50 protein-coding genes, 1 pseudogene and 1 riboswitch (2 of these 52 cut by a window edge) are annotated in these 57671 nt (G+C 41.7%); of the genes and pseudogenes, 42 read left to right on the forward strand and 9 right to left on the reverse strand.

The window, feature by feature from the left end; translation table 11 throughout:
- The 11 genes from QPK24_RS08395 to QPK24_RS08445 all read left to right on the forward strand — a co-directional run.
- Window positions 1-117, forward strand: the 3' end of a protein-coding gene (locus tag QPK24_RS08395) for an alpha-L-arabinofuranosidase C-terminal domain-containing protein (protein ID WP_285747807.1). It extends 3636 nt beyond the left edge of the window; the window shows 117 of its 3753 coding nt (coding positions 3637-3753); the start codon falls outside the window, past its left edge; the stop codon is at window positions 115-117.
- 449 nt (window positions 118-566) lie between these two features.
- Window positions 567-800, forward strand: a complete 234-nt coding sequence (locus QPK24_RS08400; RefSeq protein WP_285749192.1) for a HEAT repeat domain-containing protein — start codon at window positions 567-569, stop codon at window positions 798-800.
- A 215-nt stretch (window positions 801-1015) separates the two neighbouring features.
- Window positions 1016-1585: a suppressor of fused domain protein gene (locus QPK24_RS08405; protein ID WP_285747809.1), complete on the forward strand. Its 570-nt coding sequence runs from the start codon at window positions 1016-1018 to the stop codon at window positions 1583-1585.
- Window positions 1586-1872: 287 nt separating this feature from the next.
- Window positions 1873-3063, forward strand: coding sequence for an ornithine--oxo-acid transaminase (locus QPK24_RS08410; protein WP_285747811.1), 1191 nt, complete (start codon window positions 1873-1875; stop codon window positions 3061-3063).
- 336 nt (window positions 3064-3399) lie between these two features.
- On the forward strand, window positions 3400-5133 hold the full coding sequence (locus QPK24_RS08415) for a sensor histidine kinase (protein ID WP_285747813.1): 1734 nt from the start codon (window positions 3400-3402) through the stop codon (window positions 5131-5133).
- Between the two features lie 6 nt (window positions 5134-5139).
- Window positions 5140-6774 (forward strand): response regulator, encoded by a 1635-nt coding sequence (locus tag QPK24_RS08420; protein ID WP_285747815.1) that lies wholly within the window; start codon window positions 5140-5142, stop codon window positions 6772-6774.
- Window positions 6775-6876: 102 nt separating this feature from the next.
- Complete coding sequence (locus QPK24_RS08425) at window positions 6877-8559, forward strand: type 2 periplasmic-binding domain-containing protein (protein WP_285747817.1); 1683 nt, start codon at window positions 6877-6879, stop codon at window positions 8557-8559.
- A 122-nt stretch (window positions 8560-8681) separates the two neighbouring features.
- The gene (locus tag QPK24_RS08430) at window positions 8682-9572 is read left to right on the forward strand and encodes an ABC transporter permease (protein WP_285747819.1); all 891 of its coding nucleotides are present in this window, start codon (window positions 8682-8684) and stop codon (window positions 9570-9572) included.
- Window positions 9573-9600: 28 nt separating this feature from the next.
- Window positions 9601-10479, forward strand: a complete 879-nt coding sequence (locus QPK24_RS08435; protein ID WP_285747821.1) for a carbohydrate ABC transporter permease — start codon at window positions 9601-9603, stop codon at window positions 10477-10479.
- A gap of 70 nt (window positions 10480-10549) precedes the next feature.
- Window positions 10550-12640 carry a beta-galactosidase gene (locus QPK24_RS08440; protein ID WP_285749194.1) on the forward strand — a complete coding sequence of 697 codons (2091 nt, stop codon included), beginning with the start codon at window positions 10550-10552 and terminating at the stop codon, window positions 12638-12640.
- 177 nt (window positions 12641-12817) lie between these two features.
- Window positions 12818-14251 carry an NAD-dependent malic enzyme gene (locus tag QPK24_RS08445; RefSeq protein WP_285747823.1) on the forward strand — a complete coding sequence of 478 codons (1434 nt, stop codon included), beginning with the start codon at window positions 12818-12820 and terminating at the stop codon, window positions 14249-14251.
- A 75-nt stretch (window positions 14252-14326) separates the two neighbouring features.
- On the opposite strand, the gene QPK24_RS08450 is transcribed toward QPK24_RS08445, so the two are convergent.
- Complete coding sequence (locus QPK24_RS08450; RefSeq protein WP_285747825.1) at window positions 14327-15547, reverse strand: copper amine oxidase N-terminal domain-containing protein; 1221 nt, start codon at window positions 15545-15547, stop codon at window positions 14327-14329.
- A 372-nt stretch (window positions 15548-15919) separates the two neighbouring features.
- On the opposite strand from QPK24_RS08450, the gene QPK24_RS08455 reads away from it, so the two are divergent.
- The 5 genes from QPK24_RS08455 to QPK24_RS08475 all read left to right on the forward strand — a co-directional run bounded on the left by QPK24_RS08455 (window position 15920) and on the right by QPK24_RS08475 (window position 23364).
- Complete coding sequence (locus tag QPK24_RS08455; protein ID WP_285747827.1) at window positions 15920-16984, forward strand: FUSC family protein; 1065 nt, start codon at window positions 15920-15922, stop codon at window positions 16982-16984.
- Between the two features lie 108 nt (window positions 16985-17092).
- Window positions 17093-17563 (forward strand): pyridoxamine 5'-phosphate oxidase family protein, encoded by a 471-nt coding sequence (locus QPK24_RS08460; RefSeq protein WP_285747829.1) that lies wholly within the window; start codon window positions 17093-17095, stop codon window positions 17561-17563.
- Between the two features lie 30 nt (window positions 17564-17593).
- On the forward strand, window positions 17594-19963 hold the full coding sequence (gene helD, locus QPK24_RS08465) for an RNA polymerase recycling motor HelD (protein ID WP_285747831.1): 2370 nt from the start codon (window positions 17594-17596) through the stop codon (window positions 19961-19963).
- A 263-nt stretch (window positions 19964-20226) separates the two neighbouring features.
- On the forward strand, window positions 20227-22044 hold the full coding sequence (gene ade / locus QPK24_RS08470; RefSeq protein WP_407082964.1) for an adenine deaminase: 1818 nt from the start codon (window positions 20227-20229) through the stop codon (window positions 22042-22044).
- A 266-nt stretch (window positions 22045-22310) separates the two neighbouring features.
- A riboswitch (cyclic di-GMP riboswitch) is annotated at window positions 22311-22403 on the forward strand.
- 28 nt (window positions 22404-22431) lie between these two features.
- Window positions 22432-23364: a hypothetical protein gene (locus tag QPK24_RS08475; protein WP_285747835.1), complete on the forward strand. Its 933-nt coding sequence runs from the start codon at window positions 22432-22434 to the stop codon at window positions 23362-23364.
- 58 nt (window positions 23365-23422) lie between these two features.
- On the opposite strand, the gene QPK24_RS08480 is transcribed toward QPK24_RS08475, so the two are convergent.
- The gene (locus tag QPK24_RS08480; protein ID WP_285747837.1) at window positions 23423-24331 is read right to left on the reverse strand and encodes a helix-turn-helix transcriptional regulator; all 909 of its coding nucleotides are present in this window, start codon (window positions 24329-24331) and stop codon (window positions 23423-23425) included.
- A 199-nt stretch (window positions 24332-24530) separates the two neighbouring features.
- Here QPK24_RS08480 and yicI point away from each other — a divergent pair, with 199 nt between their 5' ends.
- Both yicI and QPK24_RS08490 read left to right on the forward strand, forming a co-directional pair.
- Window positions 24531-26849, forward strand: coding sequence for an alpha-xylosidase (yicI, locus tag QPK24_RS08485; protein ID WP_285747839.1), 2319 nt, complete (start codon window positions 24531-24533; stop codon window positions 26847-26849).
- Window positions 26850-27041: 192 nt separating this feature from the next.
- Window positions 27042-28322, forward strand: coding sequence for a bacillibactin exporter BcbE (locus QPK24_RS08490; protein WP_285747841.1), 1281 nt, complete (start codon window positions 27042-27044; stop codon window positions 28320-28322).
- Between the two features lie 125 nt (window positions 28323-28447).
- Here QPK24_RS08490 and QPK24_RS08495 read toward each other — a convergent pair whose 3' ends face one another.
- The gene (locus tag QPK24_RS08495; protein ID WP_285747843.1) at window positions 28448-28918 is read right to left on the reverse strand and encodes a MarR family winged helix-turn-helix transcriptional regulator; all 471 of its coding nucleotides are present in this window, start codon (window positions 28916-28918) and stop codon (window positions 28448-28450) included.
- Between the two features lie 218 nt (window positions 28919-29136).
- On the opposite strand from QPK24_RS08495, the gene QPK24_RS08500 reads away from it, so the two are divergent.
- The 15 genes from QPK24_RS08500 to QPK24_RS08570 all read left to right on the forward strand — a co-directional run bounded on the left by QPK24_RS08500 (window position 29137) and on the right by QPK24_RS08570 (window position 41645).
- Window positions 29137-29598, forward strand: a complete 462-nt coding sequence (locus QPK24_RS08500; RefSeq protein WP_285749196.1) for a GNAT family N-acetyltransferase — start codon at window positions 29137-29139, stop codon at window positions 29596-29598.
- An 87-nt stretch (window positions 29599-29685) separates the two neighbouring features.
- Window positions 29686-30288 (forward strand): TraX family protein, encoded by a 603-nt coding sequence (locus QPK24_RS08505; RefSeq protein WP_407083001.1) that lies wholly within the window; start codon window positions 29686-29688, stop codon window positions 30286-30288.
- 181 nt (window positions 30289-30469) lie between these two features.
- Window positions 30470-31141, forward strand: a complete 672-nt coding sequence (gene rpiA / locus QPK24_RS08510; protein WP_285747846.1) for a ribose-5-phosphate isomerase RpiA — start codon at window positions 30470-30472, stop codon at window positions 31139-31141.
- Between the two features lie 59 nt (window positions 31142-31200).
- Entirely contained in the window at window positions 31201-31728 is a 528-nt protein-coding gene (locus QPK24_RS08515) for a GNAT family N-acetyltransferase (RefSeq protein ID WP_407083002.1), read from the forward strand.
- A 77-nt stretch (window positions 31729-31805) separates the two neighbouring features.
- Window positions 31806-32264: a MarR family winged helix-turn-helix transcriptional regulator gene (locus QPK24_RS08520; protein ID WP_160036502.1), complete on the forward strand. Its 459-nt coding sequence runs from the start codon at window positions 31806-31808 to the stop codon at window positions 32262-32264.
- A gap of 206 nt (window positions 32265-32470) precedes the next feature.
- Window positions 32471-33532 carry a cobalamin B12-binding domain-containing protein gene (locus QPK24_RS08525; RefSeq protein ID WP_285747849.1) on the forward strand — a complete coding sequence of 354 codons (1062 nt, stop codon included), beginning with the start codon at window positions 32471-32473 and terminating at the stop codon, window positions 33530-33532.
- Between the two features lie 57 nt (window positions 33533-33589).
- Window positions 33590-35338 carry an ATP-binding protein gene (locus QPK24_RS08530; protein WP_285747850.1) on the forward strand — a complete coding sequence of 583 codons (1749 nt, stop codon included), beginning with the start codon at window positions 33590-33592 and terminating at the stop codon, window positions 35336-35338.
- Window positions 35339-35520: 182 nt separating this feature from the next.
- On the forward strand, window positions 35521-36480 hold the full coding sequence (locus tag QPK24_RS08535) for an alpha/beta hydrolase (RefSeq protein ID WP_285747852.1): 960 nt from the start codon (window positions 35521-35523) through the stop codon (window positions 36478-36480).
- 60 nt (window positions 36481-36540) lie between these two features.
- The gene (locus QPK24_RS08540) at window positions 36541-37260 is read left to right on the forward strand and encodes a class I SAM-dependent methyltransferase (RefSeq protein ID WP_285747854.1); all 720 of its coding nucleotides are present in this window, start codon (window positions 36541-36543) and stop codon (window positions 37258-37260) included.
- Window positions 37261-37455: 195 nt separating this feature from the next.
- The gene (locus tag QPK24_RS08545; protein WP_285749199.1) at window positions 37456-37971 is read left to right on the forward strand and encodes a nucleotidyltransferase family protein; all 516 of its coding nucleotides are present in this window, start codon (window positions 37456-37458) and stop codon (window positions 37969-37971) included.
- A gap of 108 nt (window positions 37972-38079) precedes the next feature.
- On the forward strand, window positions 38080-38787 hold the full coding sequence (locus tag QPK24_RS08550; protein ID WP_285747856.1) for a hypothetical protein: 708 nt from the start codon (window positions 38080-38082) through the stop codon (window positions 38785-38787).
- Window positions 38788-38886: 99 nt separating this feature from the next.
- On the forward strand, window positions 38887-39312 hold the full coding sequence (locus QPK24_RS08555) for a GNAT family N-acetyltransferase (protein WP_285747858.1): 426 nt from the start codon (window positions 38887-38889) through the stop codon (window positions 39310-39312).
- Window positions 39313-39382: 70 nt separating this feature from the next.
- Complete coding sequence (locus QPK24_RS08560; protein WP_285747859.1) at window positions 39383-39583, forward strand: hypothetical protein; 201 nt, start codon at window positions 39383-39385, stop codon at window positions 39581-39583.
- A 232-nt stretch (window positions 39584-39815) separates the two neighbouring features.
- On the forward strand, window positions 39816-40481 hold the full coding sequence (locus QPK24_RS08565) for a GDSL-type esterase/lipase family protein (protein WP_285747861.1): 666 nt from the start codon (window positions 39816-39818) through the stop codon (window positions 40479-40481).
- Window positions 40482-40571: 90 nt separating this feature from the next.
- Window positions 40572-41645: a phosphotransferase gene (locus tag QPK24_RS08570; protein ID WP_285747863.1), complete on the forward strand. Its 1074-nt coding sequence runs from the start codon at window positions 40572-40574 to the stop codon at window positions 41643-41645.
- A gap of 194 nt (window positions 41646-41839) precedes the next feature.
- Here the strand turns inward: QPK24_RS08570 and QPK24_RS08575 are convergent, their stop codons facing one another.
- Window positions 41840-42511, reverse strand: a complete 672-nt coding sequence (locus tag QPK24_RS08575; RefSeq protein ID WP_285747865.1) for a tetratricopeptide repeat protein — start codon at window positions 42509-42511, stop codon at window positions 41840-41842.
- 244 nt (window positions 42512-42755) lie between these two features.
- Here QPK24_RS08575 and QPK24_RS08580 point away from each other — a divergent pair, with 244 nt between their 5' ends.
- Window positions 42756-43343, forward strand: coding sequence for an HD domain-containing protein (locus QPK24_RS08580; RefSeq protein WP_285747866.1), 588 nt, complete (start codon window positions 42756-42758; stop codon window positions 43341-43343).
- A gap of 87 nt (window positions 43344-43430) precedes the next feature.
- Here QPK24_RS08580 and QPK24_RS08585 read toward each other — a convergent pair whose 3' ends face one another.
- A complete protein-coding gene (locus QPK24_RS08585; RefSeq protein WP_285747868.1) occupies window positions 43431-44300 on the reverse strand; it encodes an AraC family transcriptional regulator in 870 nt (289 codons plus the stop codon).
- A 132-nt stretch (window positions 44301-44432) separates the two neighbouring features.
- On the opposite strand from QPK24_RS08585, the gene QPK24_RS08590 reads away from it, so the two are divergent.
- From QPK24_RS08590 to QPK24_RS08605, 4 genes and pseudogenes are all read left to right on the forward strand, one after another.
- On the forward strand, window positions 44433-45947 hold the full coding sequence (locus QPK24_RS08590) for a tagaturonate reductase (RefSeq protein WP_285747870.1): 1515 nt from the start codon (window positions 44433-44435) through the stop codon (window positions 45945-45947).
- The gene (locus QPK24_RS08595) at window positions 45934-47451 is read left to right on the forward strand and encodes a UxaA family hydrolase (protein WP_285747872.1); all 1518 of its coding nucleotides are present in this window, start codon (window positions 45934-45936) and stop codon (window positions 47449-47451) included. The genes QPK24_RS08590 and QPK24_RS08595 overlap by 14 nt, the downstream gene beginning before the upstream one ends.
- Window positions 47452-47570: 119 nt before the next feature.
- Window positions 47571-48260, forward strand: a complete 690-nt coding sequence (locus QPK24_RS08600) for a helix-turn-helix domain-containing protein (RefSeq protein ID WP_285742199.1) — start codon at window positions 47571-47573, stop codon at window positions 48258-48260.
- Window positions 48261-48525: 265 nt separating this feature from the next.
- Window positions 48526-49134, forward strand: a pseudogene (locus QPK24_RS08605) (IS3 family transposase); the annotation flags it as partial.
- A 130-nt stretch (window positions 49135-49264) separates the two neighbouring features.
- Here the strand turns inward: QPK24_RS08605 and QPK24_RS08610 are convergent.
- Window positions 49265-50173, reverse strand: coding sequence for a hypothetical protein (locus tag QPK24_RS08610; protein ID WP_285747874.1), 909 nt, complete (start codon window positions 50171-50173; stop codon window positions 49265-49267).
- Window positions 50174-50380: 207 nt separating this feature from the next.
- On the reverse strand, window positions 50381-52408 hold the full coding sequence (locus tag QPK24_RS08615) for a beta-galactosidase (RefSeq protein WP_285747876.1): 2028 nt from the start codon (window positions 52406-52408) through the stop codon (window positions 50381-50383).
- Window positions 52409-52519: 111 nt separating this feature from the next.
- On the opposite strand from QPK24_RS08615, the gene QPK24_RS08620 reads away from it, so the two are divergent.
- From QPK24_RS08620 to QPK24_RS08635, 4 genes are all read left to right on the forward strand, one after another.
- Window positions 52520-53362: an AraC family transcriptional regulator gene (locus QPK24_RS08620; RefSeq protein ID WP_320416914.1), complete on the forward strand. Its 843-nt coding sequence runs from the start codon at window positions 52520-52522 to the stop codon at window positions 53360-53362.
- A gap of 154 nt (window positions 53363-53516) precedes the next feature.
- A complete protein-coding gene (locus tag QPK24_RS08625; RefSeq protein WP_285747878.1) occupies window positions 53517-54305 on the forward strand; it encodes an alpha/beta hydrolase in 789 nt (262 codons plus the stop codon).
- 234 nt (window positions 54306-54539) lie between these two features.
- Window positions 54540-55415 carry an SMP-30/gluconolactonase/LRE family protein gene (locus QPK24_RS08630; RefSeq protein WP_285747880.1) on the forward strand — a complete coding sequence of 292 codons (876 nt, stop codon included), beginning with the start codon at window positions 54540-54542 and terminating at the stop codon, window positions 55413-55415.
- A gap of 283 nt (window positions 55416-55698) precedes the next feature.
- Window positions 55699-55893 carry a hypothetical protein gene (locus QPK24_RS08635; protein ID WP_285747882.1) on the forward strand — a complete coding sequence of 65 codons (195 nt, stop codon included), beginning with the start codon at window positions 55699-55701 and terminating at the stop codon, window positions 55891-55893.
- Between the two features lie 144 nt (window positions 55894-56037).
- On the opposite strand, the gene ahpF is transcribed toward QPK24_RS08635, so the two are convergent.
- Complete coding sequence (gene ahpF / locus QPK24_RS08640; RefSeq protein ID WP_285747885.1) at window positions 56038-57567, reverse strand: alkyl hydroperoxide reductase subunit F; 1530 nt, start codon at window positions 57565-57567, stop codon at window positions 56038-56040.
- Between the two features lie 13 nt (window positions 57568-57580).
- Window positions 57581-57671, reverse strand: the final stretch of a protein-coding gene (gene ahpC / locus QPK24_RS08645; RefSeq protein ID WP_285747887.1) for an alkyl hydroperoxide reductase subunit C. Its footprint extends 473 nt past the window's final position; only the last 91 of its 564 coding nucleotides appear in the window; the start codon falls outside the window, past its right edge; it ends in the stop codon at window positions 57581-57583.

The raw sequence follows: 57671 nt of genomic DNA on the forward strand, positions 1-57671 counted from the left end.
AATAAGAAAAACGATGAAAAAATTACACCGAAACAGCAAAAGATAGAGTTGCAAGGAGATAGCGTTATACTTCAGCTTCCTGCGAATTCTGTAAGCTTGCTGGTGATGTCGATCTAGACTAGGTTTTATCTGTAAATCCTCCATCCGATAGGGCGCGATGTCGCTTCTGCTAGGATGGGGGATTTTTATATAAATAAGACATAGGTAGATTTACTTTTTGCCCCTCAAATTAATAATCAGGGGTGGCTGAAAGGATATTTTGACCCCTTCAAAGAAATCTACTACTTCCAAACAAATAAGACAGGAGGTTTCGATAAATCATATGAATTTAATGGAGGCAGTAGATTTTTTAAAGCAATATCAGTCTCTCCCTGATGATAGGGTATTGGAAACGAAGTCTGACATACTCGAAAAATATAACGAAGTTCGAAAATATTTTTTAGAGAATCCGAATCCCATTTGTATCCCATTATTTATAAATTCATATTGAGGATGTCCTATTAAAGTATTCTTCGGAACAAGTAATACCTCATTTAATCAAAGGGTTACATAGTGAAAAGTATGGTATAAGGTATTGGAGTTCGCAAATAGCTTCTTCATTTCCTGACCAAAAACTAATTGAGCCACTTGCACAGTTACTAACAGACAAGGCGTCTGATCTAAGGTATGCGGTAATTGTAGCATTAGCTGAAATTAATGATATGAGGGTTTTAGATGTAATAAAAAATGCACAAAAGCAAGAAGAAGAGACTGAAGTGATTGAGCTTATAGAAGAAATTATGAGCAATTTAGAAATATAGCTTGAAACAAGGACCTTGGTTGGCTACATGCCTTTCAAGTTTTTTGTTTTTTATAACGGTACGCTTATAAAGCCTGATATTAGAATAAAAAGAAGGGAAAAACTGATAAATGAGGTAAATGAACAGAGAAGAAAAAATACATAATACGGGATTTCGCCTGTTTACTTTGGTTCTGGTGGTAATATAAGTGGGAAAATAGGAGGGGATAAAAGTAAATGAATAGTTATATCAATTTTTTAGAAAGCCATCTAGGTGAAATTGAGTATGGATGGAACAAAGACGCTGAAGACAATATACTCCCTTTCCACATTGTAAAGTATAAAAGGGGACCGTTTTCTGGAACTGTAACTTATTCAACTTTAGGTTTAAGCAAACAGAAATTGATTTCCCCCACTTCAAAAAAAGAAATTAGACAGGAGTTAATATTGGTTACGTACTCTAATTTTGGAGATAAGAATATTCCTGGGATTCTACAACAAGTAGGATTACAAGCAATAAATAATAAAGTTGCTTATTTAAGGGGAGATGTAATAGGTCCATATGGAAAGATGTTTCAAGATTTTTGCTTAGAAGCGTTATATTCATCAATCCCTGTTTATTTCCCTGAAACTTTTCAGATTTTTGAAGTAGATGGTGATTTACCAATCATTCAAACATGGTTATTTCCAATTACATTCAATGAAGCAAAATTTATTAAGGAAAATGGGTGGGATGAATTTGAAAATAGACTAGTGGATCTTGATCCTGACTTAGTTGATTTTAAACGTCAAAGTATTATTCGATAAGTATGATCAATCTTGATTCGCAACAGTGACATTTAAATATAACGATTACACTTACTACTCAATTTAAATTTACATACTAGAAGACTTCCTATTCAGGAGGTCTTTTCTTTATTGTGCGTTGTTCCCGCTCGAATTGAGAAGGAATAGAATAAGCACACTACACCCGGACAGCCCTTCTATGTCAAAGAAAAAGGGACCAAACAATCAACAAACACACCATGATAAGGCTAAAAAGCATACATTAAATAGAGAACCCCGATTGTAACAGCACAAGGGAGGCGAAATAGATGAAAACTTCAGCAGATATCATGTCACAGACCGAAAGGCTTGGTGCCCATAATTATCATCCACTTCCGATTGTAATTCATAAGGCGGAGGGGGTGTGGGTTGAGGACCAAGAGGGTCGGCGTTATATGGATATGCTCAGCGGGTACTCTGCTTTGAATCAAGGACATCGTCATCCTCGTATTATTGAAGCGCTCAAACGACAGGCAGACGAGGTAACGCTTACTTCAAGGGCTTTTTATAATGCGCCTCTTGCTGAACTAATGGAAGTCCTTACGAAGCTGACAGGGAAAAATAAAATGCTCCCCATGAATACAGGTGCAGAAGCAGTGGAGACTGCGGTGAAAGCGGCAAGGCGCTGGGCTTACCGTGTTAAGGGAGTGGTTCCTGATCAAGCAGAAATCATCGTCTGCGAAGGGAATTTTCATGGAAGAACAACAACCATTACATCTTTCTCATCAGAACCGGATTATAAAAGAGAGTTTGGACCTTTTACTCCGGGGTTCGTCATTATTCCTTATGGGGATATTGATGCATTAAAGGCTGCAATCACACGGAATACGGCAGCTTTTTTAGTAGAGCCTATTCAGGGTGAGGCTGGAATTGTCATACCAAGGGAAGGTTACCTGCGGGAAGCAAGAGAGATTTGTGATCAAGAGAAGGTGCTGCTCTTAGCCGATGAAATACAGACTGGATTCGGCAGAACAGGTAAGCGGTTTGCATGTGATTGGGAGAAGGTAGTTCCGGATATATACATTATGGGAAAAGCACTCGGGGGAGGGGTGCTGCCCGTATCTGCGGTTGCTGCAAATGATGATATTCTCGGACTATTTGAACCAGGATCTCACGGCTCAACTTTTGGGGGAAATCCACTGGCAAGCAGTGTCGCCATAGCTGCACTAGCTGTGATTGAAGATGAAAAGCTTGCAGATCGCTCTCTTGACCTTGGCAAGAAAATGATGAAGAGGTTACAAGCCATCCATTCTCAAGATATTGTAACCATTCGCGGGCGCGGGTTATTTATTGGCATCGAAACCAAAGGTTCAGCACGGCCGTACTGCGAGAAGTTAATGCAACTAGGTCTGCTGTGCAAAGAAACACATGAAAATGTGATTCGATTGGCTCCCCCGCTCATTATCTCTGACCAAGAACTGGAATGGGCAATCACACAACTGGAGCAGGTGTTTACGTAATACAGACAATGGTAAACTAACAGAAATCGTCATTTTGTTACCCGCTTGCGCAATATAACGAAATGCATAAAAGTATGTCATCGATAAGTGCGGTGAATGTCGAGGAGACGGGATTATTCGCTCTCGAATGATGTCAGAATATAGTATGAATTTTTTAGTAATATTTTTGGGTAGACGTGAGAGTCTGCCTTTTTTTTTGCATGAGAAACAGAAAAAGTTTTACTTTTTCCATATCAAACGCTTACAATTAGTTCGTCCGACATTTTTCGATTATTATTTCAGTCATTCGCCATTATTTACAATACCTATTTAAGATTTGGGGTGGCTTACACAGCTATGGTTCGATATCACTTGTTTACGAAAATGGTACTTCTCATTGTAATTATGCTAATTCCTGTTGTGCTTTTATACAGTTACTCGAACAAAATGACAACAAACGTCGTTGTGAGTGAACTCAATCGATCCAGTAGTAATCAACTTGCTTTTTTTCAAAGTCAAGTGAATACAAGCATCGAGGAATTATCCTCTTGGCCTATTACATTAATCCATGATCCGGATATTGAGGGCTTTGAACAACAAGATTTGGAGAGTGAATATCTAAATTTGGATCTTATTAACCATGTGAAGAGAATCCAGAATAAGTTAAGTATTCAGGAGAGCTCTTCTAATTGGAGAAGCAGTTTGAGCTTATATTCAGCTTCTATGAAACGTATGATTACCGAGAATGATGCGAGAACCTACGATAAAAAAGAGCTGGAGAATGCCAATTTACCCGGTTGGCAGGTACAAAAAGTGACAACAGGAAATGAGGAGCGTTACCTCTTTTCTTGGTATACATCATCTCCATATTCAGCTAGAGATGTAGTGGAAAATGCGAGAAGTATTATCAAGCTTGAATTCGACAGTACTAATATCCAGGATATGCTGGACAAGTTCAAAAGTAACGGAAGGAGAGATCCTTTTTATTATATACCTGGGACAGGCACCATTTATAACCGCACAGCGGATATTGACCGGAGTACAGAACTATTGAAACAGCTCGATTTTACCGAAATAAAAGATGTGGATTACCGCACGATTGAGCTTGGTGAGGAAGTTTATAGTGTTCACACGGTGATATCGCCCGCAACAGGCTGGTATTTAATTGATTATATTCCGCTGACCGATGTGCTCGCTCCTATTAAGAACTCGAATCGGTTGTTTTATGGAGCGGTTGCCTGCCTATTATTTATGAGTTTCTTGGCAGCCTACTTGTTATATGTACAAGTGCAGATTCCAGTCAGAGATTTAATGCACGGCTTTCAGCGTTTAAAGATTGGAGACTATTCTGTCCGGCTTAAGCCAAAAGGACGGAATGAATTCAGCTTTTTATCAGAGCGTTTTAACTCTATGGTTATACAGATCCAGGAGCTGTTCGAACACGTATACCTAGAGCAGATCCAAGTACGCGAAGCAAGGCTGAAACAGCTGCAGTCTCAAATTAATCCTCATTTTTTCTATAATTGTTTTTCATATATTACGAGTATGGCGAAGCTTGGAAAAACAGATGCAGTGGTGGCGATGTCTCATAACCTTTCTCGTTATTATCGTTACACGACACGTCAAGAAAAGGATCTCGTTCCTTTGAAAGAAGAGATTGCTTTTGTCATTTCTTATTTAAAGATTCAAAAGATGAGAATGAGCCGTTTGGATTATGTGATGGAAATACCAGAAGAAATGATGGAACTGCTGGTTCCTCCGCTTGTCCTTCAGCCGCTGATCGAAAATGCCGTTATTCATGGAATTGAGAGGTCAGCAGATGCGTCTTTTATCCGCGTATCGGGATTTGAAGATGAGGGGCGTCTATGCCTCGAGGTCGAAGATGATGGGCTTGGAATGAATGAGGAGGCAATGAGGTTATTACAAAACCAGCTTACAAGACCTATGGACGAACACAGCGGTTGCGGGCTATGGAATGTGAATCAGAGAGTGCAGCTGCGGTATGGCGAGAGAAGTTATTTAACTTTTGGAAAATCTCCTATGGGTGGCCTGAAAGCAACGATCTATATAGATAATATAAAGAAGGGATGAGCATTTATGATAAATGTACTGCTTGTAGATGATGAGACTTATGTGACAGAAAGTTTGGAAGCAACTATCCCTTGGAGTGAACTGGGGATCAGCGAAGTATATAGAAGCGATTCAGCAGGAGGCGCACTTGAGCTGCTTGCAGCTCATCCTGTCGATATTTTGATAACAGATATAAGGATGCCCGGTATGAATGGACTTGAGCTGATCGAAAAAGCGAGTGTACTGTACCCGAGTCTGCGTTCAATTCTACTAACGGGATATGGTGAGTTTGAATATGCGAAAAAAGCGATTCAATTAGGTGCATCGGATTATATTATCAAACCAGTAGATGATGATGATTTTATAAAAAGCGTGAAGCAGGCCGTTCAGTCCATTGACGAAGAAGGAAAACAAGCTACAAAGTATCAACAGTTGTTATATAAGCGTAAATCGGACTATACGCTCCTTAGAGAAAATTTACTCCGTCAACTTCTTATGGGTGATCAGATTGAGACCGAGAGAATGATCCAACTTCTACATGATTATGAGATTAAGCTTTCCTATTCATCTATGACAACGATGGTTCTTGTTCATTTACATAAAGGTTTTATGGAACATGATGAAAAAACGAGAGTGCTTATGGAGTATGCCATTGGTAATATGGCAGAAGAAATTTTTGGAGAAACATATGATGTCTGGCAAGGGAGAACACCGCACCATTGTCTATTGATCTTGTTACAGTCGAAAGATCAGCATGATCTAGAAAGTGGGGGATCAGAGTTTTTACAACCGAAACATCTTCGGCCCTATATTGAGAATTTTCGTTCCAGTGTATTGGCATATTTGCGAGGAGAGGTGCATGTCATTGTAAGTCGTCCATGTATGTTTCCGCAGGATATCAGTGAAACCTACAGACGCGCTTTAAACTCTGTCTATTTAGCGGACCGTCAGATGGAATCAGGTGTAGTATTTATCGAGGGAGACAATGTAAGTATAGAATCCCCATCATCAAAAGCTGCTTTTGAAGTATTGTACAGACCACCGATGCTGCAGCAACTTTTAGAACGAAAATCCTGGGAAGCTGCTTCACAGCGTTTAGATGAAGTGTTTGCCATTATCGAAAAAAATCCGGTCTCACGTGAGCATATGTATGAGATTTATCTAGCAATCGTTAATTCTTTTCTCTATATCACTCATCAAACAGGACTTCGGATCAGTGAATTGAATGCAAAGGGACTTGAGCCTCATTTGGTAGAACGAATGATTCACTACCCGCCGCTGTTAAAAGATTACACAGAGCAAATCCTTATAAAGTTTCAACAGGCAGTATCTGCCCCTGCAGAACCGAAAAGCCATATTGTAAGTCAGGTAAAAGATATGATTTTGCAAGAAGAAGGAATCGAATTAACAGTCAAAATGATAGCTGATCGTGTATTTCTTCATCCCGTGTACTTGTCGAAGATTTTTAAAGCCGAGACAGGAGAGGGACTGAGTGAATATTTGATTCGTACAAGGCTTGAACGAGCTTTATATCTGCTTAAACATACGAATAAAAAAATATATGAGATCACAGCTGAGCTTGGCTATCAAAATCCTCAATACTTTAGCAAACTGTTTAAAAAGCATTATGGGATATCCCCGAATGAGTATAGAGAGCAATAAGTTGTAAAAGGTGCTGAAACCTTAAATTAGTGTCATAGGAAAAAATAGCGATATCATCCATAATAAAAATATGAAGTTAAAGAAATTTAGGGGGAAACAAAAATGGCACGAACGTGGAAAAGTTCTTCACTTGCTGTCCTAGCATTAACGATGGTCATTAGTGCAGGCCTTATGGGTTGTTCAGGAAAAGATTCAGGTGATGGCAGTGCATCTGCACCGGCTAATACTGAAAACGTATACAAAGAAAAATACGATCCGGAAGTCACGATCTCCACTGCATGGGGAATTGATCCGACAGTCACATTTAAGAATGGGGAAACGATTGAAAATAGTGTCGCAACGAAATGGGCAAAAGAAGAGCTGGGAATTAATATCAACTCTCTATGGTCTGTAACTGATACGAATGGTGCTTTTGCAACAAAAGTAAGATTGTCGATGTCATCAAGACAGAATATGCCGGATATCATCACAATTGGATCTAATGAATCACAACTAATACAAGATCTAATTGAATCAGGTATTTACGGAGAAGTGGGCGACCTTTTTGATAAATATGCTTCAGACACTTGGAAAAAAGCAATGGAAATTGACCCAACGGTATGGAATTCAGTAACGCGTGATGGTAAGAAAATGGGGATTCCTGTTCTAGACTATGCGTACAACAATGATTACATCCTATGGATTCGTCAAGATTGGCTCGATGCACTAAACCTCAAAGCACCGACAACGCTTGATGAACTTGAACAAGTAATGGATGCCTTTAAGAACAATAACCCAAGCGGACTTGCACCGAATAAAGTAATTCCACTGAGCATTGGGTTCAAAAATTCAATGAACACTTGGATGGGCGATCCTTCCTGGGTCTTTGGGGCATCAGGTACGCTGCCTCAGCAATGGAATGTTGATGAAAATGGAAAACTAGAATATGGATCTGTACAGCCAGAGATGAAAGCAGGTCTTGAAAGATTAAACAATTGGTTTGAAAAAGGGTACATTCCACAAGAAGTAGCTCTATGGGATGAAAATAAAACAGCTGAGCCTGCTGTGGCTGGTACAGCTGGTATTATCCCTGGACCTTACTGGATGAGCGGCTGGCCGCTGACAGACACCGTGAAAAATGATCCAAAAGCAGTATGGAAACCATATGCAATACCAACGGGAGCAGATGGTACAGCAATGCGCCATGGAACAAACTATGCTAGTGCTGTGACTCTTATTAAGAAAGATATGGAACATCCAGAAGCATTCTTTACTTACCAGAACTACATGTTTGACCAGTTTGCAGATCCGGCAGCAGGAAGTAAACATGATTTCGGTTTATTTGAAGGATATGACTATGAACTCGATGCAAATGGCAACCAGAAGAGATACGACGAGATTGAAGGCGGCTATGTAAACGTGCTTCGTTATCTACTTGTTCGTGATGGTGCACGGATACCAGATGCACAGATGAAAGCTCTCCTAAGTCTCGCAGATGGTAAGGAAGCAACTACAAGACTAGAACGTGAAGTGCAAGCGAACTATGGCCTTGAAACTCCGAATGCTGCGAAGGTGCTTATGTCGCAAGAAGATATTTCATTCAAAGATATGTTCACAGGTCCACCTACCGAAACCATGAAATCAAAACTTGACTATCTTAATAAAATTGAGAATCAAACATTCAATGAAATTATTTACGGTAACAAACCTGTAGACTCTTTTGATACTTTTGTAGAGACCTGGAAAGCTGGAGGCGGAGACAAAATTACAGAAGAAGTGAACACATGGTATGACAGTGTCAAATAAGATTGCAATTCGATTGTAAGACTACCACGATGAACTCCCGAAAAGCAGCATGCATTCATTCATGCATGCTGCTTTTCTTCACTCAAAATGAGCTGGGAGACGAAATTTAGGAGGAAAAGTGGATGAAAATGTTGAAAAAAACATGGCCTTTCCATGTAATGCTGCTGCCTGCCATGATCTTCTTATTTTTATTTAGTTATCTGCCAATGGGCGGGATCGTCATGGCTTTTCAAGATTATAAACCTTGGGAAGGCATCTCAGGTTCTGCATGGGTAGGACTTGATAACTTCCGCTATTTATTTGAGAGAGATGACAGTGTTCAGGTTATCTGGAACACACTTGTCATTGCCGTAGCGAAGATGATCTTCAATCTTCTTGTTCCCTTTGTGTTTGCCATCCTGCTGAACGAGATTAGACAAGTTGGACTTCAACGCTCTATACAAACGCTTGTATATCTGCCTCACTTTCTATCTTGGGTAATTCTTGGAGGAATTCTGGTGGACTTGCTTGCTCCAGCGGGCCTTTTAAACCGAGTACTTGGAGAGTTCGGGATTAACCCCATCTTATTTTTAGGGGATAACAATTGGTTCCGTTTCACTGTAATTGTATCTGATGTCTGGAAAGAATTTGGATATAACACCATTATATTCTTAGCGGCTCTTGCTACAATTAATCCTTCATTATATGAAGCTGCTGAGATGGATGGAGCAACTCGTTTTAAACAAACGCTTCATATTACGATCCCTTCCTTAATTCCAATCACGATTGTGGTGGGAACGCTTGCCTTAGGGAATGTGCTTAATGCCGGATTTGACCAAATCTTTAACCTCTATAATCCGCTTGTATATGAAACAGGAGATATTATTGATACCTTTGTATACCGCACTGCAATTCTAAACGGAGAGATGGGCTTTGGTACAGCCATTGGATTGTTTAAATCCGTGATTAGTATGGTCCTAATCTTAATCTCCTATAGACTTGCCTACAAGTGGGCAGGGTACCGTATCTTCTAAATAAAGGATAAGAGAGGAAGGAAAAACTGTGTATCATAAATCAAAATCATACCGTGTCTTTAACGTTGTAAATACGATTTTCCTTATCATTTTATCTATACTATGTATTGTTCCGCTTATACATGTACTTGCCGTTTCGTTTAGTAGTAAAGCAGCGGCTGATGCCAATATTGTATCACTGATTCCGATTGATTTTTCTTTAGAAGCTTATAAAAAGACAATAAATAATCCCGCTTTTCTTAGATCTATCATGATCGCGGTAGCGCGTACCGTTGTTGGTACGCTCATTACACTCGTGATTACGTTTTTAGCGGCTTATCCGCTATCTAAAGAGAACAGCGCTTTTAGAAGCCGTACAGTTTATTCCTGGATCTTCGTATTCAGTATGGTGTTTAATGGAGGACTTGTACCGTTTTACGAAGTGATTCAATCCCTTCATTTGATGAATACATTCTGGGTACTGGTTCTGCCGTCCGCTGTAAATACATTTCTCGTAATTCTGATGCTGAACTTTTTCAGAGGCATCCCGAAAGAACTCGAAGAAGCATCTCTTATGGATGGAGCAGGACATTTCCGGACTTTGTTCTCGGTATATCTTCCGATTTCATTGCCTTCGATCGCAACGATTAGTTTGTTCAGTATGGTATTTCACTGGAATTCTTGGTTTGATGGACTCTTGTATATTAATAATGCGAAAGATTTCCCGCTTGCTACTTTTCTGCAAACGATCATCATTCAGCGTGATATGAGCTCAATGAGTATGAATCCACAAGAAATGGAGCTCATCAGCCAAACAACGGTGAAAGCAGCGCAAATCTTTATCGGAGCAGCTCCGATTCTTATTGTGTATCCATTCCTGCAAAAATATTTTGTAAAAGGGATGACGGTGGGATCTGTTAAAGGTTAATAGATACTCGCAAATGAACATATGAAATATATAAAAAAAGCGATGCAAATAAAGGAGAGAATACAAAATGATGATACAGAAATATCCACCTCTATTTGATAAAGCACCTATTATGCTGCACGGCGCTGACTATAACCCAGAACAGTGGCTAAAATATCCCGAAGTACTAGAAGAAGATATTAGACTGATGAAAAAATCTCACTCCAATGTAATGTCCGTTGGTATTTTCTCTTGGGTTTCTTTGGAACCTGAGGAAGGAGTATTTACCTTTGAGTGGCTTGACCGCATACTGGATTCTTTCGCTGAGAATGGAATCTATGCACTGCTTGCGACACCAAGCGGAGCGAGACCGGCATGGATGTCACACAAATACCCAGAAGTACTGCGAGTAGGCAGTAACCGGGTTCGCAACTTGCATGGTTTCCGTCACAATCACTGTTATTCCTCTCCTGTATACCGGGAGAAAGTGAATATTATCAATACTAAACTTGCCGAGCGATACGCAAATCACCCAGCTGTTATTGGCTGGCATATCTCGAACGAACTGGGTGGCGATTGTCACTGTGATTACTGTCAGGATGCGTTTAGAAAATGGGTTAAAGATCGGTATGAAACGCTTGATGAACTGAACCATGCCTGGTGGACAACTTTCTGGAGTCATACCTATACGGATTATAGCCAGATTGAATCTCCAGCACCTCACGGTGAAACTCAGGTTCATGCAATGAATTTAGACTGGAAACGATTTGTTACAGATCAAACCGTTGATTTCTTGAAGCATGAGATTGCTCCGCTTAGACAGGTGAACCCAGATTTACCGGTAACGACTAATTTCATGAGTTACTTTGACGGGCTGGATTATTGGAAATTTGCTGATGTTCTTGATGTTCTATCCTGGGATAGTTATCCAACATGGCATGATACAGAGCAAGATGATAGCAAGCAGGCAGCTTCTGTTGCATTAATGCATGATATCGTTCGTACGATTAAAGGCGGCAAACCATTTATGCTGATGGAGAGCACACCTAGCATGACGAACTGGCAGGATGTCAGCAAACTGAAAAAACCAGGTATGCATCTGCTGTCTTCTCTTCAAGCAGTGGCACATGGGTCGGATACTGTACAGTACTTCCAGTGGCGGAAGAGCCGCGGTTCAAGTGAAAAACTGCATGGCGCAGTAGTAGACCATGTGGGAAATGAGCACACCCGCGTTTTTAAAGAAGTAACTGAGGTAGGAAGCTACCTTCAAGAACTCCAAGATATCGTAGGAACTGTAGTTCCAGCAGAGGTTGCTATCGTATTTGATTGGGAGAATCGCTGGGCAATAACGGATTCACAAGGACCTAGAAATATCGGAATTAAATATGATGAAACGATCCAATCACACTATAAAGTTTTCTGGGATCAAGGGATTCCTGTGGATATTATTAATATGGATGCAGATCTGTCCAAATACAAACTTGTTATAGCGCCAATGCTCTACATGGTAAAAACAGGGGTTGGGGAGAGAATTGAAAAGTATGTGGAGAATGGAGGCACGTTTGTCTCTACGTATTGGTCAGGGATCGTTAATGAGAATGACTTGTGTCATTTAGGAGGGTTCCCAGGACCGCTTCGTAAAACACTTGGCATCTGGTCAGAAGAAATTGATGGACTTCATGATGGGCAAATTAACCGAATTGAAGCTCTAGCTGGTAATTCTTTAGGACTCACCGGCGAATATGAAGCGATTGAACTATGTGACTTGATTCATCTGGAAGGTGCGACTGCACTAGCGGTTTATGGAAGTGATTTTTATAAAGGCAGACCGGCAGCAACCGTTCACTCTTTTGGAGAAGGAAAATCATATTACATTGCTTCCCGTAACTCGGAATCATTCCATAAAACATTCTATCAAGGGATTATTAAAGAAGCAGGAATTAAGAAGTCCATGGATAGTGAATTGCCTAGCGGGGTAACGGTATCCGTTCGTACAGATGGAGAGCATGATTATGTATTTATACAGAACTATACGGGAGAAGAACAAGTTCTTCCTTTAGACAGCGCGGATTACACCGAAATCGGACTTCCATCGTCCGAGCGTAATCAGTCATTGCAAGAACAGATTGTATTAGAGCCATATAGTGTTCGTGTTATAAAAAGAGAGCATATTATCAAATAATATTGAAATAATAATAAAATAATTAAACAGAAGGCGGCACTCCATCTCTGATAAGTAATGATCAGCAGAAGGGATGCCGCCTTCTTTATTAAATCCTGAGACAGGAAGGAAAAGGGAAGCACCATCACGAAATGGTAAAAGAATTAGCTTGGAATATTATTTGCGGGAGGGAACATCATGATTCAGCGTAATCTGGATGGAAACAGTATCATTATCCGCCTTGAAATGAAAACAAAGACCATTAATTTTGGAGAAGTTGCTTCTGCCATCTCCACTGCTGGTGGAGACATTGTAGCCATTGACGTCATTTCAACCAATCAAGATGTAACGGTCCGTGATTTAACGGTAGCGATTACGGATAGTGAACAGAACAAACGAATCATTGATCAAGTTCGTAAATTAGATGGCGTGACGATTATTAACGTATCTGACCGTACATTTCTCCTGCATTTGGGCGGGAAAATCGAAATCACTTCCAAAACGCCGATAAATAACCGAGAAGACTTATCAAGGGTCTACACCCCTGATGTAGCAAGAATCTGTACCGCCATTGCAGAGGAACCGCATAAAGCTTATTCATTAACGATTAAAAGAAATACGATAGCTGTCGTATCCGACGGCAGTGCTGTCCTTGGGCTTGGTAATATCGGTCCTGAAGCTGCGATGCCTGTAATGGAAGGTAAAGCAATGTTATTTAAACAGTTTGCTGGTGTGGATGCTTTTCCAATATGCCTGCAGACTCAAGATACAGAGGAAATTATTCGTACTATAAAAGCGATCTCGCCTGCATTTGGAGGAATCAATCTGGAGGATATCTCCTCTCCGCGTTGTTTTGAAATTGAAGAAAGATTAAACAAGGAACTCGATATCCCGGTATTTCATGATGATCAGCATGGAACAGCTGTAGTTCTGTATGCAGGTCTGATTAATGCACTCAAACTCGCAGGAAAAACGCTGGAGAATAGTAAAATTGTCATTTGTGGAATTGGAGCTGCCGGAGTAGCCTGCAGTAACATCTTGTTATCCGCTGGAGCAAAACGACTCATCGGTGTCGATCGTGAAGGTGCACTCGTGCGCACAGCAGTTTATGATAATCCCGTATGGCAGAGTTATGCAGAGCGGACAAATCCAGAACTCGAGGAAGGCACGCTTCATGAAGTTTTGAAAGGCGCAGATGTCTTCATTGGTGTATCCAAAGGGAACTTGCTGACAAGGGAACATATACTTACGATGGCAAAAGATCCAATTGTATTTGCGATGGCAAATCCTGTTCCTGAAATTATGCCGAGTGTAATCGAAGATATTGTCGCAGTGGCAGCCACTGGACGATCTGATTATCCAAATCAGATTAATAATGTGTTATGTTTTCCTGGTATTTTCCGAGCCGCACTCGACTGCCGTGCTTCTGTCATTAATGAAGAGATGAAACTTGCAGCAGCGACTGCGATTGCCTCCTCCATTTCAGATGAAGAACGTACGAAACACTACATTATTCCAAGTGTATTTAATGATCGTGTGGTGAAAAGGATTCGAGAAAGCGTCATTGAAGCTGCGATTCAGACGGGTGTTGCAAGAAGGTTCCCCAGAAAAAACAATGAAACAACATCATGATAAAACGAGATATAGCATAAAGGAGCGAGGATTAAGAAAAACCCGGCAAACGCATTTGCGTCTGCCGGTTTTTTTTTAGTGTATCAACTTCGCTTCCCTTGGATCACTAAGAGAGGATCTGATTTTGCCATCTTCATCGCGTAGTATAACAAAAGTGTCAGCAATCAGCCATTTTCCTGCTAGGTTTTGTTTCATATAGTACATGGTTGTATGATCACCTTCAAGATCGGTTTCTTCCGTATGAACGATCGCTGTTTCACCATCATATTGTACGATGTTCATCTCAGTAGCTGATAAACTATAATCAAATTCCTCGAACCAACCATCTTCAAGAACAGAGATGACATCACGATAAATCCATGTCGTAGGATCAAATGATGATAATAAGAGCTGTTTATTCTCTGTGTTGTATCCTTCGTACTGCGTATTTAATGTTTCCTCAATAGCTGATTTTACTTTCACCGGCACGGCGGGTTGCTTACCGATGAGCTCCTCGGCTGCGTAGGATTCTGAAATGACACCTTCATAGAATACCTGCAGGTTGCCATTCGATGCCTTGGTGAGTTTCAAGATAAGATCCTGTTTGACGTCAAAATAAAATGGACCGCTCTTCCATGTATTTGTCTTTGTAACAAACACAGTGGCCCCGTAATCATACATGTTAACAGGATTAATGTTTGTATAGGTGACTTGACCCTGTGATTTGAAGTATTCACCGTAATCATGAATCATTTCTTCATAGAAAGGGGCATAGTTATCGATTAATGCGGACACTTTCTCAATACTGCGTTCATTTTCTGCCTGACTCAGTTTGCTTAGAAAGGCATTCACCTGTGCTTTAGTTTTGTCATCGACTTTACCGGTTTCAATCTGAATCGTTTTCTTTTTTTGATCCCAGATTACGTTATAACCCGTAGCTTCTGCAACAAAGCGAAGCGGAACTAACGTGCTTCCTTTGCTTATGTAGGGCGCAGCAGGTAATTTTGTTCTTTGTCCATTAATGTGTGCAGATTTTTTGCCTACAATTAATTGCAGTTTGGTCTCACCATTGTCTGCGTTAATTCGTTTATCGGCATTGTTCCATTTTACGGTGTAGTCAAGTCCTTCAAAAAGAGGACGGAATTGTACAAAAGTCACTCCATTTTTAATGGTTGGCGGAACATCAAATTTCATTTCAACCTGGTCCAGATATACTCGGATTGGGTTCTGTGATGCAGCTGCACTTACAGTGCTGCCCATGATGGACCATACCATTACTAGTGCGAGGGTGATTAGGCCCCATTGTTTTTTTAGCATGACGTCAACTCCTCTAGGTTGTAGGTAAGTGCACTGTCTAACTCAAATACATCATGAGTGGTTAAATCTAGTATAAGACAATGCAAACATTCAGTTTACCTGTAGAGGAAAATTAATGCAAGGAAGTTGGGAGGATTTTCTATTAAAAAATAGTTTAAGCGAATCCGCGTTATTTTATTAGAGGAGAGTACACCAAATACACTTTTTTTTGAAAAAAATATGTTAGAAACATACTCGTAAGTCATACTAAGATATGTTACAATAAATCGTTATGCTTTCTAGGGAAATCTCTAGTACAATGCTAAACTACACATAAAAAAAGTAAAAAATGAAATCATCCATAAACATAAAGAAATAAGGAGGAGGAAAGTCATGTCATTTGGCGCTCGTGTATTGAAAACCGGTATAGCAGTAACACTTGCTCTTTACGTAAGTATGCTGCTGGGTATCGATCAGTCACCCGTTGGTGCAGCGATCGCCGCAATTTTTGCCATGCAGCCTTCCATATACCGTTCGTGGCGGTATTTTTTGGACCAACTTCAATCGACTACGCTTGGAGCCATTGTTGCATTAGTTGGAGGAATGATATTCTCCAATGAACCCATTGCAGTGGGTGCTGCTTGTATTCTCGTTATAAGTATTTGTCTGAAACTGAACATGGGGGATACCATTGGGCTCACACTAGTGACCGTTGTATCCATTATGGAAGCTTCCGGGGATTGGAATTATGCACTTAATCGATTTTTGCTCACCTTAGTGGGGATTATTTGCGCATCGGTTATTAACGTGACTGTATCGCCTCCAAAGCCTAAAATTCAGTTTGTCATGCAGATTCGCAGTGTATTTGACCGTATGTCGCTTCTCCTGCGAACGTCGATATCCGATGAAATTAAGGAATCCGTGTTCCGCGACGAAAAGAATGACCTAGAGGGCCAAATCAAATCTCTTGTAGATAAATATCGCTTATTTGAGGAAGAGACCCAAAAGCTGAGAAGAGCAAAATTCAGTACAACCAGACAGATGGTTGTCTACAAACTCATGTTATCTAGTCTTCAAAAAGGATACGCTGTACTTGATGCAGTAGATAGACATTATTTTCAGTCAGAGAGAACAGAGAAGACGGATGAATATTTTGATAACCATTTGGAAAAATTGATTAAATTTCATGAGCATGTATTGCTTAAATTTGAAGATAAACTGAAACCGAACGATCATGAAGGGGAAGAAATCGTTAGGACAAATGTGGAATTTATGGAATCCGCTATAGAGCGAATTGATTTTGACAGAGAAGGAATGTTAAGGTTATCGATTGTTGCTGCTGCAATGTATGATTATGGGTATCAGTTAGAACGACTAAACAGACTTGCTGATCACATTCTCGATTCAGAAGAGACGAAAGACAATTCAGACGGACTTTCTGCTTGGTTGAAAAAATAGCGGTTTATTTGCATCCATTCCGTGGATTGGATACAATAATAAAACAGCCCGGACACCGACTACATTGTCCGGGTTTATTCTTTTTGTAGAGCTTGGGGGACGATCAGGATGATGAAAACAGCCATTCCAGAAGCACTGATGACACTGCTGAGCGGTGAAAATTTAAAAGATAAGCAGCGAGAGGCTTTCTTATTACAGACGGTGAACGAGGATGGCTGGCCGCACTCGGCAATGATTAGTGTGGGTGAAGTACTCGCAGCGGATCCATATACATTTCACCTGATGTTATGGCCAAACACGATGACCACCATAAACCTCATGCGAAGTAAAAAAGCGCAGCTCGTTATCATTTATGAAGGTCTTGTATATTATATAAAACTTCAGATAAAGCATCATTCTGCTGTTCTTTCTGATATACATACAGGAGAGCGATTCAGTGCGCATATTCATGCGTTAAAAATAGACAAAGCAAAGTATGCCAAGATTGAGACGGGGATCCAGGTCAAACTTCATAATCCTGACTCTGTAATTGATCGATGGCAGGCCCAAGTTGAAATACTAAAACATAATCCATATTGACATAAAGTGAAGTACAAAGGAGAGAGCGTCTTGAGCACGGACAATGAGTGGCAATTAGAACAAGAACGAGTAGATGAAGTAACAACGCAAATACGTCAAGCGATTGAAAAACTTGAAAAGGAAGTCGGATCAGTCCGCGGCGAAGTCGTAGAGATGAGAAAGGACTTCTGGGATGAAGTGACAATTAACTTCAGTGAAGCAGATGATGTCGGGGAAACCTCAACGAATTTAAGACAGCAGTCAGAAGTGCTTTCTGAACGCGAACGCAGTCACAAAAATACGTTTCAAGCGCTTAGTAAAATGAATAAGCTTGTCTCGAATCCTTACTTCGGGAGAATTGATTTTATAGAAGAAGGTTCTAAGGAGAAGGAGTCAATCTATCTTGGAATCGCCTCTTTCTTATCAGAAAAAGAACAGGATTTCCTAGTATATGACTGGCGGGCACCTATCTCTAATTTATACTACGATGGGGCTCCCGGTCATTCTTCTTATGACACGCCTTCCGGATTAATTGAAGGTGAAATTACACTGAAACGCCAGTTCACCATTCGAGATGCAGATATTAAGTTCATGTTCGATACGGGGGTCACAATTGGTGATCAGTTACTGCAGGCGGTATTAAGCCGGAGTTCTGATGCGACAATGAAGAGTATTGTGGCGACGATTCAGAAAGAGCAGAATCAGATTATTCGAAATGATAAGAGCAAATATCTAATCGTACAAGGAGCGGCGGGAAGTGGAAAAACATCAGCTGCTCTCCAGCGTGTTGCTTATTTATTATATAAAGACAGAGAACACCTGAAAGCAGATCAGATGATCTTATTTTCACCGAACCCTATGTTTAACAGTTATGTGTCTACCGTACTGCCTGAACTCGGTGAGGAAAACATGATTCAAACGACATTCCAAGAATATTTAGAGCGCAGAATCGGCAGAGAGTATCAGCTGGAAGATCCATTTGTGCAATTAGAGTATGTATTGTCGCAAAAAGATGATCCTTCTTATGAGGCTAGAATTCAAGGGATTGAATTCAAATCCTCTCCATCGTTTCTGACCATGATTACGAAATATAGAGAGATGCTGGCTGAGAAGGGGATGATGTTTCGGCCGCTGCGTTTTTTAGGGAAAGAAGTCGTATCCGCAGAACAGATCCGCATAAAGTTTTATGAATATGATCAAAGCATTCGTATTGCTAACCGTTTAGAGCTGTTAAAAGATTGGCTCTTAAAAGAGTTATCTCTATTCGGTAAAAGTGAACTGAATGCACCTTGGGTAGATGAACAGATCCAGCTTCTTAGCAAGGAAGATTATCACCGGGCTTATCAGAGACTGAAACGGAAACAGCAAGGCAAGAAGGAAACCTTTGATGATTATGATTTAGAACGAGAGATTTTAGCGAAAATGGTGGTATCGGATCGGTTAAAGCCGCTGAGAAAATGGGTAAAAGCTATTCGTTTTGTGGATACGAAGAAGTTGTATCGCGCTATTTTTAATGATCCTGAGGTACTGTCTTTCATCTCATCAGGAGTGAATTTACCTGCTGCATGGGAAGAGATTAGCCGGTTTACTACCGATCAACTGCAAGCTCAGGAACTGGCATATGAAGATACAACCCCCTTTTTATATTTGAAGGATTCTTTGCTTGGATTCCGGATCTTTACAGGTATTCGCCATGTCATTATTGATGAAGCACAGGACTACTCTCCATTTCAGTTAGCGTTCTTTAAACGAATCTTTCCTCGGGCCAAAATCACCGCACTTGGTGACTTTAATCAGGCGATCTATGCTCACTCGTCTGTACTGCAGGCGGCAAGCCCGCTAGGAGAGATATTTGGAACGGAATCAACGGAAGTCATTCGTTTGACAAGAAGTTATCGTTCAACGAAAGAAATTGTGGAATTTACAAAAGCCATGCTGCCAAACGGCGAAGAGATCGTTCCGTTTAATCGGGAAGGAGAACTTCCGGCGGTTCACGAGTTTACTCAGTCCGGCAAAATGGAAGAAGCCATCCATCATCAATTGGAACAATTAATTTCGGAAGGCTATGAATCCATAGCTGTCATATGTAAAACAGCAGACCAAAGTAAAGATGTATATGAGAGAATGTCGAATAAACTTAGTATCCCATCAAAACTTGTCAAGAAAACTACGCTCGGTTTTGACAAAGGTGTGCAGATTATTCCGGCATATCTTGCAAAAGGCGTCGAATTTGATGCTGTCATTATTTATGACGGTTCAAAAGAAATGTATGCTGCAGAAAGTGAGCGGAAGCTGTTCTATACTGCTTGCACGAGAGCTATGCATTTGCTGGATATTTACTCTCTTGGTCCTGTAAGTCCTTTTATTGCCGATGTGCCTTCTGAGAAGTACAAACGTAGCAAGGAATTACAAAGCCAATAATGAGAAAGCATTTCAGATGAAAATCTGGAGTGCTTTTTTTATTAGATCACCGAGAGAGAAATGGACATTTTTCAATTCATTTACATATCATGAAAGGGATATTATTCACTATATGTTATATATTTCTATATAGATTCGATATTATCCAGATCACTCAATGAAATATTGATTTTTTTGAGTTAAATTTATTTACATGTGAGGCGTCGGCTACTATAATCGGTAACAATATATTTTTTTGGAGTAAATGAATGGGGGAGATCAACTTGAAAACAAAACGATTCGAAAGACCTGAATTAGCAGAGTGCGTAAAGGATTTAGTAGCCACTGCCAGAGGAGATTTGAAAGCTACTATGGTTATTCAAGGCGGATCTCTTGTTAATGTAATTTCTGGTGAAATCATCGAACAGATGTCGGTAGCAGTACAAGGAGCAAGAATTGCTTATGTTGGTAAAGATGTGTCACACACGATTGGGCCAGATACTGAAATCATAGATGCCACAGGAATGTATATTGCACCCGGTTTACTCGATGGTCACTGCCATATTGAAAGCACGCAGCTGAAAGTATCCGAGTTTGCAAGGGCAGTTCTGCCCCTTGGGACAACAGGAGGGTTCTTTGATGCGCATGAAATTTCAAATGTACTTGGATTAAAAGGACTTAAGTACATGCTGGAGGAAGCAAGAATTACTCCGATGGCAGCATATATGCAGGCTCCTTCCTGTGTACCTTCTACAAGTCCTGAGCTTGAAACCACAGGTGCCTGGATTGGTCCAGAGGAAGTAGCAGAAGCTTTATCTTGGGGAGACGATATGATTGGACTTGGTGAAGTGATGAACTTTCCAGGTGTAGTCTATGGTGAAGATAAAATGATTGGCGAGATTGAAGCAACACTGAGGGCCGGAAAGGCAGTAGACGGTCATTTTACTTGGGCATCTGATGATTGGAGACTTCCTGTTTACGCGGCTGCAGGCGTTACCGGAGATCACGAATGTGTGACAAAGGAAGATGTTCTAGAACGAGTTCGACTGGGCATGTATGCAAAATTACGTCAGGGTTCCGCTTGGCATGATGTAGCTGAAACCGTAAAAGCGGCAACAGAACTTGGTCTTGATACTCGGCGGATGATGCTTGTCACCGATGATCGAAGTTCAGAGTCCTTGCTGGATGAAGGACATATGAATTTTGTTGTGAGACATGCAATTTCGCAGGGGCTAAAGCCGATTACCGCTTTCCAGATGGCCACCATTAATACAGCCGAACGATTCGGCGTTCAGCGGGATGTAGGTTCAGTTACTCCTGGCTCCATTGCAGATATTATTCTATTAAAGGGACGTCTCGCGGATGTAAACGTAGATACGACGATTGCTGCCGGGCAAGTGGTTGCACGTTCAGGAAAAATGGTTGCAGAATGGGAAACTTATGTATATCCTGACGATGCGCTGGGTACAGTTCACCTTGCAGAACCGGTGCGAACCGAAGATTTTCGTATTGCGGCTCCGATCTCGGAGGGAGAGGTCAAAGCAAGAATCATTCAAGTGACGGAAAACCATGTAGAAACGAAAGAAATATGGGAAAAGGTGCAAGTGGAGTCTGGGTTAGTAAAACTGAGTACGGCAAAGGACATTTGCAAAATTGCTGTCATTGAAAGACATCATATGACGGGGAACAAATCCGTTGCCCTTGTTTCAGGGGTTGGATTCCGTGGCCCCGCAGCCATCGCGATGACGGTAGCCCATGACAGTCACAATCTGATGGTCATTGGCACGAATGATGAGCTAATGGCTGAGGCAGCTAATCGCGTAGCAGCAATGCAGGGCGGAGTTGTTGTTATAACGGAGGAAGGGACGACAGAGTTCCCACTGCAAATTGCGGGTCTGATGTCTACGGAACCATTTGAAGTGGTCGCATCGCAATCAGCAGGAATTAGTACTGCATTACAGAGTGCAGGATGTAATCTGAATAATGCATTTATGACCCTATCTTTACTTGCGTTAGTAGTGATTCCAGAACTTCGCTTATCTGATAAAGGACTTGTTCAGATTTCCGCAGATGGAATCAACATTGTTTCCTTATTCGAATAATGAAATAGTTATCCCCCGAAATAGGCGAGCAGACATGTGTCTGCTCGCCTATTTTTTGTTTTATTTTATGAAATGATAGTGTATTATACCTAAATGAGTCTAAAGACCTATAATCAGACTGCGCAGTATTTACGAAATATATAATGTAAGCCTTTGGACCTTCCGTACCAAGAAGAAAATGAGACTTTCGTATTTCTGAAAGGGTAAAGACTTAGTTCAATGTAATGAGTAAAGAGAAAAAGGCTGTGACTATTGGATAGTTGTGTATACACTGAGGGCAAATTTACTGAAAAGTAAAGACGCAAAGCCATAGGGTCTAAAGTGAGTCTTAGGACTTACAATGATAGCCGGTTGCCGACGTGATCAATCGAAGGAGTGTGCAGACATATGTGGAGAAGAAACAGCAGGAAATTAAGCGCCATGATTTTGGCAACCGTTATCGCTTTTGTACCGTGGGCAGGAACGATCAAAGAGGTGGAAGCTACTGGAGTAACCAAAACTACCCAAGTTACTCAATCTACTTCGGTTCCAGAGAGCCAAACGGCCACATGGCTGTGGGATGCAACACAGATTAAAACAGCACCTGATTCTGTTCTGACTTTTGCTAAGGAAAACAATATAAACGTTATTTATTTACAAATCAATCGTGATGTGCGGAATCGTTATTATCAATCTTTTATACATAATGCAACGCTTGCAGGTATTAAAGTGGAGATCTTAGATGGCCGTCCATCCTGGGGACTGACCCAATCTAGACAAGGTTTGGTCGATTTTATAGATTGGATTGAGAACTACCAGAACGAAGCAAGCGAAACTGAGAAATTCTCCGGCATCCATGTGGATATTGAACCTCACGTTCTTCCTGAATGGAAAGAAAACGTGGATGAAGTAGTGAGACAGTGGCAATCAAATGTAAGTTATTTGACTAGCGAAGCTAAGCGTCTCCATATGGAAATCGGAGCAGATATTCCGTTTTGGCTTGATAACTATACAACTCCTGATAAAGATATGAAAATTAGCAGCTGGATGATTCGTCAGTATGATTCGGTTACCGTTATGGCTTACCGTGATAAAGCAAATGCAATCTATGACGTGGCTTCTGGGGAACTGGCTGAAGCTTCTGCCCTTGGTAAGAAAGTATCCATCGCTGTGGAAACGAATAAAAGTAATGAAGGAGATTTCATTACGTTTTATGAAGAAGGACCTGAGTATATGGCTGAACAGCTTGCATTAGTAGAACAAAAAGCTAATATTCATAGCTCGTATGCCGGAATATCGATTCATGAATATGCGAGCTGGTTGAAGCTTGCAAGTCGTTAATAAATAAGGTGCTAAGAGATCTTCAGTGATCCTCTAGGCACCTTTTTCTTATGGAACATTATTCTAAAGCTTCAATTGCGAGTTGTTCATAGAAAAGTTTTCGATACTGCGAAGGAGTGAGTTGTTTTTGTTTCTTGAATAAAGTAATAAAATAACTGAGATTATCAAATCCAACTTCGAGAGCAATATCAACTATTTTATAGTTTGTATTTTCAAGCAGCTTGCAGGCTTTCTGTATTCGATAGTGATTAATATAGTCAATCGGGCTTTTCTGTACCATTTTTTTAAAAAAACGACAGAAATGTCCTTCGCTCATGTTAAGGTGAGAGGCTAAATCGTTCAGCTTCATGTTTTCGCTGTAGTGCTCGTGTATATAACCGAGGATGGCTTTAATTCGATCAATTTTGTCGGGGCTGCCTGTAACTCCCCCAGCTTTTTCGTCAAGCTGCATTTGTTCGAACATATCAGCGAAGATCAGATACAAATGAGCTTTTGTAGAAATTTCGAGCGTTCGGCTCTTTACCTCGTGATCATGCAGAATCTGGTGGATGTGATGAAGAATTGAAGAACCCCATGCTGTGCTTTTCTTAATATGGCGAGGAGGAAGGAGTCTCTTTGTCAGTAATGGATCAAATAAATTCTCCTGCAAAGCATCATAAGAAGGCCCGGCAAGCCACCTTGAATCAAATACAATGGCTGAAAAAATACAGCGTTCATCACCCAACAGGTATCCGGCATGAATTTCTCCACTTCCTACAAAAATCGCGTCCCCTGCGGTAACCTCATATACATTCATATCTACATGAAATACAGCAGTACCCTGTTCCATGAGTATAATTTCCATCTCGTCATGCCAGTGGCAATCAAGAATACTGTCTCCATTCAGCTGATTTACTTTTGGATATACACTGACAGGAAATAGCGAATGTCCATGGACTCGATTTTCACGAAGCAGTTCTTTATTCATATGAGCTGTTCACGCCTCTCTTTTTTACGTATAAATCTTATATATTTGCAATCGCTTCCATTTACTGGCCCAGGTAGACATAGAAACGTCTAAGAATAGCTGTAAATGTCAGAATAGTGATACTATTCATCAAAATATCGTAAGAAAAAACCAAATTTTATCAATATCATTATAGTATAACTGAAGGGGGTAAGAAACAATGAAATTTACAGACGGATTCTGGCTCGTACGCGAAGGGTATCAAATTCAGAACCCCACTGATATTCGCGACATTGTTCAAAAGGGAGATTCAATTACGGTATATGCGGCTACAAAACGTATCTTGGTAAAAGGGGACACGTTAAATGGTACGCTGCTTAAAGCGACGTATAGTTCACCAATGCCAAACGTTATTAAGGTTACTTTGAACCATCATAAAGGGAAAGTAGATCATGGTCCTGCTTTTGAAATTTATAATCAAGATACAGATGTATCTATTCATAAAGATGAGCAAGGGGCAGTACTTCAAAGCGGCAAGTTAAGTGTTCATGTGGACAAAACGAACGGATGGGATATACAGTTTCAATATGATGGCAAACGCATCACAGGCAGCGGAAGCAGAGCAGCCGGATACATTACAGGTCCTAATAAAGAAGCTTATTTCCGTGAACAACTTGATCTTGGTGTAGGGGAGTACATATATGGGCTTGGCGAACGATTCACACCTTTTGTGAAAAATGGTCAAGTCGTAGATATTTGGAATGAAGACGGCGGTACTAGCAGTGAACAAGCTTACAAAAACATTCCTTTTTACCTATCGAACAAAGGTTATGGTGTATTTGTTAACCACCCTGAGCGTGTCTCTTACGAGGTGGCATCCGAGAATATGTCTAAAGTACAATTCAGTGTGGAAGGTGAGACGCTTGAGTATTTCATTATCGGCGGTGATAATCCAAAAGACGTGCTGAATAATTACACTGCTTTAACAGGTAAACCCGCGTTGCCGCCGGCTTGGACATTTGGTCTGTGGCTGACGACTTCCTTTACTACCGATTATGATGAAGCGACAGTAAACCATTTTGTCGATGGTATGGCAGAGAGAGACTTGCCGTTATCTGTATTCCATTTTGATTGTTTCTGGATGAAAGAATATCAATGGTCTGATTTTGTATGGGATGAAGACATGTTTCCAGATCCAGAAGGGATGATTCGCAGACTGAAAGATAAAGGTCTCAAAATTTGTGCTTGGATTAATCCTTATATTGCCGAAAAATCCTATCTCTTCGATGAAGGTATGGAGAATGGATACCTGGTGAAAACAGCGGACGGCAGTGTATGGCAATGGGATCTGTGGCAAGCAGGTATGGGACTTGTTGATTTCACAAATCCAGATGCAGTGGAGTGGTATAAGAGTAAACTGTCTGTCCTCATTGACCAAGGCGTAGATTCCTTTAAAACGGACTTTGGTGAAAGAATCCCTACCGATGTTGTGTATTATGATGGATCAGATCCGGTGAAAATGCACAATTATTATACTCAGTTGTATAACAAAGCGGTATTTGAATTACTTGAAGAGAAACTCGGTAAAAATGAGGCAGCACTCTTTGCGCGTTCTGCAACAGCGGGTGGACAGCAGTTCCCGGTACACTGGGGAGGAGATTGCTCTGCAACATATGAATCCATGGCAGAGTCCCTTCGCGGCGGTTTGTCTCTAGGATTGTCAGGATTTGGATTCTGGAGTCATGATATCAGCGGATTTGAAAACACGGCACCCGCAGATGTATATAAACGCTGGGTTCAGTTTGGACTACTATCTTCGCACAGCCGTCTGCACGGAAGCACTTCTTACCGTGTGCCTTGGCTGTTTGATGATGAGTCTGTTGATGTAGTTCGTGATTTCACGAAACTCAAAATCAGTCTCATGCCTTATTTGTACCATGCAGCTAAAGACGCAACCGTACAAGGTATCCCGATGATGCGGGCTATGATGCTGGAGTTCCCGCAAGATCCGGCTACATTTGGGCTGGATACACAGTACATGCTGGGAGATTCGATTCTTGTTGCACCGGTCTTTAATAAAGAAGGAGACGTAAGCTATTATCTCCCTGAAGGAACATGGACGAACTTCCTTACTGGAGAGAAAGTGATGGGCGGAAGATTCATTCAAGAGAACCACAGTTTCCGTACCTTACCGATGATGATCAAACCAAATAGTCTGATTGCAGTCGGGGCGGTTAACGATGTTATCGAATATGATTACGCAGATGGAGTAACCCTGCATTTGTTTGAGCTTGAAGATCAAACTTCTGCAATAGCAAAAGTATTCAGCACGAAAGCAGAAGAAGAACTGAAGGTAACGGTTAGCCGTGCAGGTTCCCAGCTAGAAGTATCCGCGCAAGGAGCAGGAAAAGCGTGGTCCCTTGTATTGCGTGATATTCATGAAGTATCTGGTGTAAACGGTGCTTCCGTATCCAAAGGAGATCATGGCCTTATCATCACGCCTGAGGAGAACAACGGAACACTTACGATTGAACTTTAAAAATTATGAGTAAAAGAAGACGATGCATAAACGCATTGTCTTCTTTTTGTGTTCACTAACAAAAACGTGATAACCGCATAATTTTGAAGAGATGTAGCCATATTAAGAAAGTCGTTTGATCTTAATTTTGTTTCATATCTTGATCATCATTAGGGTCATTTGAATAACCTAAGCAGCTGAGGTGGGTATGTAATGAAAGATAAGAAATGGGATCTAGCTGCTCTTGCCTCTATTCCGCTGATTATGACTTTAGGCAATTCAGCCCTAATCCCAATCTTACCGCAGATCGGAAAAAAACTGGGAGTTTCTACATTTCAAGTGAGCATGCTGATTACAGTTTATGCTGTAGTGGCCATTATTTTGATTCCCATAGCTGGGTACTTATCGGATCGTTTTGGAAGAAAAGCGATCATCATTCCCTCTCTTGCGATTGCTGCTATAGGCGGGGCTATTTCCGGATTCGCTGCCTGGTTCATGACAGACGGAGCCGCTTACTGGACAATTATAGGTGGAAGATTACTGCAGGGTATCGGTGCAGCTGGAGCCTTTCCGATTGTTATTCCACTTGTAGGGGATATGTTTGATGACGAAAAAGAAGTAAGTGCAAGTTTGGGGATTGTTGAAACATCCAATACTTTTGGGAAAGTGCTCAGCCCGATCATTGGGGCAGCGCTTGGAGCCTGGATATGGTATTCACCATTTTTAATGATTCCCACACTCTGTATCATCTCTTTATTACTTGTCATTTTTTTAGTGAGAACACCCAAAAAACATAAAGAAGTACCACCTTTGCGGCAATTTCTTCGCTCCCTTAAAGAAGTTATGGTAGAAAAAGGGCGCTGGCTATACGCCATTTTTGCGGTGGGATGTATTTGCATGTTTGTTATTTTTGGTGTGCTTTTTTACTTATCTGAAATCCTTGAGAGCAAGTATGGTATTGATGGTATAACAAAAGGATTTGTACTGGCAATTCCGCTAGCGATGCTTTGTTTATCCTCTTTTGTGAGCGGTAAAATCATTGGCAGTCATAAATCCCGTATGAAGTGGATCGGATTTATTGGACTTGTTATTTTGACAGCCGCTTTATTTACCATGGGTTTTTCAAAATCCATTTATTATGTAGTGGGCGTTTTTACTATTGGGGGAATCGGTATTGGCGCAACTTTGCCATGTTTGGACACGCTCATCACCGAAGGGGTAGAGAAGGAACATAGAGGTACAATCACTTCTTTATTCAGCAGTATGCGTTTTATCGGGGTGTCTCTTGGGCCGCCTGTCATTTCGCTGCTGTTAAACACCTCACATTTTTTACTGTTCTCCATATTAGCAGGGGTTGCCGCTATAGGAGCGTTACTCACATTGTTTGCAATAAAACCGAAACAAAATGAAGGAACCGGTTCTGGAAAGAATACAGGCGGTAAGCATTATCGGTTAGGTGGAAAAAGCTTCATTCGAATTAAGCGTAAAGCATAACATAACAAAGCCCATTCCTTCAGTTCAAGGAATGGGCTTTTTACGAGGATGACATCCGTGGCCACTATAATATCATTTTAGAGCAGCTCTACTCACAGGGAAGGGGGTTCGCCCCTCACCTCCTGTTACTTTGAGCTGTTCTTCTGTTCGTATACTTCTTCTTGTTGTTTTTGCACATGAGTGTGGTATTCGTTCAATACTCGGAGAAAAACTTTCATATCTTCTTCGGGAATGATCTCCGCAAAATCTGCATTTAATTTCTCTTCAAGAGGAAGAATTAAGCGGCATAGATGAGCACCTTCATCCGTAAGAAATAGTTCATATGCTCTGCGATCGGCAGGATTCGGTTTACGAACGACTACATTTTTCTTTTCCAGCATGTCAATAATCCGTGTAGTGGTTGGTTGATCCTTATAAGCTCTTGAGGCAATTTCGCGTTGATTCAGACCTTCGTGAGAGTAGATGTGAAATAGGACAGACCACTGCTCGGTAGTAATCTCATATTGTTTCAAAAGTTGATTCATTAGATGAACAGAACGTCTATAAGCAACGCCGAGCATAAAGCCAAGCGAATGTTCAAGTGTAAACTTATTCAATGTGTTAGTTAATCCTCCTATATAAAATACTTGTTAAACTAATATTATTGACTGTTTTTATTCATGTCAAAAAAATTTACAAATAACGTTATACAAAAATTTTCCCAGATCACACAAAATTTTCAGTGTAAACTATATAATAAAGCATTCATGTTTCTTATAATCAAAGAGTGAACTTAAATAACTAAATTGAGAGAAGAGGGATTCCATTGACAAATATGGACAAGCTGACTATAAAACGCGCCGAAAAAAAGGATGTACCTGCACTTGCGATCCTATTTGATGAGTACCGTGTATTCTATGAGCAGCCGTCTGATCCAAAGCGTGCTGAAGCTTTTCTAATGGAGAGAATGGAAAATGAGCAGTCTGTCATTTATTATGCTGAGATCAAAGGAACAGATGAGCCTGTTGGTTTTGTGCAACTGTATCCCTCGTTTTCGTCTGTTTCCCTTCAGTCTCAGTGGATTCTAAATGATCTCTATGTGAGAAAAGAAGCGAGAAGATGGGGAGCTGGAAGAGCTCTGCTGCAAGAAGCAGAACATATGGCCCGCCTTACAGGAGCAAAGGGACTGGCTTTATCCACTTCAGTACATAATAGTGCAGCTCAGAAGTTGTATGAGTCTGAAGGATATATAAGAGACAACCATTTTTATCATTATTATCTTCTCACAAGATCTTGATTGTATACCCAGGGTTCATTGTAATCCGAAGAATCCTTATGGCATAATACAGCTACGGAACATAAGGGGGGGTACCTGCTGCACTGGATTGCAATGCTTACCATGTTGATTGATCATATAGGTGCTATTTTTTATCAGGATGAAGGGATATTTCGGATGATTGGAAGGTTTGCCTTTCCGATCTATGCGTTTTCGACATATCTCGGTTATAAATACACAAGGAATATGAAACGCTATACTTATCGTTTACTTTTGCTGGCAATCATTTCGCAGATCCCATTTATGCTTGCTTTCCAGCACTCGAATTTGAATGTAATCTGGACACTATTGTCCTCGCTGCTTGTTCTTCAGCTGCTGGATAAGTCTCAAAGTATAATCGTTAAAGTTCTGATCGTTATCATCTGTGGTCTTCTCATGGAATTATCCACGATGGACTATGGGATCTATGGCCTCTTTCTGGTTCTCATCTATAGATACACGGAAGGTATGGTCATGGTGGGTGCTCATTTGCTGCTTAATATCGCGGATATGGTGGTATCTGAACTTCAAATCTGGAGCACGTTAGCAACGGTATATATAGCTTACTTAATGGACAAGGGAGCTTCCTTTCGCTCTACCGTTCCGCGCTGGCTATGGGTAAGTTTCTATCCGTTACATCTTGCGGTACTTGCCGTTATTCGAATCGTGTAATACGGTATAAAAGCTTCCTATATATAATAGGTGATATACAGTACATATCTTGTGCTGTTTTTTCTATGGTGTTATTCCTTCATGTATATGAATCGGTTACAATAGAACATAAGTTGAATCTATTCCACGAAGTGGTATAATGATTTGTTTTGCTAAACATAGATTGGGAGTTGAGAATTTAGTGGAACTAAAAAAGGCAGCAGCAGAAAGAGCAGTGGATTTCGTTAAAGATGGAATGAAAGTAGGACTAGGTACAGGATCTACGGCCTATTGGGCTATTAAACGACTAGGCGAAAGAATGAAAGAAGAAGGACTTAATATTCAGACAGTAGCTACCTCCAAAGCTTCGGAGGATCAGGCGCGGGAATTGGGAATCCCTCTTATTCCTTTTGCGGAGATGGGTAGACTCGACCTTACGATCGATGGTGCTGATGAAGTCGATGGCAGATTAAATCTGATTAAAGGTGGCGGCGGTGCACTTTTGCGGGAGAAAATTGTGGCCACGAACAGCAGACGGCTCATTATTGTGGTTGATGAGAGCAAAATTGTTCATACGCTTGGTAAATTCCCATTGCCTGTGGAGATCGTTCCCTTTGCACATGAATGGACATTTCAGGCACTGGATCAGCTTGGCTGCCGTCCACAGTGGCGCATGAACGGCGAAGAGAAATATGTGACGGATAACGGAAACTATATTGCAGACTGTCTGCTTGGGCGCATCTCTAATGCAGAGGGACTTAATCAAAAGTTAAATATGATTCCAGGTGTCGTTGATAATGGTTTGTTCGTCGATCTGGCAGATACCGTGGTGGTATCTCACAGTGACGGGTCAATTGAGCTCAAGAAAAGGTAACTTTTTTTAAGAGAGGAAGATAAGTCATCGGACAAATTCTCGGGAAACTAGATGAGGTAATTCTACGTACCATTGAAGAAAAAGATATCGATGATTTATATCAGTTCATCTATGGTGAAACCAATCCAGAGTGGAAAAAGTGGGATGCACCCTATTACCCCTTAGTGCATGAGAGCCGGGAAGATTTTCATAAGTCAGTTGAAAAGGCAACCTCAAAGGAAGTACCTTCTTGGGTCATTATGGAAGTAAACGGTCAGATTCTAGGGACTTTATCCTACTATATCGAAGATTCGCAGTCGATGTGGATTGAAACAGGTATAGTGATGTATCAAGCAGCGGACTGGAATAAAGGATGCGGTACAAAAGCCATGCAATGCTGGATTACTTATCTGTTTCAGACGCTTCCTATTGTTCGGATAGGTCTTACTACATGGTCTGGAAATGTACGAATGATGGGTGTGGGTACAAAGCTCGGAATGCAAGTAGAAGGCCGTATGCGGAAGTGCAGAATCGTAGATGGAATTTATTATGATTCAATCCGAATGGGGATGTTGCGAGAGGAATGGGAAGCACACCACTTATGTTGATGATTTACTCCATGACCCATTTGTAACGTGGAAGTAAGTGGATATTTTTATTGATAGAGGCTATTGGAGGCAAGGTTATGTCTAATTTACGCGATGAGAGAGATTTGTCGCTTCAGTTGTTTGTGGTTCTAGCTAGAGCCTATAACGCTGTAACTGCAAGATCGAATCGAGACATTCAGAGTCATGGTCTGAATACGACGGAATTCGGAGTGCTTGATTTGTTATATCATAAGGGACCTCAGCCCTTGCAAAAGATTGGGGAAAAGGTACTTATGTCAAGCGGTAATATTACCTATGTAGTGGACAAGCTGCAAAGTAAAAATTTGCTGCTACGCAGAGCTTCCTTGGAAGATAGAAGGGTAATCTATGCAGAACTGACGGATGAGGGAACCGCTTTTTTTGAGCGTATTTTTCCAGGCCATCATGAAGTCATTAAAGAAGCAGAGCAAGGACTAACCGATGATGAGAAAATAGAAGCGATTCGTCTGCTGAAAAAGCTTGGATTATCGGCGAGTGGACAAGAAATAGAAAGATGAAATTCGTATGTTAAACCGACCTTAGCAAGGTCGGTTTTGTTTTGATTGAAATTGGCAATTACTTGCATGTTGTTTTATAGTGTGGGACAATTAAATAGTTGGAATTGAGATACAGTCTGAGAAAAATGGATTTCTGTTTCATTTTAGATTTTTAGTGTAGGGCGTTAATAATACATCAGTTTTCACAAGAAGGGAGCTGCATTTTGATGAATGATACCTATGATGCAGCTAGGGAAGTCCTCTTGCGACAGGTGGATCGCCTTGCTGAGCAAATTACAGATAGACAGTACAAATTACAACCTGAATTAGAACTGAAATATGGCCCGTCAGGCAGAATCAAAACAAAACAAGATACAAAATATAGTCTGAGTTTTTTGGCTGAGAGTGTTATGATGAAGAGTCCCTCTCTTTTTACACAATATGTGTCTTGGCTAAAAATATTAGTTGCGAGATATCAAGTAACAGAGGAAGACTTACGCATTAACTTTACTTTAATCCAAGAAATCTTAGAACAAACATATAAAGAATCGGACCGGGAAATTTTACTTGACTATTTAGAGAAAGGTATGCAGGAAATTGCTACCGCTCAGCCTATATCTACGTATATCGCGGAAAACCAGCCATACCGTGAACATACAGAGTTATATCTTCAGTCCCTGCTATCTGCCGACCGTAAGGGAGCTTGGTCTGTTATTGAGCAATTGCTTGCGGCAAAAACTCCCATCCAAGATATCTATCTATATATTTTTCAAAGATCACAGCTGGAGATCGGCAGGTTATGGCATATGGGCAGTATTACTGTGGCTCAAGAGCACTTATGTACGGCTGCCACACAGGCGAATATGTCTAAGCTTTATCCTTACTGGCTGACCAAAGAGAACAATGGCTATAAATTACTCGCTGCATGTGTAGGCAGTGAACTGCATGAAGTTGGTCTTAGAATGCTGACGGATCACTTTGAGATGGAAGGTTGGGACACCTATTATTTAGGTGCGAGTGTTCCGAAAGAAGGTATTACGGAATCAATTCAAAAATATAATGTGGACGTACTTGCATTATCTGTGACGATGACTTTTCATGTTCATTTAGCAAAACGGTTAATTTCAGAGGTGCGAAGTAATCCTGCAACGAAACACGTGTTTATTATCGTTGGAGGACTTCCTTTTAATATTGACCCAGAGCTTTGGAGAGAAGTTGGGGCAGATGGGTATGCTCATGATGCCGGTAGTGCCATTGAAGTAGCTTATTCCCTGCTTTCTTCCAAGTGAAGAATAAATCCTGCTTCGTGTTTCATTATAGGTGATCTATAAGAGAGGAGGGATGATATGCCCTCAAATTTTAATGAACACGAGATGACAAAACTGAGAAATATCATTGCTGAACTTAACAGGGAAATAATTAAGAGTAAAGAGCATGAGCAGACCGTACTCAGTGAATTTTCAAGTATGAATAACGATCTGGTTACGTTACAGAGGGAACTTGCCAAAAACAATTCCAGACTGAATGAAGCGAAAAATCAGGCAGTTCAGGCAAGTGAAGCAAAAAGTGAATTTCTAGCCTTGCTGAGTCATGAGTTTCGAACGCCTTTGAATGGAATTATTGGAATGACTGAAATCTTATTAATGTCATCGCTTACGGAGGAACAGCGTCAATCGGTTGCTGTTATTCAGGAGTCGTCTCAACTTTTGCTCTATTTAATAAATGATATATTAGATCTTTCCAAGCTTGAAGCGGGAGAAATGAAATTAAATCCTTCCGATATGAATCTACGAAGCATTTCGAAACATGTCAATATGCTTTTATCTGCAAAAGCGGATAAATCCGGTAATCAACTGTATTCAGAAATTGATGACTCGTTATCTGATACGTTAATTGGTGATGGTACCAGAGTAACTCAAATACTCATGAATCTGGTTGGTAATGCCATCAAATTCACGCAGGACGGATCAATCTATACACGAATTCGGGTTTTATCTGAATCAGACCAGAGACAAAAGCTTCGAATCGAAGTTACAGATACCGGTATTGGTATTACAAAGGAAGATCAGTCTAAGTTGTTTAGACCTTATGCCCAGACTTCTGATGGACAACAGTCTAAGTATGGCGGGACCGGTCTTGGACTCTCCATTAGCAAATACTTTGTAAATCTGATGGATGGTCAGATTGGTGTCATCAGTGATTATGGAGAAGGGTCTACTTTTTGGATCGAAGTCTCTTTTGAAATTAAATCTAACGGCGAGACGAAGATTCCCGCTGCAAATGAATTGGATATGAACCGTTTAACAGCGGTGACACTGGAAACCACAGACTGCATTCCGTGCACTTCTATTGAACATCCAATCCTTATAGCAGAAGATAACAGTATTAACCGTAAGGTTGTTCTTGTTCAGTTAGAGAAGCTTGGAATTACAAATATAGATACGGTGGAGAATGGAGAAGAAGCGGTTGCCGCTTATCTCAGTAGAACGTACTGCGCTATACTGATGGATCATATGATGCCGAAGCTCGATGGAATCGAAGCAACCAGAAAAATCCGCCAGATCGAACAGGATGAAATGCGCCCGCATACTCCCATCATCGCGCTCACGGGGAATGTTACAGAGAGGCAGCGTAAAGAATGTCTCGAGGCAGGTATGGACGATTACTTACCTAAGCCAATCACTCTAGAAACACTGCGAGAAATGATGCAGAGATGGCTTCCTGAAATGCATGATGATTCTATTCTAAATGAGGAAGTGGTCATGGAGCTATTGAACCTTAGTGAGGACAAGAAGGGGGAGTTATTAGAATCTTTGCTTGATATGTATCAAGCGGATACGCCAAGCAAAATAGATCAATTACTTCATCATATTCATAATAATCAATATAGTGAAGTAATCAACTCTGCACATGACTTGAAATCGAGCAGTCTTAGTTTGGGAATTGAACATCTCTCCTTGTTATTAGGAAAGATAGAAACATCGGCAAGAATGGGTTGTCTTGAAGAACCTAAACGATTGAAGGAACTGCTCTTACCTGCTTACGAGAAGGCTTGCAGCGAGATTAAGAAGGTTCTTTCATCAGTACATCAATAATACTAAGTTTATGAAAAAGGTATCCGTTTCGTCATTCGGATACCTTTTTTTGTGCGCTGAAAAACAGGTTTGCAGGTTAGGAAATCATAGACGGTTTAAGTACAATATAGGATGCTTGGTGAAGCTTTTATCATGCTAAAGAAAACAAGAATGAAATGAATGAAATAGAGGGGAGAAATTGGATGTGGGTTTTCTTAGTTATTCTCATTATTGCAGCAGTACTTTGGGCATCAGTCTCTTATTTTTATAAAATAGCCATTAAAAGAGCACCTAAACCGATTCTTACAAAGAAAACGGGACAGGTGGCGGGAGATAAAGCGGTTTCTACGAGTTCAGATTACTCCTGGATCCGATCTCAATTGCCTGAACAAGTGGAAATCACTTCTTTTGACGGATTAAAACTTTGCGGTACCTGGATACCGGGGAAAGGGAAAGAGAACAAGGTTGTTATCTTATCCCACGGGTATACTGGGCGCGGATACGAGATGGCGGGGTTTGCTCGATTTTATGTAGAAGAGCTTGGCTTTCGTGTATTAATTCCAGATCACCGAGGTCATGGGGCAAGTGAAGGCGACTATATTGGGTTTGGCTGGCATGACCGGCTTGATCTCATGAGATGGATTGATTATGTGATTGAAAAGACGGGAGAGGACAGTGAAATTTTGCTGCACGGTATTTCAATGGGGGCTGCTGCTGTTCTCATGGCAAGCGGTGAGAAACTGCCCTCCCTAGTGAAAGGAATTGTAGCGGACTGCGCGTACACCTCGGTCAAAGATGAATTGTCTTACCAAATGAAGCAGATGTTCAAACTTCCTTCTTTTCCGTTCCTTCCGCTAATCAGTCTATATACGAGGTGGAAAGCCGGATATCGTTTTGCGGAAGCGTCTGCCTTAAAGCAAGTTAAACAAACACAGCTGCCTATTTTATATATCCATGGAGGAGAAGATACCTTCGTTCCTGTCTCTATGGCTCATGAATTGTACCGAGAGAGTGCTGGTGATAAATATTTATATATTGTTCCTGAAGCTGCACATGGTACTTCGTATCTAGTAGAACCGGAGGGATATAAACGTCATGTAATAGATTTTGTAACCCGGTATTTGGGAGAAGATACGGAAATAAGAAGGGAAAAGTGGCTATAAACGGTTTTATTTTGGGTAATGGTAGTTCAAACAACAAATTTGGAAAGGGGATGGGCCCGTATGTCTGAACAACAATTTAAAGAAGCACGCAAAATGGAAGAAACCTATCATCGTAATTTTTATAAAGAGCACGATCTTTATGAAGAAGGAACTTGGATGGCCGGACCCATGCCGATTGTCATGGAGACGCTTGACCGATTAAAAGATTTCAATGATCAACTCACTGTGTTAGATCTTGGGGCAGGTGCAGGCAGGAATACGATTGCGATCGCAGATAAACTGCGCGGAACGAACAGCAGAGTTGTAGCGGTAGATTTGCTAGAGGAAGCGATTGATAGCTTACAGGAGCATGCCAAAAAATATCAAGTCGATCAATTCATTACGGCGGAACAGGCGGACATTGAACATTATGAGATTGAGCCAAACCGGTATGATTATATCGCAGCCTGCTCCTGTCTTGAACATGTATCTTCTGAAGAAGCACTCCATCAGGTACTGTACCGAATGCTGGCAGGTACAAAAATAGGCGGAATAAATCTCATTACGATGAGTACCGGGGTAGAGGAAGTAAAACTTTCGAATCTTGAACCAATCAAACCGCTGATTGAACTCAATCTACCTACGCAATATGCAGAGGATTTATTAACCGATCGTTATCAGGACGACTGGGATATTCTATTTACGGAGCGAGTCACACAGGCGATTCCTGAAGAAAAGTATGATGAGCCTACGGAATTCCGCTGTCAGTTACTCCGATTTGCTGCTAGAAAAAGAAAATAGGTAAAAAACAACAGGCTGGATGAAGTCTGTTGTTTTTTTATTTTATGAATATAAGTGCAAACAATTCATTGTCGCTGTAGTAAGTTCAATCTATAATTAAGGATGTGAGTCTATAAAGTGTCGTTTTAGACAAAATCGTATAAAAGAAAAGGAGGACGATCACATTTGACATATGAAGAACGTCTGCGAGATATCATGAATCAGCCGCAAATTATTGATGACCTTAAACGGGTTCGCGAACTTGGCTTACCAGAGGGGTGTATAGCCGCTGGTTATGTAAGGAACCGGGTGTGGGATGAACTGCACGAATATAAAGAGGCGACTCCGCTGAATGATATTGATGTTATTTATTATGATCCTAAGCAGTTAGATGAATGGATTGATATCCAGTATGAGAAACAACTGCAGTCAGGGCAGATTGGGCGGAAATGGCAAGTCAAGAATCAAGCAAGAATGCATGAATATAATATGGATCCTCCCTACCAATCCGTAGAAGATGCCATGCGGTACTGGACGGAGACAGCGACTGCGGTTGCGATTCGTCTGAATGATCAAGATGAACTGGAGATCATAGCTCCATTTGGATTGAATGATCTGTTCGAGATGAATGTGAAAAAAAGTCCATATTTCCGGAATACCGGGCTTTATAGACAAAGAGTATTTGAAAAGCAATGGCTGGATCACTGGCCTTTATTGCTCATGATGGACTGACAGCTCATAGATGGTAGAGAAACATGAGGTAGAGAGAAAAAGATACAATAATAGAGAATATCTATCCTGTTTCTATTTTATTAGGGGAAAAAGCGGGGGAAATAAAGTATGCCTTGGCCAATGGTACATTTAACGGTTGCCCATCTGGTTCAACAAGGACGTCCATCACCATCTTTTATTCTGGGCAACATTGCACCGAATGCTGTTACTACAAGACGGAATATGAATGAACAAATGAAGTGGAACGCTCATCTCTGTAATGTGGACGGGATTCTGCCGCGGGTAAGAGAGATTCAGCAGTTTCATGTATCACATACCAATATTCATCTTGGCGAAGATTACAGACAATTTTTAATGGGGTATGCTGCGCATATATACGTTGATTTGAGATGGGCCGAAACCGTATATAAAGGCATGGAAAATCTAGCAGAAAGTATTTTTCTGTACCGATGGTATATGCAGTTTCGCTCGTTTCAATCGCTTTATCACCGGGACGTCACACAACTCGAATACATACTCATGGATACGCATCCAGAGACAAAGCAATTACTCGAATTACTTGAATACGCACCTGCTGTATCCATGGGGAGTCTTGTCTCTCTTCAAGAAGTAGATGACTATCGGTTTGCGATCCTTCGTAAATTGGAAGAACCGATTAAACCTCGTTCACTGCGGCTCATGGATATTGAACGGATAGAACAATTTATACAAGAGACAGCGGAAGAATTACGTTTCTTGTTACCTTCTTGGTCAGCGTATAGTTCCTCGTCCAATCCTGCTGAAGAGGTGTACAGCAACAATCCATATCAAGGTTGAAAATGAAATGTAGGTGTGGGATTGTATAATAGACTTGAAATATTCATGTAAAAGCCCTAAAGTACGTATAGTACATGCGCATGAATAGGAGGATATACATTGTTTATTTCTTTACAAGATCGTTTGGAAGATCCTATAGTACAGGAACTCATTGAATACGCTACCCTTCCAGAGCAGGAATATGTACTTGCTGCCCTGAAGGAATATAAGGAACAAGAAGCAATGACGTTATACGGTTTCGAGGATGAAGAACAGTTAGTGGCTCTCATCGGAATCGAGAAACAAAATCAAGAGGTGAAAATCAAGCATCTCGCTGTCCTGCCAGAGAACCGGCTGAAAGATTATGGTCGCGGTATTATCTCGGAGATGATCGGTACGTTAAAGCCTGAAATCGTCACCGCAGAGATCGAAGAAGATGCGGTTGATTTTTTCCGGAATATTGGCTTTATGGTCTATAGCCTCGGTGAGAAATACCCTGGCGTGGAACATTTCCGCTGTGTGTTTGAAGTAGAAGAAGAGGAATAATCCATCTTAAGTGAGAACAGCAAGACCTACGTATTATCCATCACGGTACTAAGAGAAGGAGTATATGCATTTGTCTACCACAGTGTATCGAATCATCGGTTTACTTCTTGGACTTGCAGTTCCCTTTGTTTTTCTTTGGCTGAAAATTAGCTTCTTGTTATTATTTTTGCTTATCGTTTATGCGGAGCATCGTAAAGTTAAAGTTCCGCTGAGCGGAATCTTTTTTGTCGCTGGAATGTTGATCGGTAGTATTATTACTCTTGTTACCTAGTCACAACAAAGAAGGTCATTTGATACGTAACTTATAGACTAGACATATATGATTCTGAAAAGGATGGTTTCATCCTCTTCAGGAGTATATGTCTTTTTTGTTTTTTTATAAAAAAGGAGAGGAAAGAGAACTTGCCGTGCCGCCTGCTTCCTTTTTTACATATGTTGTATGATCACTACCCTTGTCATATTCTTCTGAAATTCATGAAGTCATAGAGAAAGGAGGAGTAGAAATGGTGTACCGTTATCTGGCACTTGGCGATTCACTGACGGTAGGGATTGGCTCTTTATTCGGAAGCGGGTTTGTACCACTCTATCAAAAAAGACTGGAGTATCATTTACGAAGTACGGTTCTTGTAAGCAACCAGGGAATCAATGGACTCACCTCCCAAAGACTTCTATCCATGGTAAAATACAATCAGTACTTGCGCAATCTCATTGTACATGCTGATATTATTACGATCTCTATTGGCGGGAATGATCTGATTCAGGCAGCTCGTTCAACGAGGTGGAATCTGAGTTCTCCATTATTCACTCAGACTTTGGACGTATGTGAGCACAATATGAGAGAGATTCTTTCCCAGATTCAATCTTTAAAAAAGGATTCACCTTACTTTATTCGGCTCGTTGGACTGTATAATCCGCTGTCTAAGAATGAGGCTGCCTATCATTGGGTGAAACAATATAATGATTTTCTTACAAGTCTAGATAGTCATAAAATAGCTACAGCCCAGCTTCTTTACGCTTTTCAGGGAAGAGAAAGGGAATTATTATTTTTGGATAAGGTCCATCCAAGCAGTAAAGGATATCGGGTTATCGAATCACAGCTGGATCGTACAGGTTATGCTCCGCTGTTACAGATGGAGAAGCCTTACACCTTACGCAAAAAGAAGAAATAAGAATAGGAAGGGTGCAAGCAAATCCAGCTTGTATCCTCTACGCTTCGATCAGGAGAATACTTGACTATAGAAGAAGGAGCATACCCGTATATGGAAACATCGAACAAGCCCTCTATCACTAGAGAAGAAGAAGTACGCGTTCGCCGTATGCTTAAGAATTATGTTGAAGACTCATCAGGAACAGAATTAGAGAGTTGTATCATTGAGCGGTTAACGGGAGGAATGAACAACTCTACGTACTTGATTCATCTGAAAGAGAAACGATATGTACTGCGTAATTACAATTGTCATCAGGATGCTGATAAGGTTAAGTATGAACATGCTATTCTGAAGAGTCTTGCAATACATAAGCAAAAGTTTGTTTACCCGCAGCTGGTACCAACATTGGAAGATACGACATTTACTCTTCAGGAAGGGAAAATCGGGGCCTTATTTCACTATCAAAAAGGGAGTAATGCGGTACGAATGGGGCCGAATCAATACCTTCAATTGGGACAAAAAGCGGGCCAGCTTACACTCGCATTGTCCCGGATAACGGTGCCTTTAGCGCCTGTGTATCCACCTTACTACAGATTGGATCTGGCTTATCCGGAAATTTCGCCAGCAACGTTCCTTCGTTTTCTACAGCAACCTGACTCGTCTTTTCAGTCCCTGCATCAAGAAACCAACGAAATCGCAGAAGCCATTGAAGAGCTGTTTACCAAGACTCGCGGGGGACTCGAAGATCTTCCTCACCAACTCGTACATGGAGATCTGAATGCTTCGAATATTTTAGTCAATGAAGATGGGGATATAACCACAATCCTTGATTTTGAGTTTGCTACTTGGGATCTTCGTGTGATGGAACTCGCTGTTCCTCTTTCCGATCTCATCACTGGCATGATTTTGGATGAGAACGATAACACACAAGCAGAAGAGGAGAGGTGGAACAATCTTCAAGCGCTGATCAGCGGTTATGCTTCCGAAGTTTCTCTATTACCCGAAGAGAAGGACATGATTCCGTCTCTTGTGCTTCTTCGCAGAGTAGATGTGGTCATGCATTTTTTGGCTCGGTATCATAAAGGAATTGATCCAGCAGATATCGTTCGCGATCAGCTGCAGAAGTTAATAAGCTGTGTAAGGTGGCTTGCGTTACATCAGACTAGAGTAAGACAATGGCTATAATAAAAAAACGCTGTCTCTTCGGGCAGATAAGGAAGAGAACAGCGTTTTAATAAGTTTAGGAATGGGATGTACTTGAATCAATTTCATAACTCATTAAAATGATGAATTTGTAACTATATATAGACAAACAAAACCATTTTGATCTATATATACCCCTGATTAAAGCAACTAAAGGTATTATGAAATTGATTCACTTATATTAATTTCCGAAAAAAACTGCGGACAGCCCAGCGGCGCTCTTGCCGCTTTTTATATTTAGGCAGAGAGCGGTATACGTCAATGGACTGACGGTAGGCTTCTTTTGCCTCATCCTTTTGGCCGAGCTTTCCGTAGACAAGTCCGAGGTAATAGAAAGATTCACTGGAGGAAGACTGGATGTCTTGAAATTTCTCTACATATTGAAGTGCCTTAGCCTGATCCTTATCCTTGTAAGCGGAAGCGAGGCGAAGGTAAGGTTGGCCGTATTTTACTTTTGGATTCAGTTTTGCTGCGTGCAGGATATGTTGTTCCCCTTGTTCAAGCTGCCCTTGGTGGATTTCTGTCGTTCCGACCATATCCCAATATTCTGCTGAGTGATCATAAGAAGACTCAATCGATAGCAGTAGCTGCTGAGCTTCCCTATACTTTTTGCGTTCAATCAGGAGTCTTGCTAAGTCAAATTTAGAGGTAACGTCATTTGGATTCAGCGCAATTTGCTGACGATTTTTGGAGATGCTTCGCATCCGTTTAACAGGTTTTGTGATGCTTGGAAATACACCGACAAAACGCCGATCGAGAAGATAAAAAATAAGAAACAGTACAATAATAGCAATAAACGGATTACCAATGATATAGAAAAGCAAACCAAATAGTAAAAACTTACTCATAACCTTCCCCCTGATAAATAATTAGTAAACTCCTCATGTCGAACCTATGCATGTTATGGCATTACGAACCTTGCCGAGTTTGCTTCCGATACACGCCGAGTCACTTTATTCTGAACCTTCTCCAGCATATGATTGTATCTCGCGCTGAAGCGAACATTTCAATATTATACCATATACGCTCGTGACAGAGTTTCTATAAGTCTAGTAAGATGGAAGTAAATAAAGTGGAAAAAGGAGTACAATCATGTCAGAGAAAATCAGACAACAAATTGAGTTTGTTCGCGAAATTGATAAATTGAAGCACGTATTTCGGCAGTCTTATCTAATGAATCAAGAAAGACACGAGAATGATGCGGAACATAGTTGGCATATTGCTGTTATGGCCTTGTTGCTGAAAGAACATAGTGATGAGGATTTAGATATGACAAAAGTGCTGCACCTGCTTCTCATTCATGATCTGGTAGAAATCGATGCGGGAGATACGTTCGCTTACGATGTCAAAGGATATGAAGACAAATGGGATAGAGAACTTGCGGCAGCAAAACGAATCTATGGGCTGCTTCCGGAAGAACAAAAAGAGGAATGGATGAACTTGTGGTTAGAATTTGAAGAAGGCCTGACAAAAGAGGCGAAGTATGCGGCGGCGATGGATCGTCTGCAGCCGGTCCTTCACAATTTTTATACCGAAGGCAAAGCATGGAGAGCTAATCAAGTATCTGCTGTGTCGGTTAGAAAAAGGCTGGCGGTGTTAAAAGAGGTGTCTCCTGCTCTAGACACATATGCTAATGAACTGATTAATGAAGCGGTAGAGAAGGGTTACCTGTTACCGTGAGACAAATCCAGTACGTAGAAGGAAGGATCCTCTTAAACCAAGAGGCATCCTTCTTTTTTTAGTAGATACCCCAAACAAATAGAACGTTTAGCGCATCCGTCTTCGATAGGAGGAAGGAGTCATTCCCGTATGTTTTTTAAATAATCGGTAAAAATGCGGAAGACTCTCAAACCCGCTGGCTTCTGCAATGGCTGCCATTGTATCATCGGTACGCAGCAGTTTTTCTTTTGAGAGAATAATACGTCTTGCCGCAACATATTCGGTGAACGTCATCCCCGTATGCTGTTTAAAAGCTCGGCTAAAGTGAGCAGTAGAGATGGAAGCTTCCTTCGCAAGTTCAGAGAGAAACACAGGCTGATGAAGGTGCTCGTCTAACCTTTTAAGGGCTTGCGCCATCCAGATCGGCCCTGATAACGTTGTTTTTTCAGGTTTTACAGCTTCCGTCATCCGCATCAGAGAGATCAGCATCAGCTGTAACAACAAGAGGGTGGTATAAGTCCTTAGATGCTCCTGACTTACGGTTTCCGTGTAAATTTGTTCAATCCATCGTTCGAACTCTTCCATTTGTTTGTGGTTCAGTACTTGGATATAATGGCGTGACTTTCGAGATCTTTCAAAAAACTGCTGAATGGATGCGGCTTCTCCTCCCATACCTTGAAAGACAGCAGGACTGATATAAAAAGCGGAAGACGTCAGCGGATTCTCTGCCTCTTGAAAGGTACGATGAAGTGTATTGCCAGGGATGATGATAAGACTTCCCGCTTTAATATCGACGATCGAGTGATCAATTAACATTTTTCCTTCTCCTTGATGTACACAAATCAGTTCATGCCAGTCATGAAAATGGTCAGGAAGTTCATGTTCAGGAAGTTTGGTTTCATGATATAACATGCGAAAAGGAAGATCGATTGCTGCTTTTAGCCGCCGATCTACGGGTGCCTCAAGCTCATATTTCATAGTTGCTCTCTCCTTCTACATACAATATCATCTAGGAGTATATTTTAAGCAAAAATAGCAATTTATGTTCTTTTAGATGATGATACAATGAACTACATAAGGATACAACCACTAATAATAGGGGTGAAGATTGTGACGGTAAAAAAGGATTATCCAAGACTCAGTTTACAGAACAATAACAGTCACCTACATTCAGGTAAGGCCGAGATTAAACAGCTCCCAGTGAAAGTTCTTCAGATCGGCGAAGGGAATTTTTTACGGGGGTTTGCAGACTGGATGATTTATGAAAGCGCTGTTAAAGGTGCGTTTAAAGGAACGGTAGCTGTAACCCAGCCTAGACGGAAAGGTAGAGGGAAGCTGCTGACTATACGGGAACAAGACGGTCTGTATACGCTGCTGACAAGAGGTATCGTTAATGGGACGGCTGTTGAAAAGACATCGATCATCCCTATTTTATCTCGTACCATTGATCCTTATGAGGAATGGCAGGATTTTTTACAGCTGGCGGTAAGCCCTGATCTGGATATTATCATCTCCAATACGACAGAAGCAGGTTTAACCTACCTGGAGACGAGATATGAAGAGGGGGTACCGATCGATTCTTTTCCCGGTAAACTTACCGTGTTTTTACATGAACGCTATACTCACTATTCCGGAAGCAAAGAGAGCGGTTTACTTATTCTGCCTTGCGAGCTTGTCGATCGAAATGGAGATGTTCTCAAAAAATACGTGCTGCAGCATAGTATTGATTTTGGTTTTTCGGATTCGTTTCGGGACTGGGTACAGAAGGACAATCGGTTTCTGAATAATTTGGTAGATCGAATCGTCACGGGTGCCCCTTCCGAGGAAGAGGCGGCTGTACTCACAGAACGTTTTGGATATGAAGATAAGCTGATGACCTTAGCTGAGCCTTATCATCTGTGGGCGATTGAAGGGGAACCGGACCTTGATGACAGACTTCCGCTTGCGCAAGCAGGACTGAATATCCACTGGACCTCAGATCTAAAGCCGTTTCAGCTTCGGAAGGTACTTCTCCTAAATGGTTCTCATACCCTCATGACCCCGATAGCCATACTCAAAGGTCAGACATATGTGCGTGAGACGATGGAAGACAGCGAGCTTGGAGTATTTGTAAGAGAAGCAGCGGAAAAAGAAATCATTCCTGCCCTTGATCTGCCTGAGGAGGAAATGCAAAGTTATGTCAAAGAAGTGTGGGATCGTTTCCTGAATCCTTATATCAATCATAAACTGACGGATATTATGCTTGGCTCTATCTCTAAGTTCAAAGTAAGACTGCTTCCGACCCTGCTTGAAAGTATCAACAAAAACGGGGTTCTGCCTGAGCGAATCGTCACTTCTTTTAGTGCACTGCTTCGTTTATATAGGGCGGAACATACGGATAAAGGATATGTGTCAAGCACTTTTAGCGGGCAGATAGTAATCCTGCGGGATGAGGAACAGCTGCTTGCATCCTTGGCTCAGTATTGGTCCCAGTATAGCGGCGCTAATATGAATGAGGTCGTTTCGTATATATTGGCAGATGAACAAATATGGGGACAGAACCTTGATCTGATCTCCGGGCTGCGGGATCAAGTGGCAGAGCATCTGAACAAGTGGGAAGAGGAGGAGCATAATGAATACGTATGAATCTTCTGTAGTGGACTGGACACGGCTTCATCCGAATGATGATGTGCTCATTGCACTCCGTAATCTAAACGCAGGTGAACAGATTGAGGTAGCCAGCGGACAACATATCATTTTGAAAGAGGATGTCCCAAAAGGGCACAAGTTTGCCGTAAGGGAGCTTCAAGCTGGCGAACATATTATGAAATACGGTTATTCCATAGGTATCGCTAAGGAACAGATCGAGACAGGAAGATGGCTTCATACACACAATGTCAGCACAGGACTAAGCGGACTGATTGATTACGAATATATAAAAACCCCTCTAGAGAAACCGGCGGTTGTTCCTGCCAATCTTCATACTTTTCAGGGATACAGACGAAGTAACGGAAAGGTTGGAATTCGTAACGAAATCTGGATTATTAATACGGTTGGATGTATCAACAAAGTATGTGAGGCACTTGCGAAAATGGGGAATACAGCATTTCAGGGCCGTGTGGACGGGGTCTATCATTTTGCTCATCCGTTCGGCTGTTCACAGCTTGGTGATGATCTTAAGTATACTCAGCAGCTCCTTGCGTCCCTTGTATCCCACCCCAATGCCGGCGGCGTATTAGTCATTGGGCTTGGCTGTGAGAATAATCAGATCGAAGAATTTAAGACGTTTATTCCAGCTGAGGATGGGGAGAGAGTGCGATTCTTAAAAGCACAGGAAATTGATGATGAGATGGCCGAAGGGCTGCGCTTATTAGAAGAACTGACGGAGCTTGCGGAGAAGCAGGAGCGTGAACCTGTTCCGATATCTGAACTTACCATTGGTCTGAAATGCGGCGGTTCCGATGGTTTCTCGGGGATCACAGCGAACCCTCTCGTTGGGGCTGTATCCGATAAACTCGTTGCAGCTGGCGGTACAGCCATTCTTACCGAAGTACCAGAAATGTTTGGAGCGGAAACGATTCTGATGAACCGAGCTCGCAGTGAAGAGGTTTATGAAGAGCTTGTGAGCTTAATCAACAATTTCAAACAATACTATGTAAACCATGGACAGAATATTTATGAGAATCCCTCTCCAGGTAATAAGGAGGGAGGTATCACCACATTAGAAGAAAAATCGCTGGGGTGTACACAAAAAGGCGGACATTCAGAGGTAGTGGATGTAGTTGCTTATGGCAAAAAGGTAACGAAAAAAGGGCTCAACATTGTGGAGGCTCCCGGTAATGATCTCGTATCCGTAACCGCCCTGTCGGCAGCAGGTGCACATATTGTGCTGTTTACGACCGGAAGAGGAACTCCTTTTGGCGGACCGGTTCCTACTGTTAAAATTGCTACCAATTCGGATCTCGCTAATCGCAAAAAGCACTGGATTGATTTTAATGCAGGTCAGCTGCTCGAAGGAAAAGCGATGGACGATCTTGCGAATGAATTTCTGGCAGAACTGATTGACATTGCTTCGGGAAATAAAGTGACGAACAGTGAACGTTACGGTTTCCGCGAGATCGCGATTTTCAAAGATGGAGTTATCTTATAGATGTAATATCATTTTTGAAAAATAAGAAAGGCCGGCAGAGAGGAGCATGATACGCTCCCATCATAGTAGACAGTAGAAAAAACAAAACTTCTACCTCTATCATGATGGGAGTTTTTGTAATGTCTAAAAGAAGCCCAATTCCATATGAAATTAAGATTCAGGTTGTAAGACGTTGCCTGCAGCATGAATCCAATCCCAACTACGAGGCAAAACAACTGGGGATCCATAAAAGCACGGTTACCGAATGGATAAGAAAATATCAAGCAGGTGGAGTGGAAGGTTTAAAAAAATCGAAAGGTTGGAAAGCTTACTCCAAAGAGTTACGACTGGCGGCGATACAAGATGCACTTTCTGGTGAACACTCTGTACGATCAGTGGTGAAAAAGTACCATATTTCGAGTAAATCTGTGTTAGAGAGCTGGATTTCCAAGTATACTGAAGGGGCGAAAATGAAACCAACTCCGAAAAGGATGGGATCCCCTCATATGAATAAAGGACGGAAAACGACTTACGAAGAACGTATTGAAATTGCACAATTCACCATCGCCCATGATTTAGATTACCAGAAAGCCATCGACAAGTACGATGTCTCTTATCAGCAAGTCTACGCCTGGGTTCGTAAATATCAAACGAATGGTCACGAAGGGTTAAAAGACCTCCGAGGTCGTAAAAAACCGCTAGAGGAGCTAGATGAACAGGAAAGATTAAAGCTTCGGATTAAGGAACTCGAAGCGCGTAATGAGTACCTTGAAATGGAGAATGCACTCGCAAAAAAGTTGGCAGAGATCCGGCGAAGAAATACACACTAACCTACGTTCGGCATGCAGACATCTATCAAGCGATTAAGGAACTGCATGGCGAAAAGGGATATGCACTCACCAAGCTCTGTGAGCTCGCAGGAATCGCCCGATCTGCCTATTATAAGTGGCTGAAATGGACGCCATCCACCAGGGAACTCGAAAATCTTAAACTCGCCAAGGAAGTCAAGTGTCGCTATGACAAACGAAAAGGGATACTCGGTTATCGTCAAATGCGTATTCAGTTAAATCGCAAACTAAAAAAGGCTACAACCGTAAACGCTATTACCGTATCATGCGCGCCCTTGAACTAAGGGCAGTGATTCGCAAAAAGCGGCCAAATTACGTGAAAGCTCCAGCCCTTCATATTGCAGAGAATGTCATGAACCGAAAATTCCAAGCGGATGCCCCTAACCAAAAGTGGTGCACCGATGTAACAGAATTAAAGTACGGAAATGGCCGTAAGGCCTATTTGAGTGCCATTATTGACGGATATGACAACTCCGTGGTGTCATGGGTACTCAGCCATTCCAATAACAATGAACTCGTTATGAATACAGTAAAGAAAGCTTACAAAAGGAACCCAGGTGCTAAGCCACTCTTGCACAGTGATAGAGGTTTTCAATACACCTCACATGAATACCAACGACTTCAAAAGAAATACAAGTTTAGAACAAGTATGTCTCGTGTAAGTCGGTGTTTGGACAACCAACCTATTGAGCGATTCTGGGGTACCTTTAAAACAGAAAGCTTTTATCTGGAGAAATACGATACATACGACAATCTCCTTCGTAGTGTAAGAACTTATATCCATTATTACAATAATTTTCGATACACCGAACGACTTAACGGCTTATCCCCTAACGAATATCGGCAAGCAGCATAACTAAGAAAAAATAATCCCCTCAGCTTTGATAACCGAGGGGATTGAACATTTATAATTTTGTTTTTTTATCTGTCTACTTGACAGGGTGCACTTCAAGCATGTCTCTACTGGCCTTTTCTAGCGTCTTCACTTAGATAATTCCGTAACTAGCGAGTGTCTTAAGTCGTTCCATCGTGAGATGTCCCCGCCATTCTGCTTCAGCTGCTGCACTTAGCGCAGGCCAAGAGATTGGCCAGCCGCCGTCTTCTTGCTGGGAGGAAAGAAGATGCTCCAAATGCTGCTCCGTGATCTCTTTTGATATAAAGCGAGCTGCATAGCTGTCTGAACGAGGTGCCCAGTCCAGCACTTTTTGTACATAGCCGGTTGCTTTTGGATCCAGTTCTATGACGCCAGGCTGCTCTAGTATATGATCGAGTTTTTGTGCAAGACGAATGGATCGCTCGCTCTCATCTTGATTTTCGAGAAAATGTATGGCTTGAATCAGCGTATGATATCCTTCTAGTTCACTGTTTTCGAGGGAATACCAAACAAATTCTACAGCTTTTTTAAACCAGTTCTCTCTAAGGAATGGATGCCAATCCTTACATTTATATAGTAGTCCAATAATAGAACCTGATGGATTAAGAGAAGCGGTGTCCTCTTTTTCCGTTGTCCACCAGGGTGCATGCGGATAATCGTTTACGTTCTTAAAAGAATAGGGCCAGCCGCCAGTTGTCGGATTCGCATGTTTCTGCAGGAAAAATCCAAGCCCTGTAAGGATCCGTTCAGGATAATAGTGAACTTCACTCAGTATATGAAGCGCAAACTCAGCACCTTGGGGCTGACTGAAAGGAGTGCGAATATCAGGTTCTAGTGCATGCCCAAAACCACCATCTTGATTTTGATAAGCGGCCAGCGCTTGGACTACGGATTCTGCAGATCTTTGTCCTGTTGCATATTCGAAACGGTAACGATCCAGCAAGCGAGCATGGGTATACATGAAATGATGGGCTTTTTTCACAACCGGATGAGACACATCTAATAATGGGTAAGTGGTCATAGTTTGGTTCACTCCTTCAGTGCTTGATCGAATCCTCTTTTTGTATTCTTCATTTTCGTTTATTTACCTGCAAAAAGGCGGGGACAACAAAAAAATCCCGCACCCTCTGCTTACGCAGGTGATACGGGAATAGGTATAAAAATGGGTATAAAAAAGGTTAAAGAAAATGGATATAAGAAAACGGGTATAGAATACGCCTGCTGCGTACTATTTAACTTGCAGTATTTGTACACCGCGTTCTTCAATTTGGATCGTTCCCTGATGGTCAGTACCTGTCAGAAGATCCTTAGCCTGAACATCACCTAGATCATAGGAACAAGCTTCCTTATTGAAGTTAAGCACAAATAGATAAGAGATTCCGTCTTTTACACGGCGGCTGACTTCAACGCCATCAGGTGTAACGAGCGTCGGTCCAATACCTTTATCGGCCGCTATTTTATCAACCAGGCCGTCAAGGAAGCTGGTTTCTGGATCAGAAGCAACATAGTAGGCTTCACCAAGGCCAAATACATTACGGGTCAAAGATGGCATGCCTTGATAGAAATCTTCACCATACTCAGCAATCACTTCTGCACCTTCGGTATGGAGCAGATCGCAGAGCAGACCGCATTCATACTCGCCCGAAAGTTTGCCAAATGTGTTTTTAATCATCATTTTGTTCTTTTGGTCTGGGAACAGTGCATCGATTTCTTCTACCCATATGCCGAGAAGATCTCGAAGTTCACCAGGGTATCCCCCGACAGTGACTAGGTCATTCTCATTCACTACTCCGCTGAAGAACGTAGTTACAAAGGTGCCGCCGTTTTTTGTGAATGTCTCCAGTTTATTAGCGAATCCGGGTTTTACCATGTAGAGCACAGGGGCTACAACAACCTCATAGGAAGAAAGATCCGTATCTACGCTGATCATATCAACCTGGATATTCTGGCGATAGAAGGCTGCATAGTACTTATGAATTTGTTCTACATAGTTCAGTGCTACCGAAGGACCGCTTGATTTCTCAATCGCCCACCAGTTTTCCCAATCAAACAGAATAGCTACTTTAGATTCTACACGAGAGTCAAGTATTCGATCTCCGAGTTTCGCGAGTTCTTGGCCTAGCTGAGTTACTTCACGGAATACTCGGGTATTTTCATGGCCTGCATGTTCAATGACCGCACCATGGTATTTCTCACAAGCGCCGATGGATCTGCGAAGCTGGAAGAACATTACGGTATCTGCTCCATGGGCAACGGTCTGGTAGCTCTGAAGGCGCATGACGCCTGGACGTTTTAAAGAGTTGTAGGGCTGCCAGTTTTGCTGGCTTGGCGTCTGCTCCATCAGCATGAACGGCATACCGTCTTTTAGACCTCTCATCAGGTCATTTGCCATTGCTGTTTCACTAGGAGGAGTGGTGAGACTCGGGTAGCTGTCCCAAGATACGATGTCCATATGTTTTGCCCATTTGAAGTAATCAAGCTGTTTGAAGAATCCCATCAAGTTGGTAGTTACTACAGAATCCGGTATGTATCTCTTAATTGCATCATACTCCATCTGGTAGCAAGCGAGCATACTATCCGAATTAAAACGAGAGTAGTCAAGAGAGATCCCTTGGAAATTGGTTCTGCGCTCACCCCATTCTTCACTGAGATTGCTTGGGAGTACGATCTCGTCCCAGTCATAGAAGGTGTGTCCCCAAAAAGCGGTGTTCCAGGCTTTATTCAGGTTATCTAGATTCTGATAACGTTGTTTCAACCATACACGAAAAGCACGTTCACAGTTGTCACAGTAACATTCACCGCCATATTCATTGGATACATGCCATACAAGAACCGCAGGATGATCTTGATAACGTTCCGCAAGCTTGCCTGCAATTCGTTCGGAGTACAAACGATAGGTCGGGCTATTTGGACAGGAGTTGTGACGTCCGCCAAACTTCCGTTTTCGGCCATCTCGATCTACACGGAGTACGTCTTTATATTTAGTAGCCATCCATGCCGGATGAGCACCGGTGCTGGTTGCTAGACAAACATAGACACCGCTTTCATAAAGACTGTCGATGAGTTCATCAAGCCATTCAAAATGATAGGTGATTTCATCAGGTTGGTTTTTAGCCCATGAGAATACATTTATCGTTGCGATATCGATACCTGCTATTTTAAACATACGAAGATCTTCTTGATGTGTTGCCTCGTCCCATTGCTCTGGGTTGTAGTCGCCGCCGTAGAATATTTTAGGAAGTTTGGAACTAATCAATGGATTCACCTCTTGTATAAGAATAAGTCCATGATATATCATGAGATGTATTTTTAAAATATAAGAATTGTAGAGACGTATATAATAATATGGAACTAACTTTGAGGTGATATGATGCTGTTTACTCCAGAACATCAACGTTTTTTTATGACGAGCAGAGAACAACCGTTGCCATTATATATTGAAAGTATTGGAGTGAATTTAAATCAAGAATCAATCGTGCGTTCCGCAGGATATCCTTGTTACCACTGGCTGCAGACCATGGAAGGGGAGGGAGAGTTTACTTTTGCCGGAAAAACGTACCCGCTTCCCCCTGGAACCGGTGTACTTGTGGCCCCAGGTGAACCGCATGAATACAAAAGATTAGAGGCAGGTACTTCATGGTCTACTCTATATATTACGTTTAGCGGTCCGCAGACGAGTGCCATTCTAGCAACACTTGAACTTGATCCATCGGCATGTTATCAGTGGGACCCTTCGTCGGAGCTTCAGTTCTTTGGACAACAAGTTCTTGGGTCCATCGGCAGTGATCGCGATTTAACGGGTCTTGAAGCGTCTGGGGATCTATACCGTTTTCTTTTGCTGCTCAAAAAATATGGAACGACAGGAAATTCACCTTCGTTGTCTCACTCTCTTGAAAGGCTTGCTCCACTGCTTCAGTTTATGGAAGAAAAATTGAGTGATCCGAATGTTGGCTTATCAGAAATGGCAGCTGTACTGTCGGTTAGTCCTCGATACGTCAATACCCTTTTCAAGCAATCTTTTGGAGAGACTGCCTATGGATATTTCATCCTGAAACGAATTCGCAGAGCGAAAGAAATTCTCACATCACGCCCGAATATGACGGTTAAGGAAACAGCAGAAGCTGTCGGCTTTCGGGATGCAAGCCATTTTGTAGCTACGTTTCGTAAAATCGAAGGGGTAACACCCGAACAATTTCGTAAATTGTACTGATAAATGAAACCATTTCATTCTAGCTATCGAAGCCTTAACCGGGACAATCTATAGATTAAATGCTTCTTTAGGATTGATGAAAACGGTTTTATATAGGATGATGGGTTAGATAGACGAGGAAACATCACATGGGAAGAAGAAAGAAGGGAAAAGAATGTCTGAACTATTCATTTGGCCTGGTCTGCCTCCTTATGCAGCAGAGGGATATGAAGCAGATCGACCTACACTGAGAGCCTACCTAGCGGAAGGTGCCAAAAGTGCGGTTATCGTTTGCCCAGGCGGCGGATACGGCCATCTAGCGGATCATGAAGGAGAACCTGTAGCAAAGTGGCTGAATGAATCGGGCATTTCGGCATTTGTATTAAAATACCGAATTTCTCCGCACAAAGAACCTGCACCTCTCGCTGATGCTAGACGGGCCATACAGTATGTAAGAGCCCATGCACAGGAATATGGGATTGAAAAAGGTCGGATTGCTATGCTCGGATTCTCTGCTGGAGGACATTTGACTGCGAATGCGGGAACTTCGTGGGTTCTTGGTGATGAGAGCCCGAAAGACCCTGTAGCCTCGGAGAGTTCAAAGCTGGATGCAATGATTCTTTGTTACCCTGTGATTACGATGGAGGATTACGGCCATTTAGGTTCAAGAGAAGCATTGCTTGGTAAAGGCGCTTCGAGCGATCTCATTCAAAAGTATAGTAACGAAAAGCAAGTATGCAAGGAAACACCGCCTGCTTTTATTTGGCACACGTATGCAGATGAGGCAGTCCCTGTTCAGAACAGCCTTGCGATGTCTATGGCGTTAAGTGAATCAAGAGTTCCTCATGAGCTTCATATTTTTGAAGAAGGACGGCATGGAATTGGACTGGCTGAGGAGTTCGCAGAAACAACAGGAAAGTGGAAGGAACTATGTATTACCTGGCTTCGGAAGCAGGGATGGTAGAGAGTTTAGAAGACAAGTCGGCCTTGGGGTTAAGGCTGTAAGCTGAAGACAGTTCTATAATGATAAGAGAAAAGGTTACTGATAAGGTAGAACAGGCCCGGATATTTAGTCTGTGGTATGGGATTTGGTTTTGGTTAGGGGTAGTCCTTGCGTTTAAGTAGTGTCCATCTCGTGTATTAACATGGATAGATGCACCGCCAGAGTGTGATAGCGATTAGCGAAGGAGTGTTTAAGATGTCAGAACTTGAACTTGTATTAGATGCAAAAGCGAAGCTTGGAGAGGGTCCCAGCTGGGATGCAGAAGCGGGCCGTTTATTTTGGGTAGACATTGAAGGGTTTAAGCTGCATGCTTATGATCCGCAGACGGGCGAGGATACCGTTTATGATATCGGACAACATATCGGAGCTGTTGTACCATACGAGAAAGAACGCGTTATCGTTGCGCTTCGAGATGGGTATCATGTGTACAACCTCCATACCGGAGAGCTGCAGCTTATTCATGACCCGGAAGAGGGTCGTAAGGATAACCGGTTCAACGATGGTAAATGTGACCCCGCAGGCCGCTTTTGGGCAGGGACGATGAGTCTTGAAGGAAAAGACAAGCAAGGCGCTTTTTATTGTCTGGAAGACGGAGAAGTCAGTACCATCTTTACCGAAGTTTCCACCTCTAATGGTTTAGGTTGGAGTCCTGATCATAAAACCATGTATTATATTGATACACCTACAGGGAAGATAGACCGGCTTGATTACGATGAAAAGACAGGCAAAGTGTCTAATCGCAGAACAGCAGTGGATTTTCCTGATAATGTTGGTTTTCCTGATGGCATGACCGTAGATGCAGAAGGGATGATCTGGATTGCACATTGGGGCGGATCTCAAGTAAGCCGCTGGAATCCGGACACAGGGAAAATGCTCTCACATATAGAGGTTCCTGCGGAGCAAGTGACTTGTTGCTGCTTTGGAGGTAAAAATTTGGACGAGCTGTATATCACTACAGCGCGAAACGGACTAAGCGCCGAACAACTCAAAAAAACGCCGCACGCAGGCGGACTGTTTCGAATCAAACCGGGTGTAAAAGGAATGCCAACTTTTCGGTATAAACAAAAATAAGTTATTCTGATTTGGTGAGTCATCATGATTTACTGATGACCAATAATAAGACATGGAAAAGATCGTTATAAACGTTCCTTTCTCCGTGTCTTTTTATTTTGGCACTAATTTGTGAGTACTGCAAATAGGTGCTTTTTAACTTTTAACTTTTTCGCCCTCAAAGCGTTTATAGAGTATATCCCTTCCTATTTTATCAAAAGGTATTATGAAAATTGATTCAGCGTAGTCAATAACATGTGAGTAAGAAGAAGTAGGAGTATAGTTTGCTAAAGGGGGCAGTACGATGAATGACGATCATTTCCAAGATCAGAACCAATTTTCTAAACCCATGGATCCATATAGCGCTAAATCAAACTTTGATGTGAAGGAAGAGGAACTGCATAAAAATGGTGTTCCCTCCTTATGGCGTGAAGTTTCTAATTTGCTGATTATCGTTGGAATTATTGCAGGCGTAATTCTATTATCTCGAATTTTTTAGTTATAGAATTTGAAATAGGGATATCGTGTTAAAAACCAAAACCAAAACCAAAACCAAAACCAAAACGAAAAAAACAGACCAAAACACAAAAACAACCGAATTGGATAACCATTCGGTCGTTTTTGTGTTTCAAGATGATATATATTAATTGCGGATAAGATAGTCAAATGCTCCAAGTGAAGCTGTTGCACCTGATCCCATTGAGATAATGATTTGTTTGTAGGCACTGTCTGTGCAGTCGCCGGCAGCAAATACGCCAGGAAGGCTTGTTGCACCGTGTTTATCTACAATAATTTCACCCATTCTCGTACGTTCAATCGTGTCGCCTAACCAATCTGTATTTGGAACAAGACCGATTTGAACAAATACCCCTTGAAGTTCGATATGTTGAACCGTTCCTGTATCGCGTTCAATATAGGAAATACCATTTACTTTGTCGGTACCTGTAATTTCCTTGGTTTGAACATTTTTAAGAACCGTAACGTTTGGCAAGCTGTAAAGGCGCTCTTGAAGAACAGAGTCTGCTTTAAGCTCAGGCATGAACTCAAGTACTGTTACATGTTTTACGATACCAGCAAGGTCAATGGCAGCTTCAATACCAGAGTTACCACCGCCGATTACAGCAACATGTTTTCCTTCAAACAATGGGCCGTCGCAGTGAGGGCAGTAAGCTACGCCTTTGTTTTTAAACTCGGCTTCGCCCGGTACGCCAACATTACGCCATCTAGCACCTGTGGAAAGAATAACCGTCTTACTCTTAACCACAGCACCGTTTTCCAGCTCGATTTCGATAAGGTCTTTTTTCTCCAGACGTTTTGCACGCTGCAGGTTCATCAGATCAATATCGTACTCTTTTACGTGTTCTTCGAGGCTTGCAGCCAGTTTCGGACCTTCGGTATGTTTCACACTGATAAAGTTCTCGATACCCAGTGTATCCATAATTTGTCCGCCGAAACGTTCTGCAATAATACCTGTACGAATTCCTTTACGTGCAGCATAAATAGCAGCACTAGCACCTGCTGGTCCACCGCCGACAACGAGTACATCATATGGTTCTTTATTGTTGAACTCGGATGCATCTGGAGTGCTTCCTACTTTTGCAAGAATTTCTTCCAGTGTCATACGGCCGCTTCCAAATGATTCTCCATTCAAGAAAACAGTAGGAACAGCCATAATATCTTTGCTCTCCACTTCTTCCTTAAATGCAGCACCATCGATCATGGTATGTGTGATGTTCGGATTCAGTACGCTCATTACGTTTAGCGCTTGAACGACATCAGGACAGTTGTGGCAAGACAAGCTGATGTAAGATTCAAAATGAAGCTCATCTTGAATACTTTTCACTTGATCAATTACCTTTTGATCTACTTTTGGAGGTCTGCCGCTTACTTGAAGCAAAGCGAGTACCAAGGAAGTAAATTCATGTCCTAAAGGAATACCAGCAAAAACAACACCAGTGTTTTCAGAAACACGGTTAACACTGAAGCTTGGTGTTCTTTCCAATTGTGCTTTTTCAACTTTAATTCTGGAGGACATCGTAGCAAGCTCGTCCACTAGGGAAAGCATGTCACGGGAGACTTCATCGTCTCCCGCACATACTTTAAGTACTACGTCGCCTTCCAGAAGCTGAAGATATTGTTCTAATTGAGCTTTAATATCTGCTTCTAGTATCATATTGACGCACTCCTTAGATTTTGCCTACAAGATCAAGGCTTGGTTTCAGTGTTGCACTACCTTCTTGCCATTTAGCCGGGCATACTTCACCTGGGTTGTTACGA

The sequence above is a fragment of the Paenibacillus polygoni genome (assembly GCF_030263935.1).
GTDB classification, from domain to species: Bacteria; Bacillota; Bacilli; order Paenibacillales; family Paenibacillaceae; genus Paenibacillus; species Paenibacillus polygoni.

Bases quoted from the DNA above. Each gene is read 5' to 3' on its own strand.
- QPK24_RS08405 (WP_285747809.1), top strand. From the start codon at position 1,016: ATGAATAGTTATATCAATTTTTTAGAAAGCCATCTAGGTGAAATTGAG.
- QPK24_RS08410 (WP_285747811.1), top strand. From the start codon at position 1,873: ATGAAAACTTCAGCAGATATCATGTCACAGACCGAAAGGCTTGGTGCC.
- QPK24_RS08415 (WP_285747813.1), top strand. From the start codon at position 3,400: ATGGTTCGATATCACTTGTTTACGAAAATGGTACTTCTCATTGTAATT.
- QPK24_RS08420 (WP_285747815.1), top strand. From the start codon at position 5,140: ATGATAAATGTACTGCTTGTAGATGATGAGACTTATGTGACAGAAAGT.
- QPK24_RS08425 (WP_285747817.1), top strand. From the start codon at position 6,877: ATGGCACGAACGTGGAAAAGTTCTTCACTTGCTGTCCTAGCATTAACG.
- QPK24_RS08430 (WP_285747819.1), top strand. From the start codon at position 8,682: ATGAAAATGTTGAAAAAAACATGGCCTTTCCATGTAATGCTGCTGCCT.
- QPK24_RS08440 (WP_285749194.1), top strand. From the start codon at position 10,550: ATGATACAGAAATATCCACCTCTATTTGATAAAGCACCTATTATGCTG.
- QPK24_RS08445 (WP_285747823.1), top strand. From the start codon at position 12,818: ATGATTCAGCGTAATCTGGATGGAAACAGTATCATTATCCGCCTTGAA.
- QPK24_RS08450 (WP_285747825.1), bottom strand. From the start codon at position 15,547: ATGCTAAAAAAACAATGGGGCCTAATCACCCTCGCACTAGTAATGGTA.
- QPK24_RS08455 (WP_285747827.1), top strand. From the start codon at position 15,920: ATGTCATTTGGCGCTCGTGTATTGAAAACCGGTATAGCAGTAACACTT.
- QPK24_RS08460 (WP_285747829.1), top strand. From the start codon at position 17,093: ATGATGAAAACAGCCATTCCAGAAGCACTGATGACACTGCTGAGCGGT.
- QPK24_RS08475 (WP_285747835.1), top strand. From the start codon at position 22,432: ATGTGGAGAAGAAACAGCAGGAAATTAAGCGCCATGATTTTGGCAACC.
- QPK24_RS08480 (WP_285747837.1), bottom strand. From the start codon at position 24,331: ATGAATAAAGAACTGCTTCGTGAAAATCGAGTCCATGGACATTCGCTA.
- yicI (WP_285747839.1), top strand. From the start codon at position 24,531: ATGAAATTTACAGACGGATTCTGGCTCGTACGCGAAGGGTATCAAATT.
- QPK24_RS08490 (WP_285747841.1), top strand. From the start codon at position 27,042: ATGAAAGATAAGAAATGGGATCTAGCTGCTCTTGCCTCTATTCCGCTG.
- QPK24_RS08500 (WP_285749196.1), top strand. From the start codon at position 29,137: ATGGACAAGCTGACTATAAAACGCGCCGAAAAAAAGGATGTACCTGCA.
- QPK24_RS08520 (WP_160036502.1), top strand. From the start codon at position 31,806: ATGTCTAATTTACGCGATGAGAGAGATTTGTCGCTTCAGTTGTTTGTG.
- QPK24_RS08525 (WP_285747849.1), top strand. From the start codon at position 32,471: ATGAATGATACCTATGATGCAGCTAGGGAAGTCCTCTTGCGACAGGTG.
- QPK24_RS08530 (WP_285747850.1), top strand. From the start codon at position 33,590: ATGCCCTCAAATTTTAATGAACACGAGATGACAAAACTGAGAAATATC.
- QPK24_RS08535 (WP_285747852.1), top strand. From the start codon at position 35,521: ATGTGGGTTTTCTTAGTTATTCTCATTATTGCAGCAGTACTTTGGGCA.
- QPK24_RS08540 (WP_285747854.1), top strand. From the start codon at position 36,541: ATGTCTGAACAACAATTTAAAGAAGCACGCAAAATGGAAGAAACCTAT.
- QPK24_RS08545 (WP_285749199.1), top strand. From the start codon at position 37,456: ATGAATCAGCCGCAAATTATTGATGACCTTAAACGGGTTCGCGAACTT.
- QPK24_RS08550 (WP_285747856.1), top strand. From the start codon at position 38,080: ATGCCTTGGCCAATGGTACATTTAACGGTTGCCCATCTGGTTCAACAA.
- QPK24_RS08565 (WP_285747861.1), top strand. From the start codon at position 39,816: ATGGTGTACCGTTATCTGGCACTTGGCGATTCACTGACGGTAGGGATT.
- QPK24_RS08570 (WP_285747863.1), top strand. From the start codon at position 40,572: ATGGAAACATCGAACAAGCCCTCTATCACTAGAGAAGAAGAAGTACGC.
- QPK24_RS08575 (WP_285747865.1), bottom strand. From the start codon at position 42,511: ATGAGTAAGTTTTTACTATTTGGTTTGCTTTTCTATATCATTGGTAAT.
- QPK24_RS08580 (WP_285747866.1), top strand. From the start codon at position 42,756: ATGTCAGAGAAAATCAGACAACAAATTGAGTTTGTTCGCGAAATTGAT.
- QPK24_RS08585 (WP_285747868.1), bottom strand. From the start codon at position 44,300: ATGAAATATGAGCTTGAGGCACCCGTAGATCGGCGGCTAAAAGCAGCA.
- QPK24_RS08595 (WP_285747872.1), top strand. From the start codon at position 45,934: ATGAATACGTATGAATCTTCTGTAGTGGACTGGACACGGCTTCATCCG.
- QPK24_RS08600 (WP_285742199.1), top strand. From the start codon at position 47,571: ATGTCTAAAAGAAGCCCAATTCCATATGAAATTAAGATTCAGGTTGTA.
- QPK24_RS08610 (WP_285747874.1), bottom strand. From the start codon at position 50,173: ATGACCACTTACCCATTATTAGATGTGTCTCATCCGGTTGTGAAAAAA.
- QPK24_RS08620 (WP_320416914.1), top strand. From the start codon at position 52,520: ATGATGCTGTTTACTCCAGAACATCAACGTTTTTTTATGACGAGCAGA.
- QPK24_RS08625 (WP_285747878.1), top strand. From the start codon at position 53,517: ATGTCTGAACTATTCATTTGGCCTGGTCTGCCTCCTTATGCAGCAGAG.
- QPK24_RS08630 (WP_285747880.1), top strand. From the start codon at position 54,540: ATGTCAGAACTTGAACTTGTATTAGATGCAAAAGCGAAGCTTGGAGAG.
- QPK24_RS08635 (WP_285747882.1), top strand. From the start codon at position 55,699: ATGAATGACGATCATTTCCAAGATCAGAACCAATTTTCTAAACCCATG.
- ahpF (WP_285747885.1), bottom strand. From the start codon at position 57,567: ATGATACTAGAAGCAGATATTAAAGCTCAATTAGAACAATATCTTCAG.